At 64.2% G+C, this 40800-nt stretch carries 34 protein-coding genes and 1 pseudogene; 28 read left to right on the top strand and 7 right to left on the bottom strand.

Annotated features, from left to right (window positions below):
• Both VMJ11_RS17495 and VMJ11_RS17490 read right to left on the bottom strand, forming a co-directional pair.
• Positions 1–1193: GMC family oxidoreductase (locus VMJ11_RS17495; protein WP_325620647.1), on the bottom strand; the 1193-nt coding region annotated here is incomplete at its 3' end.
• A gap of 1 nt (position 1194) precedes the next feature.
• Positions 1195–1947, bottom strand: coding sequence for a gluconate 2-dehydrogenase subunit 3 family protein (locus VMJ11_RS17490; protein WP_325620646.1), 753 nt, complete (start codon positions 1945–1947; stop codon positions 1195–1197).
• Positions 1948–2137: 190 nt separating this feature from the next.
• Between VMJ11_RS17490 and VMJ11_RS17485 the strand changes: the two genes are divergently transcribed.
• From VMJ11_RS17485 to VMJ11_RS17445, 9 genes and pseudogenes are all read left to right on the top strand, one after another.
• Positions 2138–3085 (top strand): dihydrodipicolinate synthase family protein, encoded by a 948-nt coding sequence (locus tag VMJ11_RS17485; RefSeq protein WP_325620645.1) that lies wholly within the window; start codon positions 2138–2140, stop codon positions 3083–3085.
• Between the two features lie 34 nt (positions 3086–3119).
• A complete protein-coding gene (locus VMJ11_RS17480) occupies positions 3120–4700 on the top strand; it encodes an aldehyde dehydrogenase (NADP(+)) (RefSeq protein WP_325620644.1) in 1581 nt (526 codons plus the stop codon).
• A 263-nt stretch (positions 4701–4963) separates the two neighbouring features.
• Entirely contained in the window at positions 4964–6064 is a 1101-nt protein-coding gene (locus VMJ11_RS17475; protein WP_325620651.1) for an ABC transporter substrate-binding protein, read from the top strand.
• 97 nt (positions 6065–6161) lie between these two features.
• Complete coding sequence (locus VMJ11_RS17470) at positions 6162–7253, top strand: ABC transporter ATP-binding protein (protein WP_325620643.1); 1092 nt, start codon at positions 6162–6164, stop codon at positions 7251–7253.
• Positions 7250–8131: a sugar ABC transporter permease gene (locus tag VMJ11_RS17465; RefSeq protein WP_325620642.1), complete on the top strand. Its 882-nt coding sequence runs from the start codon at positions 7250–7252 to the stop codon at positions 8129–8131. The genes VMJ11_RS17470 and VMJ11_RS17465 overlap by 4 nt, the downstream gene beginning before the upstream one ends.
• Before the next feature lie 29 nt (positions 8132–8160).
• Entirely contained in the window at positions 8161–9051 is an 891-nt protein-coding gene (locus tag VMJ11_RS17460; RefSeq protein ID WP_325620650.1) for an ABC transporter permease, read from the top strand.
• A gap of 44 nt (positions 9052–9095) precedes the next feature.
• On the top strand, positions 9096–10844 hold the full coding sequence (araD, locus tag VMJ11_RS17455; protein ID WP_325620641.1) for an L-arabinonate dehydratase: 1749 nt from the start codon (positions 9096–9098) through the stop codon (positions 10842–10844).
• Positions 10845–11021: 177 nt separating this feature from the next.
• A complete protein-coding gene (locus VMJ11_RS17450; RefSeq protein ID WP_325620640.1) occupies positions 11022–12221 on the top strand; it encodes a porin in 1200 nt (399 codons plus the stop codon).
• Positions 12222–12442: 221 nt separating this feature from the next.
• Positions 12443–13324 (top strand): annotated as a pseudogene (locus tag VMJ11_RS17445) (IS3 family transposase); the annotation flags it as partial.
• A gap of 425 nt (positions 13325–13749) precedes the next feature.
• On the opposite strand, the gene VMJ11_RS17440 reads toward VMJ11_RS17445, so the two are convergent.
• Positions 13750–14574 (bottom strand): NAD(P)-dependent oxidoreductase, encoded by an 825-nt coding sequence (locus VMJ11_RS17440; RefSeq protein ID WP_325620639.1) that lies wholly within the window; start codon positions 14572–14574, stop codon positions 13750–13752.
• Positions 14575–14642: 68 nt separating this feature from the next.
• The gene (locus tag VMJ11_RS17435; protein WP_414694420.1) at positions 14643–15950 is read right to left on the bottom strand and encodes an MFS transporter; all 1308 of its coding nucleotides are present in this window, start codon (positions 15948–15950) and stop codon (positions 14643–14645) included.
• 427 nt (positions 15951–16377) lie between these two features.
• On the opposite strand from VMJ11_RS17435, the gene VMJ11_RS17430 reads away from it, so the two are divergent.
• The 5 genes from VMJ11_RS17430 (at position 16378) to VMJ11_RS17410 (ending at position 21025) form a co-directional block, all read left to right on the top strand.
• Entirely contained in the window at positions 16378–17112 is a 735-nt protein-coding gene (locus VMJ11_RS17430; RefSeq protein ID WP_325620638.1) for a ribonuclease activity regulator RraA, read from the top strand.
• A 2-nt stretch (positions 17113–17114) separates the two neighbouring features.
• Positions 17115–18080, top strand: a complete 966-nt coding sequence (locus VMJ11_RS17425; RefSeq protein WP_414694419.1) for an SMP-30/gluconolactonase/LRE family protein — start codon at positions 17115–17117, stop codon at positions 18078–18080.
• Positions 18081–18102: 22 nt separating this feature from the next.
• Entirely contained in the window at positions 18103–19011 is a 909-nt protein-coding gene (locus VMJ11_RS17420) for an aldose epimerase (RefSeq protein ID WP_325620637.1), read from the top strand.
• A 172-nt stretch (positions 19012–19183) separates the two neighbouring features.
• On the top strand, positions 19184–19873 hold the full coding sequence (locus VMJ11_RS17415; protein WP_325620636.1) for a FadR/GntR family transcriptional regulator: 690 nt from the start codon (positions 19184–19186) through the stop codon (positions 19871–19873).
• Between the two features lie 111 nt (positions 19874–19984).
• On the top strand, positions 19985–21025 hold the full coding sequence (locus VMJ11_RS17410; RefSeq protein ID WP_325620635.1) for an alpha/beta hydrolase: 1041 nt from the start codon (positions 19985–19987) through the stop codon (positions 21023–21025).
• 159 nt (positions 21026–21184) lie between these two features.
• On the opposite strand, the gene VMJ11_RS17405 is transcribed toward VMJ11_RS17410, so the two are convergent.
• Positions 21185–21748 (bottom strand): phasin family protein, encoded by a 564-nt coding sequence (locus tag VMJ11_RS17405; RefSeq protein WP_325620634.1) that lies wholly within the window; start codon positions 21746–21748, stop codon positions 21185–21187.
• A 616-nt stretch (positions 21749–22364) separates the two neighbouring features.
• Here VMJ11_RS17405 and VMJ11_RS17400 point away from each other — a divergent pair.
• The 3 genes from VMJ11_RS17400 to VMJ11_RS17390 all read left to right on the top strand — a co-directional run bounded on the left by VMJ11_RS17400 (position 22365) and on the right by VMJ11_RS17390 (position 26305).
• Positions 22365–23828: a catalase gene (locus VMJ11_RS17400; RefSeq protein ID WP_325620633.1), complete on the top strand. Its 1464-nt coding sequence runs from the start codon at positions 22365–22367 to the stop codon at positions 23826–23828.
• Positions 23829–24198: 370 nt separating this feature from the next.
• Positions 24199–24816 (top strand): cytochrome b, encoded by a 618-nt coding sequence (locus VMJ11_RS17395; RefSeq protein ID WP_325620632.1) that lies wholly within the window; start codon positions 24199–24201, stop codon positions 24814–24816.
• A 19-nt stretch (positions 24817–24835) separates the two neighbouring features.
• Positions 24836–26305, top strand: a complete 1470-nt coding sequence (locus VMJ11_RS17390; protein ID WP_325620631.1) for a glycosyltransferase family 2 protein — start codon at positions 24836–24838, stop codon at positions 26303–26305.
• Between the two features lie 249 nt (positions 26306–26554).
• Here VMJ11_RS17390 and VMJ11_RS17385 read toward each other — a convergent pair whose 3' ends face one another.
• Complete coding sequence (locus VMJ11_RS17385) at positions 26555–27289, bottom strand: DUF2459 domain-containing protein (protein ID WP_325620630.1); 735 nt, start codon at positions 27287–27289, stop codon at positions 26555–26557.
• Positions 27290–27573: 284 nt separating this feature from the next.
• Between VMJ11_RS17385 and VMJ11_RS17380 the strand changes: the two genes are divergently transcribed.
• The 10 genes from VMJ11_RS17380 (at position 27574) to VMJ11_RS17340 (ending at position 38179) form a co-directional block, all read left to right on the top strand.
• Positions 27574–28980, top strand: a complete 1407-nt coding sequence (locus VMJ11_RS17380; protein WP_325620629.1) for a circularly permuted type 2 ATP-grasp protein — start codon at positions 27574–27576, stop codon at positions 28978–28980.
• Between the two features lie 43 nt (positions 28981–29023).
• The gene (locus tag VMJ11_RS17375) at positions 29024–29977 is read left to right on the top strand and encodes an alpha-E domain-containing protein (protein WP_325620628.1); all 954 of its coding nucleotides are present in this window, start codon (positions 29024–29026) and stop codon (positions 29975–29977) included.
• A gap of 56 nt (positions 29978–30033) precedes the next feature.
• Positions 30034–30834: a transglutaminase family protein gene (locus VMJ11_RS17370; RefSeq protein WP_325620627.1), complete on the top strand. Its 801-nt coding sequence runs from the start codon at positions 30034–30036 to the stop codon at positions 30832–30834.
• 122 nt (positions 30835–30956) lie between these two features.
• Entirely contained in the window at positions 30957–31838 is an 882-nt protein-coding gene (locus VMJ11_RS17365) for a proteasome-type protease (RefSeq protein WP_325620626.1), read from the top strand.
• Between the two features lie 133 nt (positions 31839–31971).
• Positions 31972–33669 (top strand): acid phosphatase, encoded by a 1698-nt coding sequence (locus VMJ11_RS17360; protein ID WP_325620625.1) that lies wholly within the window; start codon positions 31972–31974, stop codon positions 33667–33669.
• A 1021-nt stretch (positions 33670–34690) separates the two neighbouring features.
• Complete coding sequence (locus VMJ11_RS34490) at positions 34691–34909, top strand: type VI secretion system baseplate subunit TssF (RefSeq protein ID WP_414694418.1); 219 nt, start codon at positions 34691–34693, stop codon at positions 34907–34909.
• Positions 34875–35285, top strand: a complete 411-nt coding sequence (locus VMJ11_RS17355) for a type VI secretion system baseplate subunit TssF (RefSeq protein WP_325620624.1) — start codon at positions 34875–34877, stop codon at positions 35283–35285. Before VMJ11_RS34490 ends, VMJ11_RS17355 begins: the two co-directional genes overlap by 35 nt.
• Positions 35207–35497, top strand: a complete 291-nt coding sequence (locus VMJ11_RS17350) for a phage baseplate assembly protein V (RefSeq protein ID WP_325620623.1) — start codon at positions 35207–35209, stop codon at positions 35495–35497. The genes VMJ11_RS17355 and VMJ11_RS17350 overlap by 79 nt, the downstream gene beginning before the upstream one ends.
• Positions 35498–35520: 23 nt before the next feature.
• Positions 35521–36108 carry a type VI secretion system baseplate subunit TssG gene (gene tssG / locus VMJ11_RS17345; protein WP_325620622.1) on the top strand — a complete coding sequence of 196 codons (588 nt, stop codon included), beginning with the start codon at positions 35521–35523 and terminating at the stop codon, positions 36106–36108.
• A gap of 667 nt (positions 36109–36775) precedes the next feature.
• Positions 36776–38179 carry a sugar efflux transporter gene (locus VMJ11_RS17340; protein WP_325620621.1) on the top strand — a complete coding sequence of 468 codons (1404 nt, stop codon included), beginning with the start codon at positions 36776–36778 and terminating at the stop codon, positions 38177–38179.
• A gap of 77 nt (positions 38180–38256) precedes the next feature.
• Here the strand turns inward: VMJ11_RS17340 and VMJ11_RS17335 are convergent, their stop codons facing one another.
• The gene (locus tag VMJ11_RS17335; protein ID WP_325620620.1) at positions 38257–38736 is read right to left on the bottom strand and encodes a hypothetical protein; all 480 of its coding nucleotides are present in this window, start codon (positions 38734–38736) and stop codon (positions 38257–38259) included.
• Positions 38737–39610: 874 nt separating this feature from the next.
• Between VMJ11_RS17335 and VMJ11_RS17330 the strand changes: the two genes are divergently transcribed.
• Positions 39611–40800, top strand: a 1190-nt coding sequence (locus tag VMJ11_RS17330; RefSeq protein WP_325620619.1) for an NADH-quinone oxidoreductase subunit M, incomplete at its 3' end; no start/stop codon positions are given.

Raw genomic sequence — 40800 nt, 5'->3', positions numbered from 1 at the left:
GGCGAGCCGCCCACGAAGCCGAGCGGGCCATGGTCGAAGTTGTCGGCGTTGAAGTCGTCCACGGCCACGCCGTTGCCGCCCGCGCCGACGAACGGATTCGTCCAGGTGTCCTTGTCGAAGAACGCCGTGATGGTGGAGAGGTTCTGGTACGCGAAGTTGCGGCCCACTACGCCTTCGCCCGAGATCGGGTCATAAGGCTTGCCGATGCCCGAGAGCAGCAGCAGGTGCACGTTGTGATACTGGAACGCTGCGACGATCACGAGATCGGCGGGCTGGAATACTTCCTGGCCCGCCGGATCGACGTAAGTCACGCCGGTGGCGCGCTTTTTCGCGTCGTCGAGTTCGACGCGCAGCACGTGACACTTCGAGCGCAGCTCGAAATGCTTTTCCTGCTTGAGCGCGGGCAGGATGTTGAGATTCGGCGAAGCCTTCGAGTACATGTAGCACGCGTAGCCGCTGCAATAGCCGCAGAAGTTGCACGGGCCCATCTGCACGCCGTATGGGTTCGTATAGGGCCCCGAGGTGTTGGCCGAAGGCAGCCGGTACGGATGCAGGCCGAGCGATTTCGCCGCATCGTAGAAGCGCTGCGCGGAATACGTATTCAGTTGCGCGGGCAACGGAAAATCGTCGCTGCGCATCGCCTCGAACACGTTGCCTTCACCGACCACGTTGCCCTTCACCTTGTACGCCTCGCCCGAGGTGCCGAATACCTTCTCGGCGAAGTCGAAGTGCGGCTCCAGCTCGTCGTAGCTCACGCCGAAGTCCTGGATCGTCATGCCTTCGGGGATGAACTTCCTGCCGTAGCGCGCTTCGTAGTGGCTGCGCAGGCGCAGTTCCTCCGGCGTGATGCGCAAATGCACGCCCGACCAGTGCAGGCCCGCGCCGCCCACGCCTTCGCCCGGCAGGAACGCCGCGAGCTGGCGGTAGGGGAGCGCCGTGTCGTTCACGCCGTGGCGGATCGAGACGGTGGTCTTCGAAAGATCGAGGAAGAGCTTCTTGCGGATGTTGTACGTGAGCTCGTCGATGGTGTTCGGGTACGCGCCGTCCGGGTAGGTGTCGCGATACTCGCCGCGCTCGAGCGCCACGACCGTCAGCCCCGCTTCGGTCAGTTCCTTCGCGAGAATCGCGCCGGTCCAGCCGAAGCCGACGACGACCGCATCGACATGCGGTTTCTTGCGCGCCGCGTTCGCCATATCAGGCGCGCTCCCCGTTGATCGAGACCGGACCGTATGGATAGGGCTCGCCGTTCTGGTTCACGAAATCCATGAAGTCGGCGCGCGCGCCCGGGAAGCCGATCATCGTCCACGCGGCCATGCCGCGGTTGCCACCGTGGATCGGGTCGCAGAAGTAGCCTTCGCGCGTGTTCTCCAGCAACTGGCCGAAGAATACCGTCGCGGGCACGCCGTCGAGTTCGACCTTGCCCGCTTCGAGGGCGGCAAGCACGTTGTCGCGCGTGGCGGCGTCGAGCGCGTCGAAGTCCTTGCCGTACGCCTTCGTGCAGTACGCGTTCACGGCGGCGATGCCGAGCCGGTAGATATCGCGCGGCACGAGCTTCAACTGGTAGCCGAGTTCGGGCACGCCTTGCTGGAACGGCCCCTGCATGTACCAGAGCGCGCCGTGCGCGTAGGGCGTGTCCATCTGCCGGTCGATGAATTCGGGCACACCGGCCTCCAGCGCGCCGGGGCCTTCGGCATCGGCGGGGATCAGGCGTTCGGTGGCGGCCTCGACGAAGGCCCATTCGCGCGCGTCGAAGAAGCGCGGCTTCCAGGCGGCGGCTCGTGGCGCTGGGGCGGAGGCGCGGCTGGGCTCGGAGGCCGCGCTGCCCGCGGCCGCGGGTGCGCTGGCCGGCTTCGAGCCGCCTTCGCAGCCGGCCAGCGCACTGGCGGGCACGAGCACCGCTGCCGTGCGCAGGAAGCCCCGGCGTGTCGTGAGAGGAGATTCGGACATAGTGGGATTCTGTATGAGTTCGGCAATGCGTGATTCGATCGTGTTCGCCAATGCAGAAAGTGCACATGGTGGGAACGTGCGCCACGTTCTCCGAACAAACCCTAACAAATGCAATAAGTTGTTTGACAACTACGCCAGGTGGGTGCTACTGTGTGCACTATTGACAACCCTCCATTCAGCACGAGGCCTCATGAACGTGTCCCCGATTGTCGAGAGCGAATTCGCCTCGACGGTGATGGCTGTGCCGCCTCTCGCACGCCGCCCTGATCTCTCGCTCGATGTCGAAGAGAACCGCAAGCTGATTCGCCATATGGAAGCGGGCGGCATCCGTACGCTGCTGTACGGCGGCAATGCGAACCTCTACCACGTCGCAGTTAGCGAATTCCGTGAGTTGCTTGACATGCTTGCCGACCTCACCGCGCCCGAAACGCGCGTGATTCCGGCCATCGGCCCGGACTTCGGCAAGATGCTCGACCAGGCGCGCATTCTCGCGCAAACGTCGTATCAAACGGCCATGGTGCTGCCGCTCGGCGGCTTCACCACGCCCGCAGGCGTGGAAGCAGGCCTCACGCGCATCGCCGACACCGCCGGCATTCCGCTCACGCTCTATATCAAGAGCGAAGATTACGTGGACGTCGACACGCTCGTGCGCCTGATCGACCGCGGCACGCTCATCGCCGTCAAGTACGCGATCGTGCGCGAGGATCCGTCGAACGACCCGTATCTGCGTCGCCTGCTGCAAAGCGTGCCGGCATCGAAGGTCGTCTCGGGCATGGGCGAGCGCCCCGCGCTCGTGCACGTGCGCGATTTCGGCCTGGCTGCCTGGACCACGGGTTCTGGCTGCATCGCTTCGAACGCCGTCATGGCGCTGCTGAAGGCCGCGAAGGAAGGCCGTGCGGAAGAAGCGCAACGCCTCTACGATGCATTCATGCCGCTCGAAACGCTGCGCGACGACATCTCGCTGATCCGCGTGCTGCACGACGCCGTGACGCTTTCGGGCATTGCCGACATGGGCCCGATTCTGCCGCTGCTGTCGCAGTCGCCTGCCGAAGCACTGCCGGCGATCGGCGAAGCGGCCAAAGCGCTGCTCGCGTTCGAGCAGAAGCTGGTACCCTCCGCACAGCCCGCGCAAGCATAAAGCGCGGCGGCAAATGTAATTGATCGGAGCGAACATGCAGATTACCGGAGCAATGCTGCTCGGCGCGCAAGCGGTGCGCGGCGAGACGGGCGAAATGCGCGCCTTCGCGCCCGCGCTCGGCCAGGAGATCGAGCCGTCGTTCGGCCTCGGCGGCAAGGCCGAAGTCGCGCGCGCCTGTGAACTTGCGGCGCAGGCGTTCGACGTCTTCCGCGCCGCGCCGCACGAAACGCGTGCACGCCTGCTGGAAGCGATCGCCGAGCGCATTCTCGGCATTGGCGACGCGCTGATCGAGCGCGCGCATCTCGAATCGGCGTTGCCCAAGGCGCGACTCGAAGGTGAACGCGGCCGCACGGTCGGCCAGTTGCGCCTCTTCGCGTCGCTCGTGCGCGACGGCCGCTGGTGCGGCGCCGTGCTCGACTCGGCGCTGCCCGAGCGCAAGCCCCTGCCGCGCTCGGACCTGCGCGCACACCGCATTCCGCTCGGCCCCGTGGCCGTGTTCGGCGCGAGCAACTTCCCGCTGGCGTTCTCGGTGGCCGGTGGCGACACCGCCTCGGCGCTGGCGGCCGGCTGCCCGGTCGTCGTGAAGGCGCACCTGGCTCACCCGGGCACTTCGGAACTCGTGGGCCGTGCGATCCAGCAGGCCGTGGCGGACGTCGGCCTGCCCGAAGGCGTGTTCTCGCTCGTCTTCGGCGGCGGCAACGAGACGGGCGAAGCGCTCGTCGCGCACCCTGCCATCAAGGCAGTGGGCTTCACGGGCTCGCGCCGCGGCGGTCTCGCGCTCTCGCACATCGCCGCTCAACGCCCCGAGCCGATTCCCGTCTACGCCGAAATGAGCAGCATCAACCCGATGCTCGTGCTGCCCGCAGCGCTGGCCGCGCGCGGCGAAGCGCTCGCGCAGGGCTACGTGGATTCGCTCACGATGGGCGTGGGCCAGTTCTGCACGAACCCGGGCCTCGTGCTCGCGATCGATGGTCCGGATCTCGACCGCTTCGTGAAGGTCGCGAGCGCGGCGCTCACGCAGAAGCCCTCGCAAAGCATGCTGACCGCGGGCATCGCCTCGGTGTACGGCGAGGCTATCGAGTCGCGCAAGCAGCTTTCGGGCGTCGAGAACCTTGCGGAAGGCGTGAAGACCGAGGCGCACTGCGCCGCGCTGCCCGTGCTCTTCAAGACGAGCGCCGAGCAGTTCCTCGCGCAGCATGCGTTGTCCGACGAAATCTTCGGGCCGACCTCGGTGGTCGTGGCGTGCCGTGACGAAGCGGAACTCGCGCGCGTGGCGGAACACGTCGAAGGCCAGTTGACGGCAACGCTGCACATCGACCGCGACGACTACGCGATGGCCGCGCGCCTCTTGCCGATCCTCGAGCGCAAGGCGGGCCGCATTCTCGCGAACGGCTTCCCGACGGGCGTCGAAGTGTCGTATGCGATGGTCCACGGTGGCCCGTTCCCGGCTACTTCGGACTCGCGCTCGACTTCGGTCGGCGCGATGGCGATCGAGCGTTTCCTGCGCCCGGTCTGCTATCAGGATCTGCCGGCGGAACTTTTGCCGGTCACGCTCCAGAACGACAATCCGCTCGCGCTGTGGCGTTTGCGCGACGGCGAACTCGTTCGCAAGTAATACCGCGAAAGCGGCGTGGGAAGCGCCTGCGCCCTCCGCAGGCGCTTCTCCCAACAGGATGCCGACAGCCGTCTCAAAAAAGCCTGACGTTGCTTGACAACTTGCTACGCGGTTTGGGATCCTTCACCGTGGCTCAGGCAATTAAACGATCAACGGGCTACGCAGAACAAATCCATAACGAGATGTGAGGAGATGCGATGTTCGATGGACGCTTGAAGGCCAGGGTGCTGGCCGTATGTGTGGCGGCCGCAACGGCGCTTGGCATGAGTGCGGCGAAGGCTGATCCTGTTTCCCTGAATGTCGTCGACGTGGCCGGCAATCTGCAACTCACGCAGAAGGCCTTCGAGGCGTTCAAGGCGAAGTACCCGGATCTCGTTTCCAATATCACCTACACGAACGCGCCTGCGCCGCAGTTGCCCGGCAAGATCAAGGCGATGCAGGCCGCCGGCCGCGCCGACATCGATCTCGTGCTGACGGGCACCGACGCGCTCGCAGCCGGCATCGAACAGAATCTCTGGATCAAGCTGCTGCCGGATCAATCGGCCGCGCTGCCAGGCGTGCTCGACAAGTACGCGCCGGGTCCGCGCAAGATGCAGGATCTCGCTCAGGGTTACGGCCTCGAAGTGTCGTACATGCCGGCGGGTCCACTGATCGAATACAACCCGGCGAAGGTCGCCAAGCCGCCGCAAACGCCGCAGGAACTGCTCGCGTGGTGCAAGGCGAATCCCGGCAAGCTGATCTATGCGCGTCCGGCCAATTCGGGCCCGGGCCGCACGTTCCTGATGGGCCTGCCATACCTGCTCGGCGACAAGAATCCGCAAGACCCCATCAACGGCTGGGACAAGACGTGGGCGTTCCTCAAGGAGCTGAACTCGTGCGTGCCGTACTACCCGGGCGGCACTTCGGCGGTGATGAAGGAGCTTGGCGAGGGCACGCGTGACATGACCGTGACCGTGACGGGCTGGGACATCAACCCGCGCGCGCTCGGCATCGTGCCCGCCGACTTCAAGGTGGGGGCGTTCAACAACATGACGTGGGTGAACGACGCGCACTACATGGTCGTGCCCAAGGGCGTCTCGAAGGAGAAGCTCGCGGTGCTGCTCAAGCTCATGAACTTCATGCTCGAGCCGCAGCAGCAGGCCATGACCTATGACGACGGTTATTTCTATCCGGGGCCGGCTGTGAACGGCGTAACGCTTGCGATGGCGCCAAAGGCAAGCCAGGACGTGATCGCGAAGTACGGCCGCCCCGAGTACGCGAAGTGGCTCGCGGCGTATCCGCATGTCCAGCCGCTTTCGGCGCAGGCGATGGTCGCGGCGTTCCAGAAATGGGACCGCGAAGTCGGCTCGCAGAAGTCCCAGTGACGAGAGCGCAAATCAGCGATTGGCGGACGGTGACTTACCCCATGTGCCGTCCGCGAACCATGCTCATGTAGTGGATCGTGTTGTTCAGGAACGTGTCATGAAGCATTCTTTCGATCGTCTGCGCCTGGACTCGGTGTGCCGCAGTTTCACGAACGCTGAGGGTGTGCAGCTCGCGGCGCTGCGCGATCTCGATCTCGACATTCGCCGTGGAGAATTCATCGCGCTGCTCGGGCCTTCGGGCTGCGGGAAATCCACGGCGCTCAATTGCATCGCAGGTCTGCAGCCGCTCACGAGCGGCAGCATCTGGCTCGACGACCTGCGCATCGACGTGCTGCCGCCGGAAAAGCGCGGCTTCGGCATGGTGTTCCAGAACTACGCGTTGTTCCCGCACATGACGGTGCTGGAAAACGTGGGCTTCGGCCTGAAGATGCAGGGCGTGCCGCGCGAAGAAGCGAAGCGCCGTGCGCGCGAGGCGCTGCAGCTCGTGCAGCTCGTCGGCCATGAAAGCAAGCTGCCGGGCCAGCTCTCGGGCGGCCAGCAGCAGCGCGTGGCGATTGCGCGCGCGATCGTCATCGAGCCGCCGCTCGTGCTGATGGACGAGCCGCTCTCGAATCTCGACACGAAGCTGCGCATCGAAATGCGTGGGGAAATCCGCCGCATTCATTCGCAGCTCGAACGCGCCACGATCTACGTGACGCACGATCAGGACGAAGCGCTTTCAATGGCCGATCGCATCGTCGTGATGAAAGAGGGTGTCGTGCAACAGGTTGCGACGCCTAAGGAAGTCTATAGCCGACCCTCGAATCTGCATGTCGCGCGCTTCATGGGCTATCGCAACGTGCTGCCGTTCGCGATTGCCGGCGAGCAGGGCGAGCACCTCGCGCTCTCTTCGTCGGGTATCACGCTGACCGGCGTGCCGATGGGCGACATCGGCGCGAACGCCAATGGCAATGCGATCTCCGTGGCCATGCGCCCCGAAGATTTCGAGCGCGCCAATGCGGGCGATGCGAACGCCTTCGACGTGGAAGTCGAACTGGTCGAGTACGGCGGCCGCGATTCGCTGCTGCTTGCCAACGCGCCGTTCGGCAAGCTGTGGGCGCGTGTGGCCGGCGAATTCGAAGCGGGCGAGCGCGCCACGCTGCGTGTCGCGCCGTCGCGCGTGCTGGCTTATGCGGAGCTTGCGTCGTGAGCACGCTTGTCTCGTCGCTGACCCGGACCCCGCGCGACGCGCGCGGCTGGCTTGTCACGCCTGCGCTCGGCTTCATCATCGCGATGTTCCTCTATCCGTTTGCGTACGGCCTCGTGCTGTCGTTCAAGCCAATGAACGGCGGCGGCATGTTCGCGAACTATCTGCAGTTCATTCACGACCTTTCGTTGTGGCCGACGGTGTTCGTCACGCTCAAGCTGGCGGTGCCCGCCACCCTCATCAACGTCGGGCTTTCGCTGCCGGTGGCCTTCGCGCTGCGCCGCAAGTCGCCGTATCAGAAGCTCGTGACGACGCTGCTCGTGATTCCGGTCACGCTTGGCACCGTGCTGATCGCCGACGGCATGCTGAGCTACTTCGGGCCGAACGGCTGGTTCCCGCAGGCGCTGCACGCACTGCATCTGTTCACGACCGAAGAGATTCGCCTCACCCACAACTACTGGGGCGTGCTCATCTCGCTGATCGTTTCAGGCTTTCCGTTCGCATTCCTGCTCACGCTCTCGTACGTCACCGGCATCGACCCCACGCTCGCGAGCGCGGCGGCCACGCTCGGCGCGGGACCGTGGCAGCAGTTCCGGCAGATCTATCTGCCGCTGCTCGCGCCGGGGCTCACGATGGCCGCGTGTTTGTCGTTCGTGCAGGCGTATTCGGTGTTCCCGTCCGCGGTGCTGCTCGGCGCCCCCGCGGGCCCGACGCGCGTGATCTCCATTGCGGCATCGGAGGCGGCGTTCGAGAGCTATGACTACTCGCTCGCCTCGACCATCGCCATCGTGATGGGCTTCGTGCAACTGGTGGTGGTGGCCGCGATGCTCGGCGCGAAACGGTACTTCTACTCGGGCCCGGTGAGCGGAGGGAAAGGCTGATGTCCGCACATCAACGCGATGCGAGCGGGATGCCCGCCGGCACGCCGTCGCGCGAAGCGCGTCCCGCGGATGAGGCGCCGCGGGCGAAGCGCGCCGCGCGTCTGCCCGACGTGCTCTGGAAGGTGCTGGTCTGGGGCGGCGTGGCGTTCTTCCTGCTCAACGTGCTGCTGCTGATCGCGACGGTGGGCGTGAACTCCATCGCCACGCGCTGGTTCGGCACGCCGCTGCCGCAGGGCTTCACGCTGCACTGGTATGCGCAGGCGTGGCGCGACTTCCAGCTTTCAAGCGTGCTGTGGGTGACGTTCGAAGTGGTGGGCGCAGTCGTGCTGCTTTCCATCGTGCTTGGCGTGCCCGCTGCCTATGCGCTCGCGCGCGCGCAGTTCCCCGGCAAGCGCATCGCCATGCTCGTGTTCCTGCTTCCGCTGATGGTGCCGCCCGTCACATACGGCATTCCGATGGCCACCGCCATGTACCAGGTCGGTCTTGCGGGCACGCTGCCCGGCGTGATCCTCGCGAACCTCGTGCCCGCGCTGCCGTTCGTGATTCTCGTGATGACGCCGTTCATCGAGCAGATCGATCCGAATCTCGAATCGGCGGCGCGCATTTTCGGCGCGAACACGCTGCGCTATTTCCGTTACGTATTGCTGCCGCTCCTCGTGCCGGGGATGCTGGCGGCAGGGCTGCTCGTGCTCGTGCGCACGATCGGCATGTTCGAACTCACTTTCTTTACCGCTGGACCGGACACGCAAACGCTGGTGGTCGCGCTGTACTACGCCGTCTTTTCGACGGGCGTGCGTGCGCCGCAATCCATCGACGCGATGGCGATGATCTACATGGCCATCACGCTTGCATGGGTGCTCGTCGCCCTGCAGTTCGTCAGCCCGACACAACTCGTGTCGCGCGTGAAGGAGCAGCGCTAGGACGGCGCCGGCGGCTTTACTGGAATCACATGGAGTAACGCAACATGAGCAAGCATCGAAAGACCCCCGAAGAACTGCGCAGCCACCGCTGGTATGGCGTAAACGACCTGCGCTCGTTTGGCCACCGCTCGCGCACGGCGCAGATGGGCTATGACCGCGAGGAGTACGCGGGCAAGCCGGTGATCGCGATCCTGAACACGTGGAGCGAGATCAACCCGTGCCACACGCACTTCAAGCAGCGGGTGGAAGAAGTCAAGCGCGGCATCTGGCAGGCGGGCGGCTTTCCGATCGAGCTGCCGGTGCAGACGCTCTCCGAGCCGTTCCAGAAGCCCACGACGATGCTGTACCGCAACTTCCTGGCGATGGAAGCGGAAGAGACGCTGCGCTCGTACCCGGCCGATGGCGTGGTGCTGATGGGCGGCTGCGACAAGACCACACCGGCGCTGCTGATGGGCGCGATCTCGATGAACCTGCCGACGATCTTCCTGCCGGCGGGGCCGATGCTCAACGGCAACTGGAACGGCGTGACGCTGGGCTCGGGGTCGGACACGTGGAAGTATTGGGCGGACCTGCGCGCGGGCAAGATCACGGAAGAGGACTGGAAGGGCGTGGAGGGCGGCATTGCGCGCTCGCCGGGGCACTGCATGACGATGGGCACGGCCTCGACAATGACGAGTGCGGCCGAGGCGCTGGGCTTCACGCTGCCGGGCTTCGCCTCGATCCCGGCGCCGGATTCGCGCCACGCGCAGATGTCGGCGAAGACGGGCATGCGCATCGTGGAGATGGTGTGGGAGGACCTGAAGCCCTCGGACATCATCACGCGCCAGTCGGTGGACAACGCGGTGACGACGTGCCTGGCGCTATCGGGCTCGACCAACGCGATCGTGCACATGATCGCGCTGGCGCGTCGCGCGGGGGTGGACCTGACGCTGGCGCAGTACGACGACATCGCGCGGCGCACGCCGGTGCTGGCGAACGTCCGTCCGACGGGCAAGTACCTGATGGAGGACTTCTACTACGCGGGCGGCCTGCGCGCGATGCTGAAGGAACTGGGCGAGCTGATCGACGGCACGCAGATGACGGTGAACGGCAAGACGCTGGGCGAGAACATCGCCGATGCGCAGATCTTCAGCGAGGACGTGATCTACCGCCGTGCGAAGCCGCTGATGCCGGACACGGGGCTTGCGGTGCTGCGCGGCAACCTGGCGCCGGACGGCGCGGTGATCAAGCCGGGCGCGGCGGAGAAGCACCTGCACGTGCACACGGGCAAGGCGGTGGTGTTCAAGGATTACAACGACATGGCGGCGCGCATCGACAGCGAGGAGCTGGACTGCGACGAGAACAGCGTGATCGTGCTGCAGCACGCGGGTCCTATCGGTGCGCCGGGGATGCCGGAATGGGGCCAGCTGCCGATCCCGCAGAAGATCCTGAAGAAGGGCGTGCGCGACATGCTGCGCATCTCGGACGCGCGCATGAGCGGCACGAGCTACGGGGCGTGCGTGCTGCACGTGGCGCCGGAGTCGTTCATTGGCGGGCCGCTGGCGCTGGTGCAGGACGGCGACCTGATCGAGCTGAACGTGCCGGAGCGGCGGCTGAACGTGCTGATCTCGGATGAGGAGATGGCGCGTCGCAAGGCGGCATGGGTGGCGCCGGAGCCGCGCTTCACGCGTGGCTACGGGGCGATGTACCAGATGCACGTGATGCAGGCGGACAAGGGGTGCGAATTCGACTTCCTGCAGCGTGAGGGTGCGGGAGGCGCGTGCGCGGCGGGCGGCGAGCCGGAGATTCACTAAGGAGACAGGTCCGGCCGGGCAGGTCCGGCCGGGCAGGTCGGGCCGGGCCGGGCAGGTCTGGCAGGAGGGCGGGGTGCTCCAGGGGGGTGGCGCCCCCGGCCTGCCAGACAGGAGGCAACAGAAGCAACCAGGGTTTTAACCAGTTTCAAACCACAACGACTAAAGCTAGGAGTACTGATGAAGAAAACGATTCTCGCATCCGCGCTTGGGCTCGCAGCGCTGGGCGCGCACGCGCAGAGCAGCGTCACGCTGTACGGTATCGTGGATACCGGCATTGGCTACCAGAGCAGCTCGGCTGCGCTGGGCAGCAACTCGGGCGGGCGCTCGGCGGTCAAGATGGTGCAGGGCATCTGGGCGGGTTCGCGCTTCGGGCTGAAGGGCAGCGAGGACCTGGGCGGCGGCACGCGCGCGATCTTCCAGCTGGAAGAGGGCTACAACTCGGCCACGGGTGCGCAGTCGACCTCGAACCTGATGTTCAGCCGCGCGGCGTGGGTCGGGGTGGCGAACCAGAACTACGGCACGCTGACGGCGGGCCGCCAGTACGCGCCGTACTACACGCTGCTCTCGCCGTACAGCCCGACGACGTGGCTGACGGGGGCGTATGGCGCGCACCCGGGTGACATCGACTCGATGGACACGATCTACCGGATCAACAACTCGCTGGTGTACACGTCGCCGAACATCGCGGGTCTGACGGTGAGCGGCATGTACGCGCTGGGCGGGGTGGCGGGCGCGACGGGCGCGGGCCAGACGTGGAGCGTGGCGGCACAGTACCTGCATGGCCCGGCGGGCATTGCGGTGGGCTTCGAGCGCCTGAGCAATGCGGCGAACGGTGGCGGCGCGTGGAGCGCGAACTCGACGGCCTACAGCAATGGCGAGCCGGGCGTGTCGGGGCTGACCAACGGCTTCCAGACGGCGCAGACGCAGCAGCGTCTGGCGGTGACGGCGGGTTACCAGTTCACGCCGCAGTGGGACATCTCGGTGGCGTACTCGAACGTGCAGTACATTTCGGGGATCAACTCGGCGTTCCGCGGCACGCAGATCTGGAACACGGGCGGTGCGGTGCTGCACTACAAGCCGATCACGACGCTGGATCTGGCGGCGGGCTTCAGCTACACGCGCGCGACGCTGTCCAACGGCATCCAGAGCGCGGCATCGTACGCGCAGTACAACCTGTCGCAGTACTACACGCTGTCCAAGCGCACGGGCCTGTACTTTGTTGAGGCATACCAGCGCGCGGGCGGCCAGACGCTGGGCACGGGCGGCGCGGGCAACATCATCAACGCGACGGCGGACATCGGCGACGGACAGAACAGCGCGCCGTCTTCGTCGCGCAGCCAGGTGGCGGGTGCAGTCGGTATCGTTCACCGCTTCTGACCGGTCCTGCTTCGAGTACAGAGTTTTGCGGCGGTGCCTTGCGGCATCGCCGTTTTTTTATGGGCGCCGGGTTTCACTAGTGCGACGTAAAAAAGGAAATGCACATCGATGGTTTGAGCCAGACACCTGCTGACCAATCCTCTTTGTCTTTAAAATAAGGCATTCTTATTGATCCGATATTTATCGAAAACGACTTGTTGCCATCTTCAGTCGCCCGATCTCGCCGTACCACAGTGTACCGACGACTGAACGCGGCATTGCTACAGGCCCATATGGACGAGGAAGACCTGAAGCTGCGCGCGTTGATCGACGAGGAATACACGCATCGCCCGTTCTACGGCTCCCGGCGCATGGTGGTGTTTTTGCGTGGTCGCGGCTGGCGCATTAATCGCAAGCGTGTGCAACGGCTGATGCGCGAGATGAGCCCGGCGGGCATGGCCCCGGGGCCGGCGACGAGTCAGCCCCACCCGCGGCACAAGGGTTATCCCTATCTGCTGCGCGGCGTGGCGGCAACGCGGCCCAATCAGGTGTGGTCCACAGACCTCACGTATATCCGGCTGGCGCGCGGCTTCGCCTACCTTGTCGCGGTTATCGACTGGTATTCGCGGCGGGTGCTGTCCTGGCGCGTGAGCAACAGCATGGATGCCACATTTTGTGTGGACTGCCTGGAAGATGCGCTGCGCGAGTATGGCAAGCCTGAGGTGTTCAACAGCGATCAAGGCTCGCGGTTCACCAGCGATGCCTTCACGGGTATGCTCAAGCGCGAGGGTGTGGCGAGCAGCATGGACGGACGCGGGCGGGCGTTAGACAACATCTTCGTGGAGCGGCTGTGGCGCAACGTGAAGCATGAAGATGTGTATCTGAAGGGCTACGCCAACATGGGCGAGCTGACGGTGGGATTGGCGCAATATTTTGCGTTCTACAACGCCGAACGGCCGCACCAGTCCCTGGGATACGCAACGCCGGATCAGGTCTATCGCACGGGAATCGGCGGCGGCGCGTTGATCGTCGATAAATATGGCCACACGGATGAAAGGCTGGGAAAGGAATGCGGAACGGGGCAGCGCCGTGCAGCTGCGCAATCGGACGCGATTACAGCTTAAATCAACAAGAAAAATGTCTTGACTGACGGGTCCACTTTACGATGCCATCCTGTTCCTCGCGCAACGTCGAGAGCACAAACGGTGCTCGTATGGCGCAAGGACGTTGAGCGGCACGCGATGCGTGACGTCTTTATCCAGATCTTTCGCAAAACCCGGGACGGTATTGGGTGACCCATTCCGGGAAGAGTGACGATTGACGAAGCGGACAGATACTAAGGTATGCAGAATATAAGGCGATATCTGGAAATCCACTCACCGGTAGACATTCCATAAAATTCAGGCATCGATAGAATTCGTCACAATGCGGCAGGCAATCCAGCACGTGTAACCGTTCACGCAGATTTTACTGTTTTGCATCGACCGGTTGAACCAAAAAATAAGCGCCCACATGGGCGCTTACGCATGGAAAGCCAGAACGCGGCGTATTATGAGCGCTTGCCGCGCTTCTCCACCGGCGTGAAATCGAAGCTGGCAAAGCTGCCGCCCTGGTAGCGCTGCGCCACGGCATCGAGCGGATTTTCCTTCGCGAGAATCTCGGCGGCATAGTCTTCGGAGTTCTGCTTGGGCTCGTAGCCGAGTCGCTTCGCGTCGTCGTTCGCGCCTTCCTGGATCCAGTAGCTGCGCGTGTTGTTCGACACGCCCCACACCACGGCAAAGCCGATCTCTTCCACGTTGATCACGCGATCGATCATATGGAACAGGTCTTCGTGGCCGAACCACGTGCTCAGATGACGGAACTCGGTAGGCTTGGGCAGGCAGCTGCCAATACGCACGTTCACCGTTTCGATGCCGTGCTTGTCCCAGTAGAGCCGCGCGAGCGATTCGCCCCAGGCCTTGGAGAGACCGTAGAAGCCGTCCGGGCGGAACGCGCAGTCGAGCGTGAGCTTTTCTTCCACCGGGTACATGCCGATCGAGTGATTCGAGCTTGCGAACAGGATGCGCTTCGTGCCGTGGCGGCGCGCGCCTTCGTAGACTTCGACGAGCCCACGAAGGTTGTTTTCGATGATCTCGGGCAAGGGGCGCTCGACGCTCGTACCGGCCATATGGATCAGCACGTCGACGCCATCGAGCAGGCGGTCGACCACTTCGCTCTGGCGCAGGTCGCCGTGCATCACGTCCTCGCCTGCGAAGAGCGGTTCAAGCGGCTTCGAACCCGCCGCCGAACGCAGGTTCACGCCGCGCTCGTGCAGGCCCTTGCGCAACACGGTGCCGAGCTGGCCGGCCGCGCCGGTCAATGCAACTTTTTTCACAGTGGTTTTACCTCACAGAGAAACGCCGAAAGCCGGCACCCTCGCGGGCGCCGGCCGATGATTGCCGATCAAGCCTTCACTTCATGCGATGACTGGACCGTGGGGGTGGCCGCGTCGTCCTTTTGCTGATTCGAGATCAGTCGCCATGCCACGCAGGCGCCGATCAAGTCGAACAGCATCAGGCACACGAACAAGGGGTTATAGCCAATCGTGCTGGCCACTGCGCCGACGATGAGCGAGAACACCGTCGCGCCAAGGTAGCCGAACATGCCCGAGAGGCCCGTTGCCGTGGCGACCTCGTGCTGGCCGAACACGTCCGAAGCCAGTGTGAACAGCGCGCCCGAAATGGTCTGGTGTGCGAACGTGCCGACGCAGAAGAGAGCGATGGCGGCGTAAGGGCTCGAGACGAGGCCCACGGAGGCCGGTCCGATCATCAGCAGCGCGCCGGTCGTGATGACGAGCTTGCGTGAGGTAATGAGCGAGCAGCCGAACCAGCGGATGAACAGCGGCGCCAGGTAGCCGCCCACGAGGCAGCCGAGGTCGGCGGCGAGGAACGGAATCCATGCGAACAGCGCGATTTCCTTCAGGTTCATGTGGCGCACGGTGACCAGGTACAGCGGAATCCAGGCGCCGAAGGTCTGCCATGCCGGTTCGGCGAGCATGCGCGGAATGCCGATGCCCCAGAAGCGGCGCGTCTTGAGCACTTCCTTGAACGACGCGCGTTTGCGGACCGTCGTTTTCTGCGCTTCGGTCTGGCCGGCGCGGATGTAGTCGGCTTCCTCCTGCGAGAGCCGCGGATGCTCGGCGGGCGTCTTGTAGAACACGAGCCACAGGGCAACCCAGATCAGCGCGACGCCGCCCGTCAGCACGAACGCGAACTGCCAGTTGAACTTGAGAATGCACCAGACGACGAGCGGCGGAGCAAGCATTGCGCCGATCGACGTCCCGGTGTTGAGCCAGCCCGTGGCGACCGAGCGTTCCTTGGCGGGGAACCACTGGCTGATGGCCTTCATGCCCGCCGGGAAGATCGCCGCTTCGCTCATGCCCAGCATGCCGCGGAACACGGCGAGCGCGGGCCAGCTGCTGGCGAGACCGTGCAGCATGTTGGCGCAGGCCCAGGCGAAGGCGAAGATCGCGAAGCCGATCTTCACGCCTACGGAGTCGAGCACGAAGCCCGCAATGGGCTGGGCGAGCGCATAACAGGCCTGAAAGGCGGTGACCACATACGAATACTGCTGCGTGGTCATGTGGAGTGTTTCGGTCAGCGTAGGAGCGGCCACCGAGAGCGAACTACGTGCAAGGTAGTTGAAGATGGTGCCGATCATAATGAGGCCGATGATCCACCACCGAACCCCCTTGATTGTCTTGCGTTGCACTGCGCGTCTCCTGCAGATGGCGGGCTAAGGCATGAAGCCGCGCCGGAACGTGAGCCCGCTTGAATGTCTCTCGGTGCGAGTCAGGGCCTTCATGTAAGACATCATTTTATTTGCCACAAAGTTGTAAAGCAAATAATCTGTTGATGGGGATTTCCCTGGTGTGGCCCCCGGGCCGACGGTTTGATGCCGAGTTTTATTGGAGTGGTTTGATTTTCATCCCAATTTCCGGAGCCATCTTCGCGGCCCCGGGCAGGGATGGCGTAATGGTGTGAGCGCGAGTCGTCATACATCTTCCCATTTCTCCAGCGCAGCGGCGGGTTGACAATTTCCGTGTTGTATTACAACAATGGCATGCATTCGCTCGACAGTTTTCGAGCCGCCCGCCTGCGCCACGCGCACCACGACAGACGATAAGGGACGAGACACGATGAATTCACCCGCCATCCCCGTGAGCGAAGCTGTGCTCGAACAACTGCGCCACGTTTCCAATGCCACGCTCACCACGCAGCTGTTCAAGCGCGGTTTGCGCAATGTCTTCTTGCAAGGCGTGAGGCCGCTCGCCGCGCCGGCGCCCGGCACGCCCAACCTGGTGGGGCCGGCATTCACGATGCGCAACATCCCGGCGCGCGAGGACCTCGACCAGCTGAGCGCGTTCCAGAACCCCGAGCATCCGCAGCGCAAGGGCGTCGAAACCGTGCCCGCGGGCGCGGTGCTCGTGCAGGACTGCCGTGGCGTGACCGACGCCGCATCGATGGGCTCGATTCTCGCCACGCGCATGAAGGTGCGCGGGGTGGCGGGCATGGTCTCCGACGGCCCGGTGCGCGACAGCGCAACCATCGCCGCGCTCGGGATTCCGGTGTACTGCGCGGGCGCCTCGGCGCCGCTCAACCTCTGCAAGCACCACACGGTCGATCTGAACGTGCCGATCGGTTGCGGCGGCGTGGCCGTATATCCGGGCGACATCATCGTCGGCGACGCCGATGGCGTGGTCGTGATTCCCCGCCACCTCGCCGAGGAAGTCGCGCGCGACGCAACGGAGCAGGAGACGCTCGAGCGCTTCATTACCGAGCGGATCGAGGCGGGCGCGGCGCTGCCGGGCACCTATCCGCCGAACGAGGCGACGCTCGCCGCATTCGCGGCATGGAAGAAGGAGCAGCATTGAGCATGCAGCAACAAGGCATGGGAGGCATGGGCCACGCGGCGATGACGTCGCCGGTGCGCCCGCTCGAGGCGCGCAATGCGCGCCGCTCTTCGGTGGGCGAATGCCCCGTGTGGCGCGCAGCAGAAGGCGCGCTCTACTGGGTCGACATTCCCGCGCAAACGCTCGTGCGCTATGCGCTCGATACGGAACGCCGCACCGAATGGGCGCTGCCGGAGCGCATCGGCTGCTTCGCTTTCGCCCATGACGGCGGCGTGCTCGCGGCGCTCGAAACAGGGCTCTTTGCGCTGACCCTCCACGAGCCCGCCGCGAACGCGCGGGCGGCCGAGGTGAGTGTGCGGCGTCTCGCGAGCGTCGATCACGAGGCGGCGCACATGCGCTTCAACGACGGCCGCTGCGATCGCCAGGGCCGTTTCTGGTCCGGCACGATGGTGCAGGACGCAGCCGGGCCGCATCCGGCGGGCAAGCTCTATCGCTATACGGAGCAGGACGGGTTGTCCGCGCCCGTGGTCGAAGGGCTGTGCACGCAAAACGGCCTCGCATGGTCGCCCGACGGCCGAACGATGTACCTCTCCGATTCGCATCCCTCGAGCCGTGTGATCTGGGCCTTCGATTACGACATCGACGACGGCGTGCCCACGAATCGCCGTGTGTTCGCCGATCTGCACGACTACACGGGGCGCCCGGACGGCGCCGCCGTCGACGCCGAAGGCTGCTACTGGATCTGCGCGAACGACGCGGGCTTGCTGCTGCGCTTCACGCCCGAAGGGCGGCTCGAGCGCAGCGTGGCCGTGCCGGTTGCGAAGCCTTCGATGTGCGCGTTCGGCGGTCCGAACCTCGACGTGCTGTACGTCGCGACGATTTGTCCGGCGCAAGTCGGCGATCAGGACGGACTCGTGTTCGCCATCGATGTAGGTGTGCGCGGCCTGCCCGAGCCCGATTTCGCGGGTTCGCTGCGCGTGGCAGCCTGATTTTTTCCGAGCGATCGAAAAAATGGTGCAGTTTCAAAATCAGGACGTCGTAGAGCTTGCGTGCGGCCCTTCGCGGCTCCTCGTTGCGCCGCAGGCCGGTGGGCGTCTGCTGTCGTGGAAGATCGACGGCGCGCCGATCATCCATTGGCCCGATGCGCCGGACTGGAGCCAGCCGGGGTTGATCCGCGGCGGCAATCCGCTGTTGTTTCCGTTCATCGCGCGACAGTGGGTGGATGGCCAGGTCGGGCGATGGCGCGACGCGCACGGTGTCGTGCGCGAGATTGCGCTGCACGGCTTCGCGCGCGACCTGCCGTTCGCGGCGCAGGTCGCGCCGCCAGGCGACGGCGTGCGCATGACGCTCACCGACACCCCCGAGACGCGCAAACGTTACCCGTTCGGCTTTCGCTTCGAAGCGGCCTACCGGCTCGCCGACGAAGCGACGCTCGACGTCGAGCTGACCACGACGAACACGGGCGACACGCCCTTGCCGTACTACGCGGGCCATCACTTCTACTTCGCGCTGCCGCACGCGCAGCGCGGCGAGGCGACGCTCACGCTGCCGCGCAACGTCCATCGCCGGCAGTTGCCCGACGGCACGACGACCGAGGCCGCGCCGGGCTCGACGCACTACCGCTTCGACGACCCGCAGATCATCGACCGCTTCCATTGCCTCGACGGCGAGCCGGATGTGCCCGTGCGTATCGAGATGCCTTCGCAGCAGCGTGCAATCGAAATCGATCTGCGCAGGCCAGGATCGGCGTCGTGGTACGCGGTGACGACCTGGACGCTCGCGCCCGATTCCGACTTCTACTGTGTCGAGCCGTGGCTGGGCTTGCCTGACGCGATTCACACCGGGCTCGGCCTGCGCTGGCTGGAACCGGGACAGACGCAGACCGCGGCGCTGCGCATTCGCGTGAGCGCATTGCGTTAGGCATGCGTTGCATCGTCTGGCGCGCGCAAAGTGGTAAAGACGCGCCCGAATGGGCTGAAACAGGCTGAAACAGGCTCCAGGCGGCGTTGGCCAGACGCATTAAGACGCAATCGGCCCGCCATATGACTTACAATTGACGACACTCCTGACAACTCAAGTGCACCGTCCGACCATGTCTGAGCAGAAGGCGCCGAATATGCCGGCGCGGATTTACAGCGACATCCTGAATCGCATCATCGAGGGCGAATACAAGGAAGGGGAGCGCCTGCCCACCGAGCACATGCTCGCCGAGCGGTTCGCGACTTCGCGCCCGACGGTGCGCGAGGCGCTCGCGCAATTGCGCGCGGACGGCATCATCGCCACGCGCCACGGCTCGGGCACGACGGTCATGCGGCGTCCCGACCCGGACGTGCGCCGCTTCGCGCCGCTCGAAACCTTGTCGGACATTCGCCGCTGCTACGAATACCGCGTGGTGGTCGAATCCGGCGCGGCGGCGCTGGCCGCGCAAAAGGCGGACGACGAGGACATCGCCGCCATCCGGCGCGAGTGGGACAATCTGCAGACCATCATCGAGACTTCGGGTATCGGCGCGAAGGACGACTTCGCGTTCCACATGGCCGTGGCGCGCGCGTCGAAGAACCAGTTCTTCATTACCGCGCTTTCGGGCATCCAGGAGCAGATGGTGTTCAGCATGAACCTCTCGCGCAACCTTTCGCTCGTGAAGTCGATCGAGCGGCAGCGTCTGGTTCAGCAGGAGCACTTCGAAGTGTTCGAAGCGATCGCGGCTCGCGACGCCGAACGCGCCGCGCACGCAATGCGCGTGCACCTCGAGCATGCGGTGAGCCGCATGTTCGGCTCCTGAGCTTTTGAGGTTCTTCGTGCGGGCGGCGCACGCGCCGCTTCGCACTGTGCTGGTCTCTTCGCTTTCCCTCGCACGAGTTCCACTCAACCGAACCTCCTGGCGAGCGCCTTCATGGATTTCAACGTCCTGCGTGGGCTGGCAATGTCGATCGCGCTGGTCGTTGCGCCGGCATCGGGGCTGGCGCGGCCCGTCCAACCCGTCGACGCGATCGCCGACGCGCGCATGGCGGTCGACAGCACGCAAGGCCACGCGCAGTTTCCTCTCTATCTGAGCGGCGACTGGAACGTGCCGCAGCCTGGCGTGCAGCGCGCGGTGATCGTCGTGCATGGCCGGCTGCGCAACGCCGATACCTACTTTCGCACCGCGCAGCGCGCGCGGGAGCGCTCGGGTGTCGATCCTGCAAGCACGCTGCTCATCGCTCCGCAGTTCCTTAGCACCGCCGATGTGCGCGCGCACCACGCGCCGGGCGATCTCCTGAGCTGGCACGGCAACGCATGGATGGCCGGCGAGAACGCTGCGAGCGGCGTGCCGGTGAGCTCGTATGCGGTGCTCGACGACATTGCGCGGCATCTCGCGGACCGGCGCCTTTTCCCCAATCTGAAAACGATCGTATTCGCCGGGCATTCGGGCGGCGCGCAGGTGTTGCAGCGCTATGCGATCGCGTCGCGCGCGGATGCATTCGCGACCGAGGGAATCGACGTGCGTTTCGTGGTGGCGAGTCCGTCGTCGTATGCGTATTTCGATGCGCAGCGGCCCGATGCGAGCGGCGCACCCGCCGCATTCGACGCCGCACGATGCGCGGGTTTCGACCGCTGGAAATATGGCATGGAGAACCGGCCGGCGTTCATCGGCGACCGTACGCCCGCCCAGCTCGAAGCGGACTATGTGAAGCGGCGTATTGCCTATCTCGTGGGCGGCGACGACGACGACCCGGCTTCCGTCTCGCTCGACAAGTCATGCGCCGCGCAGGCGCAGGGCACACAACGTGTGGCGCGCGCCGAGGGATTTTTTCGCTATCTGCAAACGCGTCATCCGGATGGCCTGAACCAGACGTTCCATATCGTGCCGGGCGTGGGCCACGACGGGGCGCGCATGCTCACTTCGGCTTGCGCATTGGCGACGATGTTCGATACGGGAAACTGCGGGCGCTAACGGTTAGCGGCGGGTTAACGGCACGCGAAGCGCGTTGCGTTGCGGCGGGGAGGGGAATGGCCGGTGGCGTGTGGGCCTCGCATTGCACGAGACCCACACACCATCTTCAGACCGACTGGCGGCAGGCGCTGCCCGCCAGTGGAAGGGGAAGCTTCTTACTTATGCAGCCTGCTTGCCAGCGCGCGACGATGCTTGCGCGACGGCCTTCGTGGCGGCCTTGCCGGCGGCTTCGAAGTTGCTTTCCGCGAACTCGACAGCCTGCTTCGCTGCCTTGTTCACCGACGAGTACGCGTTGTTGGCGGCGTTGAGCGCCGTCTTGATCGCGGCGACGGCGGCTTCCGAGCCGGCCGGTGCGTTCTTGGCGGCGTTGTCGACGAGCGATTCGATTGCGCGCTGCTGCGTTTCGTATTGCGACTGGGCGGCGGTGGCGAATTCAGCCTGCGTGGCCGAGACGATGCCATACACGCTGCGGCCGTAGGCCAGTACCTTTTCGGCGGTGGGCTGCGCGAAGCCGGCTTGCACGGCGAAGAAGCCTTGCGGGTCCTTGGCTGCGAACGCGCGCTGGGCTTGCTCCTGGCCTTCGGCGAATGCCGAGCGGGCCGTCGCGATGTTGAGTTCGGCGAGCTGGATCGCGCCTTCGAATGCCTTGCTCGTCAGGCCGAAGAGTGCTTCGAGACCAGCTTTCTGGGTTGCGGCGAACTGTTCGGGGGTCGGCAGATTCATGTCGTCTTTCCTTTGTGGGGGACGCTACGCGTCGGTTTCGTTACGAAAAAGAGAAAACTTTCGGATCGATCACCGGGTCGCGCAGAGAAGGGTTTGTGCGATGCAGCAATCGAGTTCATCTTAACCCAACCATAATTCGTGTCAAGAACTTTTTGTGCGTCGCAGCAATTATGTAAACGGCTGATTTTCTGGTGAAAATTCTCTACGGATCGAACGGTCGTGAGGGAGGCCGATTCGTATGCGATCGGCCAGAGCGCAACGTTTTGCGTCTGCGGGCAGAATGGACGCTCCCTCGGGCGGCAGCGGCGGCCCGGGTGGGTCCCCAGTCGAGCGGTGGCGGCACATGTAGCCGGAACTTGCCGAGGCAATTGTGCCGGCGAAACGCGCGCCACTCGGTGCCGCGAATCCGCAATCACAACTTGCATGGGACCAGATGCGACTGGAGTCAGGCTCAAGCGCTGACTTCAGTGGACAAGGCGCTCAGGCGCCCACTCTGGTCGTCAGCTTTGCATGGGACCGGAGTAAAGGGCTAAAGCCCTAACTCTGGTCGACAGCTTTGCATGGGACCAGAGTAAGGGCTAAAGCCCTAACTCTGGTCGACAAAAGGAGAACTGCGATGGGTGCTTCGAGCGACAAGTCTTCCGGCCAATCCACGATGAGTACGGGCGCACCGGCGTTCAGCGACCGCAACTCGCTGACCATCGGGGCCGACGGTCCGATTCTGCTGCACGACGTGCATTTCCTCGAACAGATGGCGCATTTCAACCGCGAGAAGGTGCCGGAGCGCCAGCCGCATGCGAAGGGCGCCGGCGCGTTCGGGGAATTCAAGACGACCGAAGACGTTTCGCGCTACACCAAGGCCGCCTTGTTCCAGAAGGGCGCGGCCACGGAAATGCTGGCGCGCTTTTCGACCGTCGCGGGCGAAATGGGTAGCCCCGATACCTGGCGCGACGTGCGTGGGTTTTCGCTGAAGTTCTACACGACCGAGGGCAATTACGACCTGGTCGGCAACAACACGCCGGTGTTCTTCGTGCGCGATCCGATGAAGTTTCCGCACTTCATCCGCAGCCAGAAGCGGCTGCCCGACTCGGGCCTGCGCGACAGCGAAATGCAATGGGACTTCTGGACCCACAATCCGGAATCGGCGCACCAGGTCACGTACCTGATGGGCGAGCGCGGCTTGCCGAAAACGTGGCGCAACATGAACGGCTACGGCTCGCACACCTATATGTGGGTGAACGCGAAGGGCGAGAAGTTCTGGGTCAAGTATCACTTCCACACCAACCAGGGCATGGCGTTCTTCACGAATGCCGAAGCCGAGGCGATGGCCGGCCGAGACGCCGACTTCCATCGCCGTGACCTGTTCGAGGCGATCGGGCGGGGCGAATTCCCGTCGTGGACGCTCTCGGTGCAGGTCATGCCGTATGCCGACGCGAAGACGTATCGCTTCAACCCCTTCGACCTCACGAAGACGTGGTCGCACAAGGACTATCCGCTGATCAAGGTCGGCACGATGACGCTGAACCGCAATCCGGAGAACTTCTTCGCGCAGATCGAGCAGGCCGCGTTCTCGCCAGGCAACACGGTGCCGGGCATCGGGCTTTCGCCGGACAAGATGCTGCTGGGCCGGGCGTTCGCCTATAACGATGCGCAGCGCGTGCGCATCGGCACGAACTTCCACCAGTTGCCTGTGAACCGGCCGAAGGTGCCCGTAGAGACCTATATGTTCGACGGCAACATGACCTACGAGCATAGCGGCAGCGCGTCGACCTACGCGCCGAACAGCTTCGGGCGTGCCTGGGCGGACACGACCGGCGCGGCGGAAGACGGCTGGGAAGCCGACGGCGAGATGGTGCGCAGCGCCTACACGCTGCACGCCGACGACGACGATTTCGGCCAGGCGGGCGATCTCGTGCGCAACGTCTTCGACGAGAAGCAGCGCGAGTTGCTCGTCGAGCAGGTGGTGGCGAGCCTGAACGGCGTGCGCAGCCCCGTGCGCGAGCGCGTGTTCGACTACTGGAAGCAGATCGACGGCGACGTGGGCGCGCAGATCGAGAAGAAGGCCGGCAGCGGGAAGTAGATTCAGGCATCGTGCTTGCGCGATGCGTCCGGGCGGCGTATCGCCGGGCGTGAAGCTTGCGTTGGAGGCCTGCAATCAAGGCCTGCAAGAGGCCTGCAAGGCCGGAGCGGTGCTCCGGCCTTTTTGTTTGTGCCCGGCAACTTTCGTACATCGCGCCTCTTTTCAGGCGCGTTACCGCCACATTACGATTGCATGCCCGCCGGCCGTCGCACTGCGCCTGGGGCGCTTCTGCAGCGGCTAGCGGCGGGGCGCATAATGCACGAGTCGTCGCGACTACGTTGGCGACGAAGCATTCGCCGCGCGCGCAGGAACCGGGAATAAAGTCGCTGCGCTGCGCGTTATCCCATCTGAAACGTTACGGCCCGATCCCGTGAAGACCTCTTTTCCCGCAGAATCCGCATTCGCCGATCCCACTGCCGAGGCGCAGAAGTACACGCGTGTGGCAGTGCTATTGCACTGGTTGATCGCGCTACTGATCCTCGCGAACGTCGTACTCGGCCTGACCGCCGCGTTGCTGCCCGACGGCGCGCTTTCGGACACGGCCATCCGGCTCCTGATCGACACGCACAAGTCGATCGGCATCACCGTGCTCGGGCTCGCGATCCTGCGCGTGCTCTGGCGCCTCACGCATCGGCCGCCGCCGTTGCCGGCCGAATTCCCGGGCTGGGAGCGCGCGGCGGCCCATGCGGCGCACGTCGCGCTCTACGTGCTGATATTCGCGATGCCGCTCACGGGCTGGCTGCACGACTCGGCATGGGTGGCCGCGGCCTCGCATCCGATGTATCTGTATGGTCTCGTGCCCTGGCCGCGGATTGGCTTCATCATGAATCTCGATCCGGCCACGAAGGAGCAGTTGCACAACCAGTTCGGCGCGCTGCATACGGCATGCAGCTATGCCCTTTACGGCGTGCTCGCGTTGCATGTTGCGGGCGCACTCAAGCATCAATGGATCGACCGTCATTCGGTGATTCGCCGGATGATGCCGTGAGCAATCGCAAGGGTACGACTTGAAAACCACGCTTGAAGAGGCGCTCGCGCGCACCTCGCCGCGCCTCGCTCCACCGCCCACGCCATTCGCGAGCATCGTGATTCATCTGAGCGTCATGGTGCTCTGGTTCGTGCTGTTCGCGCGCGCATTCTTCCTGCAGGGCGTGGTTGCGTGGTCCACTGGCATTGCCTATGTCGTCTACGACACGGTGTTGCTGATGTTCGTCGCGTGGAAGGCGCGCGTGCTGCTCGCGCCGCCCGCGGCTTCGAGCGGCGCCGCAAGCGAGGCGACGCTGCCCACGCTCGGCGTGATCGTCGCCGCGCACAACGAAGCCGCGGTGCTGCCCATTACGCTCGACGCGCTGTTCGCGCAAACCCGCGTGCCGCAGCAGATCGTGATCGCCGACGACGGCTCGACCGACGGCACGGCCGCGCTGCTGGCCGAGCGCTACGGCCTCCACGATCCAGGCGAAGGGCAGTTGAGCGCGCCTTCGCCCCAGTATCCGAATCTGCGATGGCTGAAGCTCGCGCACGGCGGCAAGGCGCGCGCGCTCAACGCCGCGTTGCTTGCCATCGCAACCGAAACGGTCATGACCGTCGACGCCGACACGTTGCTCGAGCCCGACGCCTGCGCCGCGATGGCGAGTGCGTTTGGCCGCGAGCCCGAACTCGTGGCGGCAGCGGGCCTGCTCACGCCGCTTTGCGACCACACGCTGAGCGGCCGCTTCTTCCAGTGGTTCCAGACATACGAGTACATCCGCAATTTCATTTCGCGCTTCGCATGGATGCGCGCCGACAGCCTGTTGCTGGTCTCCGGCGCATTCGCGGGTTTTCGCCGCGATGCGGTGATGGCAGTGGGCGGCTTCGATCCGCATTGCCTCGTCGAAGATTACGAGCTGATACACCGTCTGCGCCGTTACTCGGCGCGCGAGGGACTGGGCTGGGACGTGCGCGTGCTCGGCTCGGCGCGCGCGAGCACCGACGCCCCCGGCACGCTCGCGAGTTTCCTGCGCCAGCGCCGCCGCTGGTTCGCTGGCTTCCTGCAGACGCAGTACTGGTATCGCGACATGACGGGTAATCGTCTGTACGGCAAGCTCGGGCTCATGATGCTGCCTGTCAAGGCGTTCGACACCGTGCAGCCCATCTATGGGTTGACGGCGTTCGCGTTGCTGCTCGGCTTCCTGTTCGATGGCCGTTTCACGATCGTGCTGCCGGTGCTAGGCGTGATCGTTGGCAAGATTGCGATCGACCTTGCATTTCATTTGTACTCCGTACATCTGTATCGCCGCTGGAGCGGCGACCGGACGCACTCGAGCTTCGGCATGGCGCTGCTCGCCGCCATCTTCGAGCCGTTCTCGTTCCAGTTGATGCGCCACAGCGGTGCCGCGCTCGGCTGGCTGCATTTCCTGCTCGGGCGGCGCAAATGGGGCGTGCAGCGGCGCGCGGGCCTCGCTGCCGCGCGTAATCGCGAAAGCGCGGCCTCTCAATGATCTGAACTGAGCGGCATCCGGCTTGCTCCCGCCATAGTGGGGTCGCGTAATTCGCGCGACGCCAGCTTTGACCGATCCGGGAGATTCATATGCATCGGCTCACTCTTATTGTTTTCCTGTTGCCCCTCGCTCTGGCGGGTTGCCTGTCGTTCAGCAGCAGCGACCCGAATCCGCCGCCGCGTCAGACCGTCGTCGTGCCGCAGTCGAGCACCGTGCAACCGGGTACGGTCTGTATCGCGCCTTGCTGATCTATTCACCGGGCATTCCTGAGGCTGCGTTGAATGACGTGCGGTTCGGCGGTTGTGACTCGACCGCTCGCCGGACTTCACGCATCAGGCTTGTGGCGAACATCGTGTCCGACAGGCCGGCCAGTCCCGCCGAGCGCGATGCCCGCGCGGTCCACGTATTGCAGGTGTGGAGCGCGTCGTAGGTGCCGGACGCCGCGAAAAACAGGCTGCCCTCATAGGGGCCATTGGCCAGGCGCCGGGGCGAGCCTGTCGCGTCTGTTTGCAACGAAGCGCGAAGGTAGCGCTGCACGCCCGCCAGTCCCGCGTCGTCAACGGGGACCTCCACGACGTTCTGCGCGCCGAATGCGGCCTCGGGCGCGGCACGCAGGACGGTCATCAGGATGGCGGCCTCGCTCGGCATGAGCGCGCCTATCATCGTCAAAGGATCGTGGCGGCGCTCCACCACGTACTGCCTCTCCCCGAAACCGAAGCACAGCACGCGCGCGCCGTCGAACCCGCGTGCGAGCGAGGCGACCCAGGCATCGACGTCGTCCATGCGCAGGCAGATGTCGGTGTGCCAGTCGCGCTGCACCACGGCGACGAAGGTGCGCGTCGGTCCTTCGGTCGCCGGGTCCGTGGCCGCTGGCATGGGCCCGTATTGACTCGCACAGCCGGCGAGCGCGAACACCACCGCGAGACTCGCTCGCCATGCCGTGATTCGCGCAAGGCGCCTGCGTGCAACGCCAGGTCCGTTCATTGGAGATGTTCCTTGCCGATTTCGAAACATGCGCATACGCCGTGCCGCTCGCGCGGTGCACCACCTTGAAGCGCGCAGGTGGCGTAGCATGAATGCGCGCCGTTTCGATACTGCCGATCATGCGCGACTTGCACCAATTGGGCGCATGCATCCTGCCGGCGAGATGGCATGTCAATTGCTTTTTAAGCGCGTACCGCAGCGCGCAAGGCATGCTGTCCCAATGATGTGACGAAACGCGGCGCGCCGCCGCATGCTGTTGCATTTACACGCGCGAGAACGAAACGATGCAAGTTCATGACGAGATGCGCGACGAGGGCGCAGTGCGCCCGCATTACGACCGCTTCCAGCACTGGCTGGACAGGCAGACGGGTGAGACGATGGCGCGCAAGCGCGCCGAGGCGGACTTGCTGTTCAGGCGGGTCGGCATCACGTTCGCCGTGAACGGGGACCTCTCGGGCACCGAGCGGCTGATTCCCTTCGATCTCATTCCACGCATCATTCCCGCCGACGAGTGGGCCTTGCTCGAGCGCGGTCTGCGCCAGCGCGTGCAGGCGCTCAACCGGTTCCTTCACGACGTCTATCACGAGCGCGAGATCGTGCGCGCCGGCGTGATTCCGCCCGAGCAGGTCTACACGAACGCGCAATACCGGCCGGAGATGCAGGGCATCGACTTGCCGCTGGGCATCTATGCGCATATCGCGGGCATCGACATCGTGCGTGACGGGCGCGACGGCGCCTTCTATGTGCTCGAAGACAATCTGCGCGTGCCCTCCGGCGTGTCGTACATGCTGGAGAACCGCAAGATGATGATGCGGCTCTTTCCCGAGCTGTTCGTGCAGCACAAGGTGGCGCCGGTCGCACACTATCCCGATCTGCTGCGCGATACGTTGCGCTCGGTGGCGCCCGACGGCGCGGACGATCCGGTCGTGGTGCTGCTCACGCCCGGCATGTACAACTCGGCGTATTTCGAGCATACGTTCCTTGCGCAGCAGATGGGTGTCGAGCTCGTCGAGGGCAAGGATCTGTTCGTAGAGGACAACTATGTATTCATGCGGACGACGCAAGGACCGCGGCGCGTCGACGTGATCTACCGGCGCGTGGACGACGACTTTCTCGATCCGCTCGCGTTTCGCGCCGATTCGGCGCTCGGCGTGCCGGGGTTGCTCACGGCGTACCGCGCGGGCCGCGTCGTGCTCGCAAACGCGATGGGTACGGGCGTAGCCGACGACAAGTCGATCTATCCGTATGTGCCGGACATGATCGAGTTCTATCTGGGCGAAAAGCCGATCCTGAAGAACGTGCCGACATGGCAATGCCGCCGTCCCGACGATCTCGCGTGGACGCTCGAACACCTGCCGGACCTCGTCGTGAAGGAGGTGCATGGGGCGGGTGGCTACGGCATGCTGGTCGGGCCGGCTTCCACGCGCGAGGAAATCGAGGCGTTTCGCGCGCGGCTCGTCGCGCGGCCCGGCAACTACATCGCACAGCCCACGCTCTCGCTTTCGGCCTGCCCGACCTTCGTCGAGGCGGGCATCGCGCCGCGCCATATCGATCTGAGGCCCTTCGTGCTCTCCGGCAAAACGATTCAAATGGTGGCGGGCGGACTGACGCGCGTCGCGTTGAAGGAGGGCTCGCTCGTCGTCAACTCGTCGCAGGGCGGCGGGACCAAGGACACGTGGGTGCTCGAATGATTTCACTGCCCATGTCGTACGCTCAAGGAGGAGAGGTTAGATCATGCTGAGCCGCACCGCCGATCATCTGTTCTGGATGGCCCGTTACATGGAGCGCGCGGAAAATACCGCACGCATGCTCGATATCAACCTGAAGGCGCTGCTGCTGCCCGGTAGTGCGGACGCGGAACCGCGCACGCACCGCGCGATGCTGCGCATTTCCGAACTCGAACCGGCCTTTGATGCACGCCACGAGGAAACGACGAGCAGCAACGTGCTGAAATTTCTCGTTGCAGACCCAACGAATCCGTCGAGCATCTATTCATGCCTGCAGGCAACGCGCGAGAACGCGCGCGCGGTGCGCGGCACGCTCACGACGGAGTGGTGGGAGACGATCAACGACACATGGCTGCAATTCGTCGAGCATTTGCGCAGCGGCGAGCTGGAGTCGCATCCGGAGGCGCTGTTCGAATGGGTGAAGTTCCGCTCGCATCTGTCGCGCGGCGTGCGTCTCGGCACGGCGTTGCAGGACGACGCGCTGTTCTTCACACAGCTCGGCACGTTCCTCGAACGCGCGGACAACACCGCGCGCATTCTCGACGTGCGCTTCGTCGAAGTGGACAACGCCGATTCCCGTTCGGCCGCGCGGCAACTCGAAGACTTCTATTACTGGACCTCGATTCTGAGCTCGGTTTCGGCGCTGGAAATCTACCGCAAGGTTTACCGCGACGTGGTGACGCCCGCGCGCGTGGTGGAACTGCTGATCCTGAATCAGCAGATGCCGCGCTCATTGCTGGCATCGCTGGATGGCGTGTGCGCCAATCTCGCGATGCTGCGCACCGAAACCTCGCGTGAAGTCGAGCGCACCGCGGGCAAGCTGCGTGCCGAACTGCTCTACGCCGACCTCAGGCAGATCTTTTCGATTGGCGTGCATACGTTTCTCACGCAGTTTCTCGCGCGTGTGTACGAACTGGGCAATCAGGTCGCGCGTACATATCTGATGTTGCCGGTCGGTTAGCGTCGTCCGTTGGCGGCTTTTGAATATCGCTTTCGTCTGGTTGGAGGAAACACGTCATGCAGCTCGCGATCCGGCACGACACGGTCTATCGCTACGAAGCGCCCGTGCACTATTCGATCCAGCAGTTGCGGCTTTCGCCGCTCACCACGCCCACGCAGATCGTCACGCAATGGCATGTCGATGCGCCTGGCAAGCTCGACGCGGGCCGCGATGCCTATGGCAACGCGCTGATGACGCTGGTGCTCACGCGTCCGCACACGGAAATCCGTCTGCGCGTGCGCGGCGAAGTGGAAACCGTGCCGCTGCCAGACGGTCGCCTGTCCGAAGGCGAGGGCCCGGTGCCGATGCACCACTTCACGTCGCCCACGCCCCTTACCGAGGCCGACGAGGCGCTCATGGAGTTCGCGCACAGCCTCGCGCCGCTCGACAACGCGGCGGCCATACTCGATGCGGCTGCGCGCGTCACGGAGCGCGTGCGCTACGAATCCGGCGTCACGGACGTGACACATTCCGCGGCAGATGCGCTGGCGCTCGGCCGCGGCGTGTGCCAGGATCATGCGCATGTGATGCTCGCGCTGTGCCGCGCGCGCGGCGTACCGGCGCGCTACGTGAGCGGCTACGTCGACCCGGGCGACGTGCCGGAAATGGCGAGCCACGCGTGGGTCGATGTCTGGCTCGACAATGGCTGGGTGACCGTCGACGTCACGCACGCCTGTTTCGCGAGCGAAAAATATTGCCGCATTGCGGTAGGACGCGACTACGACGCTGCCGCGCCGGTGCGAGGCAGCCGTGTCGGCGGGGCGGGTGAGACGCTCGATGTCAGCGTGCAGGTGAGCGCGCAGCAGTCGCAGCAATAGCGTGCGGGCCAGAACGAAAGCCGCGCGCGAGGTCGAAGTGACAGATGCAGCAGATGCAGTAAATACAGAAGAAGCGAAACGCGGCGCGGGATCGGCGTGCCGAACGTGTAGCAAGGAGGCGCATGACGTACTGTGTGGCAATGGCGGTGGAGCAGGGGCTCGTGTTCCTTTCGGATACGCGCACGAACGCGGGTGTCGATCACGTCAGCACGTCGCGCAAGATGGCCGTGTTCGAGGAGCCCGGCGAGCGCGTGCTCGTGCTGCTCGTGGCGGGCAATCTGGCGATCACGCAGGCTTCGCTGCAGGTCCTGACCGAGCCGCAGGACTCGGCGCGCACCACGCTCTGGAATGCGCCAACCATGGTCGAAGCCGCGCGCGTGGTGGGCGAAGCGGTGCGTGAGGTGCATCGGCGCGACGCGGATGCGCTCAAGAGCTTCAACGTCGATTTCAACTGCAGCTTCATTCTTGGCGGCCAGATCGGCAACCAGCACATGCGGCTGTTCCAGATTTATGCGGCCGGCAACTTCATCGAGACATCGAGCGTCAATCCGTATTTCCAGATCGGCGAATCGAAGTATGGCAAGCCGATCATCGATCGCGTGCTGACGCCGCGCACGCCGCTCGACGAAGCCGCGAAATGCGCGCTGATTTCCATGGATTCGACGCTGCGCTCGAACCTTTCGGTGGGCTTGCCGCTCGACCTGCTCGTGTACGAGCGCGACACGCTGCGCATCACGCGCTACGCGTCGATCGACCAGTCGAATGCGTATTTCCAGATGATCCATTCGACCTGGGGCGCGCGGCTGCGCCAGGTGTTCGGCGAGATTCCCGATCCGCTCTGGACCGAAGAAGGCAACGTGCCGCGGCATGAGCGCGCGACCTTGCCTGGCGCGCTGCGCGCGGCGCATGACGGTCACGTGAACGAGCCGCGCCCCGCGCAAACGCTGGCGCAAGCCCAGCCCAACGCCGCGGCGAGTGTGCCGCGCATGCCGCGCGACGGCTGAAGAGATTTGCCTGAAGCGTCGCGCACGATTTTCCTGCGTGGCTCGCCGGCGAAGGAACCGGTATTCTCCTGCCTTGTAATTCGTGGCTCGCCGCGCGCGGCATTGCGCGCTCCCCCGACATGGAGGCAGGTACATGAAGCAGGACGACGACCCGAAAGCCGGGCACCCCGAAGACAACGCCATTCCCACGGGTCCGGACGACCCCGCGCGCCGCCGCGTCCTTGGCGGCCTGGCTGCTGTTGGCGTGGGCCTTGCGCTCGGCGGCTGCCAGACGCCCGCGCAGAATGCATCGAACGCGCCGCGCAGTGCTGCCGACGCGCGCATCGACGCCGCGCTGCGCGACCAGGTGCGCCAGATCGTCGTGATCTATGCGGAGAATCGCAGCTTCGTCAATCTGTACGGCAACTATCCCGGCGTCCAGATGCCGCTCGCCAGCGTGAGCGCGCAGCGCTATGTGCAACTCGATCGCGACGGCAAGACGCCGCTGCCGCAACTGCCGAAGATCTGGGGCGGCCTCGTGCCCCAGGCGCAGGAACTGGACGGCAAACGCTACATGATTGCCGAGCACGCGATCACGGGCCTCTCGAACCAGCCGTTTCGTATCGTCGATGCGCACGGCGAGCCGTTGCCGAACGCGATCATCACGCGCGATCTCGTGCATCGTTTCTACCAGAACCAAATGCAGATCAACGCGGGCCGCAACGACCAGTTCGCCGCGTGGGGCGATTCGGGCGGCCTCGTGATGGGCTACTACGAGAACTCGGCGCAGACGCTGCGGCTCTGGAACCTCGCCCAGCAGTACACGCTGTGCGACAACTTCTTCATGGCCGCGTTTGGCGGTTCGTGGCTGAACCACATCTTCCTGATCTCCGCGCAGGCGCCGCAATACGCGGACATCCAGACGAGCCCCGCGAAGCATCTTGCTTCGGTGGTGGAGGGCGACGATCCCACGGGCACACGGCTGAAGGTCGCGGAGAACTCGCCGAAGTCGGCGCTCGACGGACCGCCGAAGTTCGTCAACGACGGGCTCTTCACGCCGGACGGCTACGCGGTCAACACGATGGCGCCGCCATACCAGCCGAGCAACGTGCGGCCGCCCGAGGACGGCAACCCGGCGCTCGCCGATCCGTCCAACCCGCGCGTGCTGCGCCCGCAGACCTACGCGACGATCGGCGACCGTCTTTCGGCGAAGGGCGTCGACTGGGCCTGGTATAGCGGCGCGTGGCAGTTCGCGCTCGACCATCGCGACACGGGCGCGGTCCCCGACTTCCAGTATCACCATCAGCCGTTCAACTACTTTGCGAACTTCGCGCCGGGCACGGCCGCGCGGGCGCAGCATCTGCGCGATGCGGGCGTGGGCGACGACCCGTCGACGAACCGGCTGCTCGCGGACATCGACGCGGGACGGCTTCCCGCAGTGACGTTCTACAAGCCGCAGGGCAATCTGAACATGCATGCCGGCTATGCGGACGTGGAGTCGGGCGACCGCCACATCGCCACCGTGATCGAGCACATCCAGCGCGGCCCGCAATGGGCGAACACGATGATCGTGGTGACGCACGACGAGAACGGCGGCTGGTGGGACCCCGTCGCGCCGCCGGTGGGTGACCGCTGGGGCCCGGGCTCGCGCATTCCCACGCTCGTGATCGCGCCGTTCGCGAAGAAGGGCTACGTCGACCACACGTTCTACGACACCGTTTCGATCCTGCGCTTCATCAGCCGCGTGCACGGCCTCGCGCCGCTCGATGGGGTGAGCGCGCGCGATCAGGCGTTTGCATCGCGCGGGCAGACGCCGCCGGGCGATCTCACAGGGGCACTGGATCTGGCGTGAACGTTTGCGTGTATGCGTTGGTGTGGGGACTGCGGCGGCCGTTGGGAAACATTTGCGCCGCCGCCTGGTTGCCTATCGGTTGCCCATCGGAAGCGCAAATTGATGCAACCGCGACACAAACGACGAAGTGTCCGTGCGATCAAGGAGTTGGCGCAATCCCCAGGTGGTTATCAACAGGTTTGTCCAGAAAAACTGTGGACAACTTGGCTGCGCGAAAAACGTGCATCTTGCGTGTCGTTTGCGTACTTCGCTTTTCCAATCAGAGACTTGGTGTGGCTGTCCAGAAGTTGCTAACAGGGCTACCCACGGAATCTGTGGAAAAGCCCCCGCGCTTTTTTCCACGGAGCGTGGTCACTGCAACAATCGGCAACTTTGTGCACAAACCGAGTCGTATCAAGCACTTGAGGCAGCCGTCCCACGGTTACGCACAAGGCTGTCCACGAAAGCTGTGGATAGCGCAAGCTCCCAGGGTTCCACAGTTATTGTTGTGGAACATCTGGATTGGGTAGGGTTGAAAGGGCCGGCAGTTTCCATTACGCCGGTCTGTCAACGCTGCTCGGTGATCGCTTACCGTCCTTCCCGTGTTACGAGCGGTCCGATTCGTGAACCGGAGCGGACCTCGACCAACATCAATCGGCTATTCATTGCGGCTCCGCCAACGACGAAACGCCTGACGAAAATCTCGCTGCTGCCCGGGTGGTCGGAAAGTTATCTCACATGCTTGAAGGGCATTTTTCGCGTCTCGGATGAGATCGAGAGCGGGCAACCAGCGACGGCCGCAGCCGCGCCATGAACCAGGTCTGGGAAATGATGGCGCTGGCCGCAATCCGCTATTCCGAATTTCTGTTAGCCAGGTGCTGGTTGACATCAGTCAGGCCGTTGTTCGCTTTCTGACCTATCGCAACGTTCCCCCTCGCTATGAGCAACATAGTGACCTGCCGCGCCACATAATCGTTCGCTTACCGATGCGGGAAAGCAATCTATTCACTCTGCATAACTAACAGTTTTTGACAGGGCATCCATGGACCCGGAACTTCCCGGTCGGTACGCGGAGGAACTTCGATACCACATCGAATCCTACAAGCTGCGCTTCGCGCAACCGCATCCCAAGATCGCCGCAAGACTCCGCAGCCAGGCCGGCGAGGTCGGGGACCCCTACGTGGAGCGCCTGCCTGTACGGCGCGAAGCTTCCTGGCAGGCCAACGATGCGTGTGCGGCACGAGGGCCTGGAGCCTCATGAGAGCCTGCTACGTTCCACATGGCCCAAGTTCCACGGGCACAGGCTGGTTCATGAATTCTTCATGCTGCCGACCCGCTACGGCTTCTTCACGGTGACGAGGCTGGCAGCGGGCCTGAAGCGCATCGACGGCCCCGAGGTGGAAATCGTGCTGTTGCTCTCGCGCGAGGTCGCGATGCTGGACCAGCAGATCGACGCGTCGGATTTTGCCCTGTACTGTGCCCCGGCCGTGAATCTTTTCGCCGCCACGACAGAACGGTCAGTCATCGATACGCAGAGGCGTCGTGCTGGATACCGCTCATGCAGGTGTGGCAGGGGCACCGGTACGGGGGCATGTGGATTCCGCGCGTGGGCGATCACGTCTATATCGGATTTGTGAACCTGGACCCGGACCGGCCGTTCATTTTAGGCAGCCATGTCACGGACAACAACGAGGTGCCGTGGGACCTGTACGCGAACCACGCGCTCTCGCGCTGGCGCAGCCAGGACCTGGACGGGTGGGGCAAGGGATCGAACACGGTGGTGACCGACGACACCCCCCGGCCAGCTCCAGGTGCAGGTGACGAGCGACCATGCCAACTCGAGATTTGATGCGGGCTACAACGTGCGCATCGATGGCGACAACCTTTCGAGTCGGCCAGAAACCGAGCCTCATCTTTGCGCCGAGCGAGATAGCGGAGGCGAAGATCGAGGACAACAAGCTGCACATCCGGCTAAACAGCCTGGGCATGCTCGGACCCAACGGGCCGCTGCCGATCCACGCGACGGAAATCGCGCACGAGCGTGAAGAACTTCGCGGGGACGCAACGCTGTCGAACTTCCTCGATATCTTCCATCACCGGGCGCTGACGATCTTCTTTCGCTCCTGGGGCAATGCGCAGGCGGTGGTCAGTCTCGACCGGCCAGAGCACGACCGCTTCTCGTTTTATACCGGCTGCTTCACGGGGATGTCTCCACGGCAGGACCGCACCGTGTCACTACCCACGCACGCGCGCCTTGCTGCGACGCCGCTGCTGCTTTCCGAGTCGCGCAATTCCGACGGGTTGTGCAGGTGGGTCGCCCATCATTTCGGCGTGCCCGTGGAGATGGAGGAATGGACGCTGCATTGGACCGTGCTGCCACAGGAGCTTCAGTGCCGCCATGACAAAACGACCAATGAGGTCAGTTCATCGAAGGAAGAGTGCCATATGGCTATGGGGTGAAATCACGGACCGCAGGTTTTTCGAGCGGGAGACGCTAGCGGTCGAAACATGGAAGTACATTGAACGCCGTATCCGGCGGTTTATCCGCCGGCGTAACTGCAAACCTGCTACGTTCGTGCTGCATCCCGCGCAATTGGCGGAACTCGTATTGCCATGTGTGTGCGTAGCCTGCTGCAGGTCAGTCGTCGACCTTTTCGTTCAACAAGTGATTTGTAGAAATGCCTGGCAGGTCGCCGTTAGCCTGTAATTGATACAGGGCTAATTTTTAGTATGTAGACCTTTCCCCGCAGAGGGAAACGGATATTTTCCCCACAGAAAGCCCGGAGTGCCATGTGGCGTGGGCTTCAGCGTCGCAGCCGCGAAGTTATCCACGGGACTTGTCGACGAAATCTGTGCAAAAGCCCCCGCGCTTTTTTCCACTGAGCGCGGTCACTGCAACAATCGGCAACTTTGCGCACAAACCGAGTCGCATCAAGCACTTGAGGCAGTCGTCCCACGGTTACGCACAAGGCTGTCCACGAAAGCTGTGGATAGCGAATCCAGATGTTGATCGTGGCGGCCGCAACCTTGCACAGTGTGGGAGTTTGACCGGATAATCGCCGTCGGTATGGCCGTTGCGTGATCGTGCACGCGCGGCCAACTCCCTTCTCGCCAGCCCCGTCGCGCCGTGCTCAAGAACTCGCGCTTTCTCAGTCTGCTGCGTATTCCCGGTTTTCTGCCGCTCGCGGGCGCGACCCTGATGCTCGGCGTGGCGATGTCCTTCACCGCGCCTTATCTCTCGCTCTTTGGCGTCGAGCGCGCCGGCATGACGCCGTTCCGGCTGGGCATATTCATGACCGCCATTGCCACGAGCGGCGTGATCGCGAGCACGGCGGCGGGACGCTGGAGCGACGCCACCGGCAAGCATCGGCTGCTGCTGCTGGTGTCGCTATGCGCGGCTACGCTCGGGTATCTCTGTCTATGCGTCGTGCGCGATTACCGGCTTTTGCTTCTCGTCGGCGTTGCGTTCATCGGCGCGGGCGGTTGCGCGCTCTCGCTCGTGTTCTCGTTCAGCCGCGCGGCGCTGCCCGCGAGCGACGACGCCGAGCGCACCTTCGCCAGCGCAACGTTGCGCACGATCCTTTCCGCCGCGTGGGTGTTCGGCCCGGCGGTCGGCGCGCTCGTGCTCGCGGCGACCAGTTTCTATGGGTTGTTCCTGTTCGCAGCGGCGAGCTTTGCCGCTTGCGGAACGATCGTCTGGCGCATGCGCGAGCCGCGGCTCGACGAGCATGCCACGCAGCACCTCATGGCGCGCCCCACCTCGGGCGAGGTCGCGCAGGAACTGGCGGAGGAGCGTGCGGCCCAATACGAAGGCCAGCCGCTTACGCAGGCCGAGGTGCAGCCTGGCGCACCGCGCGATCCGGCAACGCTGGCAACGAACGTGTCGAAAGCAAAGGCCTCTCGCCCGCTCGCGAGCGCACCGGAGGGTTCGCAGAAAGACATCATCCGCGCGATCGTTGCGCTGACACTCATCGGCCTCGCTGCGAACGCGACGATGATCGTGTTGCCGCTCTATATCGTGCATGGTCTGAACGGCACGCGCATCGACGTGTCGATCATGCTCGGGCTCGGCGCGTTCATGGAGATTCCGATGATGCTCGCGCTCGGCTCGCGTGCCTCGATGCTCGACAAGCAGTGGTGGCTGGCCGCGTGCGCCGTGGTGCATGCCGTCTACTTCGTTTCGATGTCACTCGCGCCCGGCGTGCATGCACTGATTCCGATGCAGATCCTCAACGCCTTCGTGGTTGCCGTCACGTCGTGTCTTGGCATGACCTTCGTGCAGGATCTGATGCCTTCGTCGCCGGGGCGGGCAACGGCGCTCTTCTTCAACGCGGCGCGGCTCGGCTCGATTCTTTCCGGTGTGCTCTCGGGCATGCTCGTGCAGGCGTTCGGTTATCGCGGCACATTTCTCTTCTGCGGCGTGCTCGCGTTGTGTGCGCTCGTGTTGTTCGCCGTGCCCGGCGAGCAGTACCCGAAGATGGCGCGCGCGGTGCGCCGCTTTCTACGCGAGCGCACGAGGGCGCGAAAGTAGCGCCTCATTCCTCCATCTCGGCGCTGACGCATGCCTTTCTGCACGCGCACGCCAGCATGCATTCGAGTGCAGGCAAATCAGTGCATGTAGGTAACGCGCCGCGAACGGTCGCTCACCTGCAGGCCCACGTCGAGCAATGCGATCGCGAACCAGCGCGCGGACTTGAGCATGCCGCTCACGCTCGGCATCGGCAGCCAGTCGTTGAGCAGTTGCACCGCGGCTTCGCTGCGCGTGGACTGCAGGAGAGCGATGACCTGCAATAGCGAGCCCTCGTCTTTCGCGAGCTCCGAAGCGCAGCGGCAGCGCGTGTCGAGCGGACGGCACGAGGCGCGGCGCAGTGTGCCCATCAGCTGGTCGAAGTGGCCGATGCCGTCTGCGCCGAGTCCGGCGTCGGTCAGCACGCTGCGCCAGCTTTCCGCTTTCCCGTAGGCGTCGCAATGTGGGCGCAGCCAGGTGCGCACGGCGTGCAGGACAGTCTGTTCGGCGCTGTCGGGGTGCTGGACGAAAGTGTCGTCGATCAGCGTGTCATTTCTCGCAAAAAGGGCGGTGTAGCTCATGAAGCCTCCGGTCGGCCGGAATTAGTGCCTCAGCTGTCGACCAGAGTTGGCGCTTTAGCTGTCGGCTGGAGCTACTTACTCCGGGCCCAAGCAAAGCGCCTGCTCTGGTCCGATGCAAAGCTCGGACTTCGGGCCATGCAAAGCCGGCTAACGAGGGATCGTGCCGGGGCATCCGGCTTGGAGTGCATTCTGGGGCAAAGCAGGCATAAATGCAAATGATTCGCATTTATTGATGTTGGACAATGGCATGAACCGCGACCTCACACCGCCCAGAAAGGACTCTTCCAGGCTGCGCGCTTAATTGCGGGGGCACAAGACGCTAAAGTCCGGGCATGCGTGTTTCAGTCCCTGGCGCATAGTGAGAGTTGGCCCCGGCCCTGTAACGGCCGGGGCATTTTTTTGCGCTGCGCAAGGGCGCCGCACTCGCCCCTGGCACGTATCCTGGCGGGCGGCCGGGGCCATACCCCGATGCATAAGTAATTGATTAGACAGAAACATGTAAGGTATTATTCGGGCCGCGCAGCGCGACCACTTGCCGCGGCTGGACGTGTCCTGAAGGTCGCCAACGTGGTTTTCTGGATCAAAAACAGGCTCAAAAGGCGCATTTGTTGTTTTTCCTCTTAGTACGAAACTGAATAAAAACAATGACTTGTATCAACGAATGATCCGGCCCGTGTTGTTGCGCTGCAAAACTTCCACTTTCCGTTTACCCTCGTTAACCCTTGAACGTGTGTTGCATTTCGCCTCGTAGCTGACAAATACATTACAGCCAGCCTGGTCCGATTTTCACCCCGCGTTAATCTTTCAAGTTGCTTGCGCACCCGGGTGTGCGCTGACGAAGCTATTTGCTCCGCATTTTTGAGGTCCTGTTGAAATGCAATCCGTTCCATTTCTGAGTCTGGCGATCTGGATTCCCATCCTGTTCGGCGTGGCAGTGCTGCGCCTCGGGTCGGATCGTCATCCGCAGCGCGCGCGCTGGCTGGCGCTCTTTGGCGCGATTGTCAGCCTGCTGCTGACCCTCCCGCTCATCTCCGGCTTCGACAATCATACGGCCGGCATGCAGTTCGTCGAGTTCCGCGACTGGCTGCCCGAGTTCGGCGTGGCGTGGCGACTCGGAATCGACGGCATTTCGCTGTGGCTGGTCGTGCTGACCGCGTTCACGACGCTCGTGATCGTGATCGCTTCGTGGGAATCGATCACGGTGCGCGTCGCCCAGTACTTCGGCGCGTTCCTGATTCTCTCGGGGCTGATGGTCGGCACCTTCGCGGCCACCGACGGCATGCTCTTCTTCGTGTTCTTCGAAGCCACGCTGATCCCGCTGTACCTGCTGATCGGCACGTGGGGCAATGCGCGCCGCACCTACGCCGCGGTGAAGTTCTTCTTCTTCTCGTTCGGCGGCTCGCTGCTGATGCTGGTGTCGATGCTGTACCTCTACAGCCAGTCGCACACCTTCGACATGGCCGTGTGGCATAGCCTCACGCTCGGCTTCATTCCGCAGATTCTCGTGTTCATCGGCTTCTTCGCGGCCTTCGCGGTGAAGGTGCCGATGTGGCCGTTCCACACGTGGCTGCCCGACGTCCACCTCGAAGCGCCCACCGGCGCGACCGTGATGCTGGCCATGCTCAAGCTGGGCGGCTACGGCTTCCTGCGCTTCACGCTGCCCATCACGCCCGACGCCGCGCACTTCTTCGCACCGGCGATCATCACGCTCTCGCTCGTGGCCGTGGTCTACTCGAGCCTGCTCGCGCTCGCGCAGACCGACATGACCAAGCTGCTCGCGTACTCGACGGTCGCCCACATGGGTCTCGTCACGCTGGGCCTGTTCCTCTTCAACCAGATCGGCACCGAAGGCGCGATCGTGCAGATGATCTCGTACGGCTTCGTCTCGGGCGCGATGCTGCTCTCGATCGGCGTGCTGTTCGATCGCACGAAGACGCGCACGATCTCGGCCTATGGCGGCGTCGTCAACGTGATGCCGCGCTACGCGGCCTTCATGATGCTGTTCTGCATGGCCAACCTCGGCCTGCCGGGCACCTCGGGCTTCGTGGGCGAGTTCATGGTCAT

It is taken from the genome of Paraburkholderia sp., assembly GCF_035501035.1.
Taxonomy (GTDB): domain Bacteria; phylum Pseudomonadota; class Gammaproteobacteria; order Burkholderiales; family Burkholderiaceae; genus Paraburkholderia.
This window is presented reverse-complemented; position numbering and strand designations above follow the sequence as displayed.

What these genes read in the sequence shown, in the direction of transcription:
- VMJ11_RS17490 (WP_325620646.1), bottom strand. Translation starts at nt 1,947, where the DNA reads ATGTCCGAATCTCCTCTCACGACACGCCGGGGCTTCCTGCGCACGGCA.
- VMJ11_RS17485 (WP_325620645.1), top strand. Translation starts at nt 2,138, where the DNA reads ATGAACGTGTCCCCGATTGTCGAGAGCGAATTCGCCTCGACGGTGATG.
- VMJ11_RS17480 (WP_325620644.1), top strand. Translation starts at nt 3,120, where the DNA reads ATGCAGATTACCGGAGCAATGCTGCTCGGCGCGCAAGCGGTGCGCGGC.
- VMJ11_RS17475 (WP_325620651.1), top strand. Translation starts at nt 4,964, where the DNA reads ATGAGTGCGGCGAAGGCTGATCCTGTTTCCCTGAATGTCGTCGACGTG.
- VMJ11_RS17470 (WP_325620643.1), top strand. Translation starts at nt 6,162, where the DNA reads ATGAAGCATTCTTTCGATCGTCTGCGCCTGGACTCGGTGTGCCGCAGT.
- VMJ11_RS17460 (WP_325620650.1), top strand. Translation starts at nt 8,161, where the DNA reads ATGCCCGCCGGCACGCCGTCGCGCGAAGCGCGTCCCGCGGATGAGGCG.
- araD (WP_325620641.1), top strand. Translation starts at nt 9,096, where the DNA reads ATGAGCAAGCATCGAAAGACCCCCGAAGAACTGCGCAGCCACCGCTGG.
- VMJ11_RS17450 (WP_325620640.1), top strand. Translation starts at nt 11,022, where the DNA reads ATGAAGAAAACGATTCTCGCATCCGCGCTTGGGCTCGCAGCGCTGGGC.
- VMJ11_RS17430 (WP_325620638.1), top strand. Translation starts at nt 16,378, where the DNA reads ATGAATTCACCCGCCATCCCCGTGAGCGAAGCTGTGCTCGAACAACTG.
- VMJ11_RS17425 (WP_414694419.1), top strand. Translation starts at nt 17,115, where the DNA reads ATGCAGCAACAAGGCATGGGAGGCATGGGCCACGCGGCGATGACGTCG.
- VMJ11_RS17420 (WP_325620637.1), top strand. Translation starts at nt 18,103, where the DNA reads ATGGTGCAGTTTCAAAATCAGGACGTCGTAGAGCTTGCGTGCGGCCCT.
- VMJ11_RS17415 (WP_325620636.1), top strand. Translation starts at nt 19,184, where the DNA reads ATGTCTGAGCAGAAGGCGCCGAATATGCCGGCGCGGATTTACAGCGAC.
- VMJ11_RS17410 (WP_325620635.1), top strand. Translation starts at nt 19,985, where the DNA reads ATGGATTTCAACGTCCTGCGTGGGCTGGCAATGTCGATCGCGCTGGTC.
- VMJ11_RS17405 (WP_325620634.1), bottom strand. Translation starts at nt 21,748, where the DNA reads ATGAATCTGCCGACCCCCGAACAGTTCGCCGCAACCCAGAAAGCTGGT.
- VMJ11_RS17400 (WP_325620633.1), top strand. Translation starts at nt 22,365, where the DNA reads ATGGGTGCTTCGAGCGACAAGTCTTCCGGCCAATCCACGATGAGTACG.
- VMJ11_RS17385 (WP_325620630.1), bottom strand. Translation starts at nt 27,289, where the DNA reads ATGAACGGACCTGGCGTTGCACGCAGGCGCCTTGCGCGAATCACGGCA.
- VMJ11_RS17380 (WP_325620629.1), top strand. Translation starts at nt 27,574, where the DNA reads ATGCAAGTTCATGACGAGATGCGCGACGAGGGCGCAGTGCGCCCGCAT.
- VMJ11_RS17375 (WP_325620628.1), top strand. Translation starts at nt 29,024, where the DNA reads ATGCTGAGCCGCACCGCCGATCATCTGTTCTGGATGGCCCGTTACATG.
- VMJ11_RS17370 (WP_325620627.1), top strand. Translation starts at nt 30,034, where the DNA reads ATGCAGCTCGCGATCCGGCACGACACGGTCTATCGCTACGAAGCGCCC.
- VMJ11_RS17365 (WP_325620626.1), top strand. Translation starts at nt 30,957, where the DNA reads ATGACGTACTGTGTGGCAATGGCGGTGGAGCAGGGGCTCGTGTTCCTT.
- VMJ11_RS17360 (WP_325620625.1), top strand. Translation starts at nt 31,972, where the DNA reads ATGAAGCAGGACGACGACCCGAAAGCCGGGCACCCCGAAGACAACGCC.
- VMJ11_RS34490 (WP_414694418.1), top strand. Translation starts at nt 34,691, where the DNA reads ATGGACCCGGAACTTCCCGGTCGGTACGCGGAGGAACTTCGATACCAC.
- VMJ11_RS17355 (WP_325620624.1), top strand. Translation starts at nt 34,875, where the DNA reads ATGCGTGTGCGGCACGAGGGCCTGGAGCCTCATGAGAGCCTGCTACGT.
- VMJ11_RS17350 (WP_325620623.1), top strand. Translation starts at nt 35,207, where the DNA reads ATGCAGGTGTGGCAGGGGCACCGGTACGGGGGCATGTGGATTCCGCGC.
- tssG (WP_325620622.1), top strand. Translation starts at nt 35,521, where the DNA reads ATGGCGACAACCTTTCGAGTCGGCCAGAAACCGAGCCTCATCTTTGCG.
- VMJ11_RS17335 (WP_325620620.1), bottom strand. Translation starts at nt 38,736, where the DNA reads ATGAGCTACACCGCCCTTTTTGCGAGAAATGACACGCTGATCGACGAC.